At 64.9% G+C, this 56,153-nt stretch carries 52 protein-coding genes, 1 tRNA gene and 3 pseudogenes (1 of these 56 running past the window's edge); 33 read left to right on the top strand and 23 right to left on the bottom strand.

What is annotated here, in order from left to right; genetic code table 11:
• The first annotated feature begins 868 nt into the window (after positions 1 to 868).
• The 7 genes and pseudogenes from CKJ82_RS07560 to CKJ82_RS11810 all read left to right on the top strand — a co-directional run.
• On the top strand, positions 869 to 2,212 hold the full coding sequence (locus CKJ82_RS07560) for a coiled-coil domain-containing protein (protein WP_231699088.1): 1,344 nt from the start codon (positions 869 to 871) through the stop codon (positions 2,210 to 2,212).
• Positions 2,213 to 2,913: 701 nt separating this feature from the next.
• Positions 2,914 to 3,472: pseudogene (locus tag CKJ82_RS07565) on the top strand (NADPH-dependent FMN reductase).
• Positions 3,473 to 3,994: 522 nt separating this feature from the next.
• Positions 3,995 to 4,876: a LysR family transcriptional regulator gene (locus CKJ82_RS07575; RefSeq protein WP_070421285.1), complete on the top strand. Its 882-nt coding sequence runs from the start codon at positions 3,995 to 3,997 to the stop codon at positions 4,874 to 4,876.
• Positions 4,873 to 5,757, top strand: coding sequence for a serine hydrolase (locus CKJ82_RS07580; RefSeq protein WP_070421284.1), 885 nt, complete (start codon positions 4,873 to 4,875; stop codon positions 5,755 to 5,757). The genes CKJ82_RS07575 and CKJ82_RS07580 overlap by 4 nt, the downstream gene beginning before the upstream one ends.
• A 111-nt stretch (positions 5,758 to 5,868) precedes the next feature.
• The gene (locus CKJ82_RS07585) at positions 5,869 to 7,641 is read left to right on the top strand and encodes a penicillin-binding transpeptidase domain-containing protein (protein WP_070790720.1); all 1,773 of its coding nucleotides are present in this window, start codon (positions 5,869 to 5,871) and stop codon (positions 7,639 to 7,641) included.
• Between the two features lie 470 nt (positions 7,642 to 8,111).
• Entirely contained in the window at positions 8,112 to 9,014 is a 903-nt protein-coding gene (locus CKJ82_RS07590) for a transposase (protein WP_070421282.1), read from the top strand.
• A pseudogene (locus CKJ82_RS11810) lies at positions 8,920 to 9,264 on the top strand (integrase core domain-containing protein); the annotation flags it as partial. The gene CKJ82_RS07590 and the pseudogene CKJ82_RS11810, both read left to right, overlap by 95 nt.
• Before the next feature lie 333 nt (positions 9,265 to 9,597).
• Here the strand turns inward: CKJ82_RS11810 and eccB are convergent.
• From eccB to CKJ82_RS07630, 7 genes are all read right to left on the bottom strand, one after another.
• A complete protein-coding gene (gene eccB, locus CKJ82_RS07605) occupies positions 9,598 to 10,893 on the bottom strand; it encodes a type VII secretion protein EccB (protein WP_070421280.1) in 1,296 nt (431 codons plus the stop codon).
• A 97-nt stretch (positions 10,894 to 10,990) separates the two neighbouring features.
• Positions 10,991 to 13,150: a DUF6541 family protein gene (locus tag CKJ82_RS07610; RefSeq protein ID WP_070570997.1), complete on the bottom strand. Its 2,160-nt coding sequence runs from the start codon at positions 13,148 to 13,150 to the stop codon at positions 10,991 to 10,993.
• 49 nt (positions 13,151 to 13,199) lie between these two features.
• Positions 13,200 to 14,081, bottom strand: coding sequence for a tRNA pseudouridine(38-40) synthase TruA (gene truA, locus CKJ82_RS07615; RefSeq protein ID WP_083279290.1), 882 nt, complete (start codon positions 14,079 to 14,081; stop codon positions 13,200 to 13,202).
• Positions 14,082 to 14,224: 143 nt separating this feature from the next.
• A complete protein-coding gene (locus CKJ82_RS07620) occupies positions 14,225 to 14,650 on the bottom strand; it encodes a single-stranded DNA-binding protein (protein ID WP_016456430.1) in 426 nt (141 codons plus the stop codon).
• Between the two features lie 91 nt (positions 14,651 to 14,741).
• Positions 14,742 to 14,885: a hypothetical protein gene (locus CKJ82_RS11815; RefSeq protein WP_016456431.1), complete on the bottom strand. Its 144-nt coding sequence runs from the start codon at positions 14,883 to 14,885 to the stop codon at positions 14,742 to 14,744.
• Between the two features lie 160 nt (positions 14,886 to 15,045).
• A complete protein-coding gene (locus CKJ82_RS07625; protein WP_049181628.1) occupies positions 15,046 to 16,068 on the bottom strand; it encodes a DUF4192 domain-containing protein in 1,023 nt (340 codons plus the stop codon).
• Between the two features lie 170 nt (positions 16,069 to 16,238).
• On the bottom strand, positions 16,239 to 16,712 hold the full coding sequence (locus CKJ82_RS07630) for a recombinase family protein (protein ID WP_080972893.1): 474 nt from the start codon (positions 16,710 to 16,712) through the stop codon (positions 16,239 to 16,241).
• A 95-nt stretch (positions 16,713 to 16,807) separates the two neighbouring features.
• On the opposite strand from CKJ82_RS07630, the gene CKJ82_RS07635 reads away from it, so the two are divergent.
• The gene (locus CKJ82_RS07635; RefSeq protein ID WP_070421669.1) at positions 16,808 to 17,284 is read left to right on the top strand and encodes a hypothetical protein; all 477 of its coding nucleotides are present in this window, start codon (positions 16,808 to 16,810) and stop codon (positions 17,282 to 17,284) included.
• A gap of 169 nt (positions 17,285 to 17,453) precedes the next feature.
• Here CKJ82_RS07635 and CKJ82_RS07640 read toward each other — a convergent pair whose 3' ends face one another.
• A complete protein-coding gene (locus CKJ82_RS07640; RefSeq protein ID WP_034664651.1) occupies positions 17,454 to 19,013 on the bottom strand; it encodes a SulP family inorganic anion transporter in 1,560 nt (519 codons plus the stop codon).
• A gap of 169 nt (positions 19,014 to 19,182) precedes the next feature.
• Between CKJ82_RS07640 and CKJ82_RS07645 the strand changes: the two genes are divergently transcribed.
• Positions 19,183 to 19,587, top strand: coding sequence for a MerR family transcriptional regulator (locus CKJ82_RS07645; RefSeq protein WP_048733850.1), 405 nt, complete (start codon positions 19,183 to 19,185; stop codon positions 19,585 to 19,587).
• A gap of 540 nt (positions 19,588 to 20,127) precedes the next feature.
• Here the strand turns inward: CKJ82_RS07645 and CKJ82_RS07650 are convergent.
• Together CKJ82_RS07650 and ychF are read right to left on the bottom strand one after the other, a co-directional pair.
• Positions 20,128 to 21,639: a recombinase family protein gene (locus CKJ82_RS07650; RefSeq protein WP_070421670.1), complete on the bottom strand. Its 1,512-nt coding sequence runs from the start codon at positions 21,637 to 21,639 to the stop codon at positions 20,128 to 20,130.
• Between the two features lie 20 nt (positions 21,640 to 21,659).
• Positions 21,660 to 22,748, bottom strand: a complete 1,089-nt coding sequence (gene ychF, locus CKJ82_RS07655) for a redox-regulated ATPase YchF (protein WP_095537661.1) — start codon at positions 22,746 to 22,748, stop codon at positions 21,660 to 21,662.
• Between the two features lie 87 nt (positions 22,749 to 22,835).
• On the opposite strand from ychF, the gene CKJ82_RS07660 reads away from it, so the two are divergent.
• The 3 genes from CKJ82_RS07660 to CKJ82_RS07670 are packed head-to-tail and all read left to right on the top strand — an operon-like array spanning position 22,836 to position 25,942.
• Positions 22,836 to 24,227 (top strand): AI-2E family transporter, encoded by a 1,392-nt coding sequence (locus CKJ82_RS07660; RefSeq protein WP_420838557.1) that lies wholly within the window; start codon positions 22,836 to 22,838, stop codon positions 24,225 to 24,227.
• A gap of 30 nt (positions 24,228 to 24,257) precedes the next feature.
• The gene (locus CKJ82_RS07665) at positions 24,258 to 25,301 is read left to right on the top strand and encodes a DNA recombination protein RmuC (RefSeq protein ID WP_095537662.1); all 1,044 of its coding nucleotides are present in this window, start codon (positions 24,258 to 24,260) and stop codon (positions 25,299 to 25,301) included.
• Between the two features lie 11 nt (positions 25,302 to 25,312).
• Positions 25,313 to 25,942: a DUF6542 domain-containing protein gene (locus CKJ82_RS07670; RefSeq protein ID WP_186439381.1), complete on the top strand. Its 630-nt coding sequence runs from the start codon at positions 25,313 to 25,315 to the stop codon at positions 25,940 to 25,942.
• A 3-nt stretch (positions 25,943 to 25,945) separates the two neighbouring features.
• Here CKJ82_RS07670 and CKJ82_RS07675 read toward each other — a convergent pair whose 3' ends face one another.
• A complete protein-coding gene (locus CKJ82_RS07675) occupies positions 25,946 to 26,917 on the bottom strand; it encodes a 4-hydroxy-3-methylbut-2-enyl diphosphate reductase (protein ID WP_095537663.1) in 972 nt (323 codons plus the stop codon).
• A 154-nt stretch (positions 26,918 to 27,071) separates the two neighbouring features.
• On the opposite strand from CKJ82_RS07675, the gene xseA reads away from it, so the two are divergent.
• Both xseA and CKJ82_RS07685 read left to right on the top strand, forming a co-directional pair.
• Positions 27,072 to 28,322 (top strand): exodeoxyribonuclease VII large subunit, encoded by a 1,251-nt coding sequence (gene xseA, locus CKJ82_RS07680; protein WP_095537664.1) that lies wholly within the window; start codon positions 27,072 to 27,074, stop codon positions 28,320 to 28,322.
• 10 nt (positions 28,323 to 28,332) lie between these two features.
• Complete coding sequence (locus CKJ82_RS07685) at positions 28,333 to 28,608, top strand: exodeoxyribonuclease VII small subunit (RefSeq protein WP_095537665.1); 276 nt, start codon at positions 28,333 to 28,335, stop codon at positions 28,606 to 28,608.
• Here the strand turns inward: CKJ82_RS07685 and CKJ82_RS07690 are convergent.
• Complete coding sequence (locus CKJ82_RS07690; protein ID WP_095276816.1) at positions 28,605 to 29,180, bottom strand: DUF4245 domain-containing protein; 576 nt, start codon at positions 29,178 to 29,180, stop codon at positions 28,605 to 28,607. The two genes, CKJ82_RS07685 and CKJ82_RS07690, sit on opposite strands and share 4 nt — an antisense overlap.
• Positions 29,181 to 29,411: 231 nt before the next feature.
• Between CKJ82_RS07690 and glpX the strand changes: the two genes are divergently transcribed.
• The 5 genes from glpX (at position 29,412) to CKJ82_RS07715 (ending at position 34,767) form a co-directional block, all read left to right on the top strand.
• Entirely contained in the window at positions 29,412 to 30,431 is a 1,020-nt protein-coding gene (gene glpX / locus CKJ82_RS07695) for a class II fructose-bisphosphatase (protein ID WP_095276818.1), read from the top strand.
• Between the two features lie 122 nt (positions 30,432 to 30,553).
• Positions 30,554 to 31,954 (top strand): class II fumarate hydratase, encoded by a 1,401-nt coding sequence (locus tag CKJ82_RS07700; protein WP_095537666.1) that lies wholly within the window; start codon positions 30,554 to 30,556, stop codon positions 31,952 to 31,954.
• A 57-nt stretch (positions 31,955 to 32,011) separates the two neighbouring features.
• Positions 32,012 to 32,527, top strand: coding sequence for a hypothetical protein (locus CKJ82_RS07705; RefSeq protein ID WP_095537667.1), 516 nt, complete (start codon positions 32,012 to 32,014; stop codon positions 32,525 to 32,527).
• 45 nt (positions 32,528 to 32,572) lie between these two features.
• A complete protein-coding gene (locus CKJ82_RS07710) occupies positions 32,573 to 33,217 on the top strand; it encodes a TetR/AcrR family transcriptional regulator (RefSeq protein WP_133064045.1) in 645 nt (214 codons plus the stop codon).
• Positions 33,190 to 34,767 (top strand): MDR family MFS transporter, encoded by a 1,578-nt coding sequence (locus CKJ82_RS07715; RefSeq protein WP_095276826.1) that lies wholly within the window; start codon positions 33,190 to 33,192, stop codon positions 34,765 to 34,767. Before CKJ82_RS07710 ends, CKJ82_RS07715 begins: the two co-directional genes overlap by 28 nt.
• A 74-nt stretch (positions 34,768 to 34,841) precedes the next feature.
• On the opposite strand, the gene CKJ82_RS07720 is transcribed toward CKJ82_RS07715, so the two are convergent.
• The 3 genes from CKJ82_RS07720 to CKJ82_RS07735 form a co-directional block, all read right to left on the bottom strand.
• Entirely contained in the window at positions 34,842 to 35,372 is a 531-nt protein-coding gene (locus CKJ82_RS07720; RefSeq protein WP_095276829.1) for a GNAT family N-acetyltransferase, read from the bottom strand.
• A gap of 113 nt (positions 35,373 to 35,485) precedes the next feature.
• Complete coding sequence (locus CKJ82_RS11945; protein WP_203085471.1) at positions 35,486 to 36,100, bottom strand: LGFP repeat-containing protein; 615 nt, start codon at positions 36,098 to 36,100, stop codon at positions 35,486 to 35,488.
• A gap of 164 nt (positions 36,101 to 36,264) precedes the next feature.
• The gene (locus CKJ82_RS07735) at positions 36,265 to 36,930 is read right to left on the bottom strand and encodes a type 2 periplasmic-binding domain-containing protein (protein ID WP_095276833.1); all 666 of its coding nucleotides are present in this window, start codon (positions 36,928 to 36,930) and stop codon (positions 36,265 to 36,267) included.
• A 24-nt stretch (positions 36,931 to 36,954) separates the two neighbouring features.
• On the opposite strand from CKJ82_RS07735, the gene CKJ82_RS07740 reads away from it, so the two are divergent.
• On the top strand, positions 36,955 to 37,305 hold the full coding sequence (locus CKJ82_RS07740) for a DUF5997 family protein (RefSeq protein ID WP_095537670.1): 351 nt from the start codon (positions 36,955 to 36,957) through the stop codon (positions 37,303 to 37,305).
• Positions 37,306 to 37,309: 4 nt separating this feature from the next.
• On the opposite strand, the gene glyA is transcribed toward CKJ82_RS07740, so the two are convergent.
• Positions 37,310 to 38,602, bottom strand: a complete 1,293-nt coding sequence (glyA, locus tag CKJ82_RS07745; protein WP_095537671.1) for a serine hydroxymethyltransferase — start codon at positions 38,600 to 38,602, stop codon at positions 37,310 to 37,312.
• Between the two features lie 168 nt (positions 38,603 to 38,770).
• Here glyA and coaA point away from each other — a divergent pair, with 168 nt between their 5' ends.
• A complete protein-coding gene (coaA, locus tag CKJ82_RS07750; protein ID WP_095276839.1) occupies positions 38,771 to 39,706 on the top strand; it encodes a type I pantothenate kinase in 936 nt (311 codons plus the stop codon).
• Between the two features lie 16 nt (positions 39,707 to 39,722).
• Here the strand turns inward: coaA and CKJ82_RS07755 are convergent, their stop codons facing one another.
• From CKJ82_RS07755 to mca, 3 genes are read right to left on the bottom strand one after another with little or no spacing between them, the layout of a single operon-like run.
• Positions 39,723 to 40,511, bottom strand: coding sequence for an isoprenyl transferase (locus CKJ82_RS07755; RefSeq protein WP_198949228.1), 789 nt, complete (start codon positions 40,509 to 40,511; stop codon positions 39,723 to 39,725).
• Positions 40,512 to 40,526: 15 nt separating this feature from the next.
• The gene (locus CKJ82_RS07760; protein ID WP_095535680.1) at positions 40,527 to 40,841 is read right to left on the bottom strand and encodes a hypothetical protein; all 315 of its coding nucleotides are present in this window, start codon (positions 40,839 to 40,841) and stop codon (positions 40,527 to 40,529) included.
• Positions 40,838 to 41,698, bottom strand: coding sequence for a mycothiol conjugate amidase Mca (gene mca, locus CKJ82_RS07765; protein WP_095537673.1), 861 nt, complete (start codon positions 41,696 to 41,698; stop codon positions 40,838 to 40,840). Before mca ends, CKJ82_RS07760 begins: the two co-directional genes overlap by 4 nt.
• 133 nt (positions 41,699 to 41,831) lie before the next feature.
• Here mca and CKJ82_RS07770 point away from each other — a divergent pair, with 133 nt between their 5' ends.
• From CKJ82_RS07770 to CKJ82_RS11820, 3 genes are all read left to right on the top strand, one after another.
• Positions 41,832 to 42,317 carry a DUF4307 domain-containing protein gene (locus CKJ82_RS07770; protein WP_239214612.1) on the top strand — a complete coding sequence of 162 codons (486 nt, stop codon included), beginning with the start codon at positions 41,832 to 41,834 and terminating at the stop codon, positions 42,315 to 42,317.
• A gap of 126 nt (positions 42,318 to 42,443) precedes the next feature.
• Positions 42,444 to 42,962 carry a transcription elongation factor GreA gene (gene greA, locus CKJ82_RS07775; protein ID WP_095276849.1) on the top strand — a complete coding sequence of 173 codons (519 nt, stop codon included), beginning with the start codon at positions 42,444 to 42,446 and terminating at the stop codon, positions 42,960 to 42,962.
• 68 nt (positions 42,963 to 43,030) lie between these two features.
• Complete coding sequence (locus CKJ82_RS11820) at positions 43,031 to 43,546, top strand: hypothetical protein (protein WP_095537674.1); 516 nt, start codon at positions 43,031 to 43,033, stop codon at positions 43,544 to 43,546.
• Between the two features lie 91 nt (positions 43,547 to 43,637).
• Here CKJ82_RS11820 and CKJ82_RS07785 read toward each other — a convergent pair whose 3' ends face one another.
• On the bottom strand, positions 43,638 to 44,450 hold the full coding sequence (locus tag CKJ82_RS07785) for a Bax inhibitor-1/YccA family protein (protein WP_095537675.1): 813 nt from the start codon (positions 44,448 to 44,450) through the stop codon (positions 43,638 to 43,640).
• A gap of 116 nt (positions 44,451 to 44,566) precedes the next feature.
• Between CKJ82_RS07785 and CKJ82_RS07790 the strand changes: the two genes are divergently transcribed.
• The 7 genes and pseudogenes from CKJ82_RS07790 to CKJ82_RS07810 all read left to right on the top strand — a co-directional run bounded on the left by CKJ82_RS07790 (position 44,567) and on the right by CKJ82_RS07810 (position 49,461).
• Positions 44,567 to 45,559 (top strand): suppressor of fused domain protein, encoded by a 993-nt coding sequence (locus tag CKJ82_RS07790; protein WP_095537676.1) that lies wholly within the window; start codon positions 44,567 to 44,569, stop codon positions 45,557 to 45,559.
• A 20-nt stretch (positions 45,560 to 45,579) separates the two neighbouring features.
• Positions 45,580 to 45,675 carry a deoxyribodipyrimidine photo-lyase gene (locus CKJ82_RS12035; protein WP_240510726.1) on the top strand — a complete coding sequence of 32 codons (96 nt, stop codon included), beginning with the start codon at positions 45,580 to 45,582 and terminating at the stop codon, positions 45,673 to 45,675.
• Positions 45,672 to 45,806: pseudogene (locus tag CKJ82_RS12040) on the top strand (deoxyribodipyrimidine photo-lyase); the annotation flags it as partial. The gene CKJ82_RS12035 and the pseudogene CKJ82_RS12040, both read left to right, overlap by 4 nt.
• 142 nt (positions 45,807 to 45,948) lie before the next feature.
• On the top strand, positions 45,949 to 46,245 hold the full coding sequence (locus CKJ82_RS12045; RefSeq protein WP_233125440.1) for an FAD-binding domain-containing protein: 297 nt from the start codon (positions 45,949 to 45,951) through the stop codon (positions 46,243 to 46,245).
• Between the two features lie 44 nt (positions 46,246 to 46,289).
• Positions 46,290 to 47,048 carry an SDR family NAD(P)-dependent oxidoreductase gene (locus CKJ82_RS07800; protein ID WP_095537677.1) on the top strand — a complete coding sequence of 253 codons (759 nt, stop codon included), beginning with the start codon at positions 46,290 to 46,292 and terminating at the stop codon, positions 47,046 to 47,048.
• A 37-nt stretch (positions 47,049 to 47,085) separates the two neighbouring features.
• On the top strand, positions 47,086 to 48,642 hold the full coding sequence (gene crtI, locus CKJ82_RS07805) for a phytoene desaturase family protein (RefSeq protein WP_095537678.1): 1,557 nt from the start codon (positions 47,086 to 47,088) through the stop codon (positions 48,640 to 48,642).
• 27 nt (positions 48,643 to 48,669) lie between these two features.
• Positions 48,670 to 49,461: a hypothetical protein gene (locus tag CKJ82_RS07810; RefSeq protein ID WP_133064047.1), complete on the top strand. Its 792-nt coding sequence runs from the start codon at positions 48,670 to 48,672 to the stop codon at positions 49,459 to 49,461.
• A gap of 4 nt (positions 49,462 to 49,465) precedes the next feature.
• Here the strand turns inward: CKJ82_RS07810 and CKJ82_RS07815 are convergent.
• Positions 49,466 to 49,539: transfer RNA gene (locus CKJ82_RS07815), tRNA-Leu, on the bottom strand.
• 156 nt (positions 49,540 to 49,695) lie between these two features.
• Here CKJ82_RS07815 and CKJ82_RS07820 point away from each other — a divergent pair.
• Both CKJ82_RS07820 and CKJ82_RS07825 read left to right on the top strand, forming a co-directional pair.
• Positions 49,696 to 50,721 (top strand): DNA cytosine methyltransferase, encoded by a 1,026-nt coding sequence (locus CKJ82_RS07820; RefSeq protein ID WP_095535688.1) that lies wholly within the window; start codon positions 49,696 to 49,698, stop codon positions 50,719 to 50,721.
• Positions 50,718 to 51,602 carry an NgoMIV family type II restriction endonuclease gene (locus tag CKJ82_RS07825; protein ID WP_095276872.1) on the top strand — a complete coding sequence of 295 codons (885 nt, stop codon included), beginning with the start codon at positions 50,718 to 50,720 and terminating at the stop codon, positions 51,600 to 51,602. The genes CKJ82_RS07820 and CKJ82_RS07825 overlap by 4 nt, the downstream gene beginning before the upstream one ends.
• A gap of 413 nt (positions 51,603 to 52,015) precedes the next feature.
• Here the strand turns inward: CKJ82_RS07825 and mfd are convergent, their stop codons facing one another.
• Both mfd and CKJ82_RS07835 read right to left on the bottom strand, forming a co-directional pair.
• The gene (gene mfd, locus CKJ82_RS07830; protein WP_095537680.1) at positions 52,016 to 55,648 is read right to left on the bottom strand and encodes a transcription-repair coupling factor; all 3,633 of its coding nucleotides are present in this window, start codon (positions 55,646 to 55,648) and stop codon (positions 52,016 to 52,018) included.
• Positions 55,645 to 56,153 carry the 3' portion of a TetR/AcrR family transcriptional regulator gene (locus tag CKJ82_RS07835; RefSeq protein ID WP_095535690.1) on the bottom strand. Its footprint extends 175 nt past the window's final position, so the window shows 509 of its 684 coding nt (coding positions 176–684); the start codon falls outside the window, past its right edge — the gene reads right to left on this strand; its stop codon occupies positions 55,645 to 55,647. Before CKJ82_RS07835 ends, mfd begins: the two co-directional genes overlap by 4 nt.

The raw sequence follows: 56,153 nt of genomic DNA on the forward strand, positions 1-56,153 counted from the left end.
AGGATTCCAGACGGACCATCTCTAGGACTTGATGGATCGCCTTCTCCTTGAATTCGGCGGAATACTTTCTGGGCATAGTGCCAATCCTTCCTTAGCAGAGGTAGGAACTAAACCCAGGACGCTTCACCTTATGCCCTTTTCCCCCTTCTACCCCTATAACGACAAACATATAGGGGTTTTGACACAGAAGGGGGCTGCGACCTGCGTGTTTCGGGTCTTTATGCGGTCTTCGACCCTTACCCGAAACGGCCCGTTGATGCGCGAAGCGCACATGGTGCCTACACAAAATCTGCAGGTCGCCACGCTGTGCGCACCACATACGGCGTCAGTCGTTGTATGTCGGTCTTAAAGTAAGGGCCGATGACGGGTGGAAACGCCGCTTGCGGCGTCTTCCCGCGTCATCGCGCACGCCGTGTGCAACGTGAGCTTGCGAACGTGCCACGGCGTCGAACCGAACGGCAAGACCGACATCGTTAACGTGGTGCGCACAGCCACACCCTGCACTCTGGCACCGCCGCTAGGCGGTCATTGCAGGGTGGTGAACATCCCGCAGCGAGCCATCCGCCGCAAGGCGGTGTTGATGCTGCTGCGGGGGTCAACGACACGGGCTGAGTAACACACTCCATATCGGCCCGTGCTACAAGCACACTATCGGTGCAGACGTATCACGTTCGCGGCGGCCATATGCGCGCAAGCGCATGTAACAGACACCGCCAGCGACGTGTGTTTCGCGAGCGCCCGCTCGCAGCAGATCCAGCGGCAGCTGTTGATGCAAATGTGTAGCGCCGCGACTCGATTGGTTCATCTTTGTGGCAGCGGCTGTACGGCCCTGTGGCGGCCGTAGACGCCTCGGATGGACGGAGTGCGCGTGCAGAAGAACAGTTTCGAGACGTCGCTGTTCGTCGTGTATCTGCCGAAGTCGATGTGCAAGGAGATCCCCGACTACTACACCAGTGAGGTGGACGGGCGCGAAGTGAAACGTCCGCGCTATGCAGCCCGCGACTACGAAGAAGCAATGATGTACCCCGAAGAGTCAATGCGTTGGCTCGCCGAGAACTTCATTCCCGGCGGTATCGACGCAGTCGCTGGCGGTGATATGAACTTCGACGAATCAACGCCACACATCCAGTTCCAGGCGGATACGTTCTCACCGAAGCCCGAAGATCCCGACAAGCTCCGTTGCCGCCCCGGCATCGCGTACAACACTGACACCTCAGTGCGGTACACATCCGGCCCGAAGAAGGGCAAGCAGATCTCGGGTAACCAGAAGTTCATCGACGCGCAACGGGGCCTGCGCGAACACATGCACTCGCTGGGCTATCCGGTGGAACTGGAAGTCTCCGAGCGGCATGACGAGTCGTTGAACCTCGGACGCTACGCAGAACAACAAGACCGGGAGCGCGACCTCGCCAAGCGCGAGGATGATGTGGAAGTCAAGAAGCGATCCGTGCAGCGCGATATGGACGCAATTGATCGTGACCGCGAGCAAACAGCAAAAGAACTTGAACAGGCAAAAGCTGCCAACGAAAAAGCGCAAGGTGTGTTGCAGCACGCCGAAGAACAGGCTCGCGCTGTTGCCGAGCGTGTGCTCAACGAGGCACGTGAGAAGGCAGAGCAAGAAGCCGAGCAGATCCGCAGTGACGCGCGCGAGAAGGCCAAGCAAGAAGCCGAGCAGACCATGGGCCTTGCCGAAGCGCAAGCAGACGAGCTGCTCGAACGAGCCGAAGAGACTGCACAGGCCAAGGCGGGCGAGATTACAGCCGCAGCCCGCAGCGAAGCGGAGTCGATCACACGCCAAGCCGACGAGGCCCGTAAGCAGGCTGAGCGCGACGCTGAGACGATCCGCAGCGAAGCACGAGATGAGGCCACAAGCATCCGCGACGAGGCCACGCGCGACGCTGCAGTAACGCGCACGGATGCCCGCGATGAGGCTGATCAGATCCGCCGCAACGCGCACACGGACGCCGAAGATGAAGCAGCCATCATCATCGAAGAAGCGGTGAAGTCAGGACAGCAGTTGGAGCATCTGGACAAGAAGTTCCTGGTGCAAGAACTGCATCGCAGCCCGGAGCTGCTTGAGCGCTACACGCTGTTCAAGCAGTCGCAGACCTCAGGCAAGAAGGGCGGGGCGCAGCAACGTGCGCGCGAGCGTATCGAGAAGCGCCGCCAGCAGCAACAGCAGCGTGATCGTGACGGCGGTATGGAGCTTTAGCAGCTCACCATGCGCTCTGCACGCCCGTCTGCGGGCCGTACAGGGCGCCGTCGGCGTCGTCGGTCATCTGCGGTATGAAACCGCTGAGATTCGGCGAAAATCGAAGAAATCTCGGCTAAGCGGGGCCAAGTGTCACTACGTTGCGCAGCGAATTGGCCGGTTAAGTGGCGGAGATATTGCGCAGCGCGTCGGTGTGTACGACGGCGCATGTGCTGCACAGCAAACATGCCAGCACACAGACCTGCAGAATGTCGTTGTCATCCTGTTGCGCAGTAAAGGTGTCAATAGGATGACAAACCACTTCACTGCCCAATTCACATGTCATTAAAGTGACAGGGCATTTGATTGCGCAGTAAACGTGTCGATGAAATGGGTGCCCAATACACAGTGCAACCTACGTGTTAATGAAATGTCACAGACACTACATAGTGCAGTGAGTTGCGCAGCAGAAACGCCAGTAAAAGCACCGCACCACTGCACCGTAAAACTGCACAAGTGATTCGCAGCAAATTGGCGTGTGAAATGGTTGAAAAAATAACCCCGCAGCGTATGCGGGGTTCATCCACGATTACAATTGCAACCGGGCTCACACTGCTATCGGAGGGTTAACTCCCCCTGCAACGCGTTCACAACGTCACGGGGAAGTACAGCTAGCGTGGGAGACGGGAATGTCACCACCACCACTATTCGGAGGTAAAACCATGACCCGCATCGCCATCATCGTCGGCAGCACCCGCCCCAACCGCCTGGCACCCCAGGTCGCCGAATGGGTGCACGAGCACGCGCAGCAGCACGGCGGCGCCGAGTTCGAGCTCGTGGACATCGCCCGACCAGAACCTGCCCCTGCTGGATGAGCCCATGCCCCCGGCCATGGGCCAGTACTCGAAGGATCACACCAAGGCCTGGGCCGAGAAGATCGCCTCCTACGACGGCTTCGTCTTCGTCACCCCGGAGTACAACCACTCCGTGCCCGCCGCACTGAAGAACGCCGTGGACCTCCTGTACGCGGAGTGGAACAACAAGGCCATCGGCTTCGTCAGCTACGGCAGCGCCGGCGGCACCCGCTCCGTGGAGGCGTGGCGGCTGATCGCCGCGGAACTGCAGATGGCCGACGTCCGCGCCCAGGTGTTCCTGCCCTTCAGCTCCGACTTCGAGGACATGTCGAAGTTCACCCCGACCGAAGGCGCCACCGGCGCTCTCACCGATGTGTTCAACCAGGTCACCGCCTGGTCGGAGGCGCTCAAGACGCTGCGCGGCTGACCGGTAGTTGGTCTGAACCAGGCCGAACGCGGCGAGAAACCTGTGGTTTCCCGCCGCGTTGTCGTTCGTTGCTCGCCTCAATGCCGAGCCGTTCGAGTTCTTCCGGATTGCCCCGCATCTCCCGGACCACCTCGGGCGTGCGGCTCTCAGTCGAGGATCTCCTCCACTGCCCGTAAACCGCTTGTCCGTCAGGTCGGGGTCGTCCTCGAAGGGGACCGGGGTTCCACCCGGTGGATTCTGCCCGGCCACTCCCCGACCGCGGGTCCCGCTCCACGGATGGACGCATCCAGGGTGGCGGTCAGGTAGCTGAAGTTCGCCGATTCCCCCTCGCACAGATCAGTTCTGGTGCCGTGGGAAAAGGGGTCTCTCCCCTGGCCCGGGACGGTGCCGGTTCGGCTGTCATACGCATCTTCGCCTGAATTGGACCCACCACGGCAATCCGCTGCACGACAGGCCCGGTGAGCCCTTGTTCCCCGTACCTCGCTCAGCTCGTCAGAGTCCCCTCCACTAGGCTCGGGGCACATGACAACTCGACCGAATTCCCTCCGGCACTGGGAGTACTTCGTCGCCGTGGCCGAGGAGGGCAGCGTCACCGGTGCCGCGGAGCGGCTGAGGCTGACCCAGTCCCCCGTGTCCCAGGGGCTGAAACGTCTGGAGTCGAATCTCGGCCTCGACCTGATCCGCCGCTCCGCCACCGGTGCCACCCTCACCGAGGCCGGCCGGTCCCTGCTCCCGCAGGCCCGGATTCTGGTCCGGGACGCCACGGAACTGCAGAGCATGGCCCACGCCATCACCGACGCCGGGGCCGAGGTACGCGTGGGGCTGGCCCCCTCGGTGCCGCCGGGCATCGCCTTCGACCTCACCTCCGCGTTGCGGGACGTCGGCCGGGTCAGTGTGCACACGGCCGAGGTGTCGCAGCTGGTCACCCGGGTGGGCGAGGGCCGTCTGGACTGTGCCGTCATCGAGGACCCGGCGCCGACGGGTGAGTTGTCTCGCGGGCAGCTGCACGAGGTTCCCCGGCTGCTCGCCGGGCCCGCCGAAAAGCCCGCGACCTGGGCGGCGTTGCGGGGACACACCCTGCTGGACAACACCGCCGCCGTCAGCCCGGCGGCCGCCGGACGCCTGGCCGACGCCTTCTTCACCATCGGCTTGCACCCGGAGACCGAGCTGTGGCCGGACCGGACGGCCCTGGCCGCGCGGCTCGGTGCCGGAGGCGCGATGGTGCTGCTCACCCCCGATCAACTCGGGGGCCTGCCCGCGTTCCCGATGCCGACGGCCTTCCACCTGCGGCTGCGGTGTGTGGTGCCGCCGCAACGGGGCGGGGCCGTCGGAAAGCGGGATCTGCGCGACGTCGTGGACCGTGCCCTGCGGCGCTCCCTCGGGCGTCTGGGAGAGACCGGATGACCAGGAGCCTGCGGGCCCGGATCGGCACCGAATTGGTCGCCGCGGGCTGTGACGGTTGGTGCTGGGCGCACCCGGTCGGCGAAGAGGCGGCCGGCGTCGGGGTCGGCGCCGACAGTCAGACCAGCATCTCGTCGATGTACAAGGTCCACCTCCTGGCCGCCTTCTGCCTAGCCGTGGACCGCGGGCTGCTGAATCCGCTCGACGCGGTGACGCTCAGCACGGATGACGGCCCGGTCGGGACCCCGGGAGTGGGGCTGTTCGCCGATCCCGTGACGATGAGCCTGCGGGATCTGGTGCGTCAGATGGTGGTGCTCTCCGACAGCATCGCCGCCCGGGTGCTGCAGCGGCGTCTCCCACCGGGCCTGGTCGGGGAGGTCGTCTCCCTGGCGAATCTCGAGGACACCACGATCGTCGCCCCGGGCACCACCGAGTCCGAACTCCCGGCCCTTCCAGAGGACGGCTCCGCGGCCAGCGAGGCGATCCGGCTGCTGGTCTCCTACCCCCGGGTCCACCAGGATCCGGCCACCTACCGCTCGGTGAGCACCCCACGCCAGCTGTGCCGCCTGCTGGACTGGATCTGGACGGGCCCGGATCTCACCGGGGTCTCCCGTGCCTTCGCCCGGACCGTGCTCGGGCAGCAGGTGTGGGGCCACCGGATCCCCTCCGGCTTCCCCGCCGGGGGCGTGCGCTTCCACGGCAAGACCGGGACGATCGGCCCCGTGCGCGGCGAGGTTTCCGTGGTGGCCGTCGACGAGGAGGCACCCATCGTCGTCGCCGTGATCACCCGTTCAGCCCGCAGCGGCCCGAACCTCGCGGCCGCGGACGCCGCGATCGGCCGCATCGCCCGGTTACTCGTCGATGAACTGCGCATGTCGCGCTGAGATTTCCCACCGGAGAACACCCCGCCGAGCAGGCGATATTCGTCTCCCGACTGGCCGGAAGTCGTGCGGGAACGTGGTAGCGGTGAGCCCGTGGGCCTAATCTCATCCGGCATGACCACCCGCACCACTGTCCGTGTCTCCGCCCTGCTCGCCGCTACGGCGCTCGCGCTCTCCTCCTGCACCGTGCCCTGGTTCCGGGACGCGGTGGACGAGTTCGTCGCCGCCTTCAACGCCGGTGACGACGCCGGTGCCGCCACACTCAGCGACGATCCCGCCCGGGCCGCAGCCGACCTGGAGCAGCTGCGCGCGGGCATCGGCGGGACCAGCGTGGAACTGGACGCCGGCGGCGAGGAGGACGGCGCCACCGAGATCACCGCCACCTGGACCGTCCCGAATGGCGATGAGTCCACTACCACCGGGACGATCACCCTCTCCGAACAGGACAGCGACCTCATCACCTGGGACAAGCGGATCTTCTCCACGGAGCTGAACGGGGACAGTCGCTTCCTCTACTCCGACGACAAGACCTTCACTCTGCCGGTGACCGACCGCAACGGCACCGACATCCTGTCCTGGACACCTGTCACCGTCGTCTCCGCGGGCCCGGAGCTGATCCCGCGGGCCGGGGAGATCGCCGCCGCCGTCCGCCCGGTCGTGCCGACCTCCACCGCCGAATCCGTCACCGCCCAGATCGAGTCCGGGGACGGCTCCCCGGTGGGGCTGTTCACCCTCCGAGAGCGGGACTTCGCCGTGATAGGGGACGCCCTGCGGGCGATCAAGGGACTGGACCTGCGGGAGGAGGGCCGCATGCTCGGCCCCACCCGGGACACCGCCTCCCCGGTGGACGGCGGCCTGCGCGACTACTGGTCGGAGAAGATCACGGCCGACGCCGGCTGGACCCTCCAGGCCACCTCCCCCACCGGCACGACCATCCTGGGGCAGGTGGAACCGGCGGAGAGCGAACCCGTGCGCACCACGATGGACCTCGGGGTGCAGACGGCCGCGAAGCGGGCCCTGGAGCCGATCGAGCAGCCCGCGGCGATCGTCGCCCTCAGCGCCTCCACCGGCGGGGTTATCGCCGTCGCGCAGAACGACGCCGCCGACGCCCTCGGCCCCGTCTCGCTGAGCGGGCTGTACCCGCCCGGCTCCACCTTCAAGACGGTGACCACCGCCGCCGCCCTCGAACGCGGCACCGTGGTACCCGACTCCACCGTCGCCTGCCCCGCCACCGCGGAGATCGATGGCCGCGTCATCCCCAACGACGGCAACTTCGCCCTCGGGGACGTCTCCATGACGCAGGCCTTCGCCCAGTCCTGCAACACCACCCAGGGTTTCATCTCCCAGGATCTGGAGCCGGACGACATGAGGAACACGGCGGCGCGTCTCGGACTGGGCGTGGACTTCACCGCGCCCGGCATGAACTCGGTGACCGGCTCCGTCCCCGTCACCGAGCCCGGCGCGGCCCGGGTGGAGGCCGCCATCGGCCAGGGCGAGGTCCTCTCCTCCCCCTTCGGGCTGGCCGTCATGGAGGCCTCCCTGGGCAACAACGGCCGGATGGTGCTGCCGACCCTGATCCAGGGTGAGGAGACCACCGCCGATCAGGACCCCGAGCCGCTCGACCCGGCGACAGTGCGGGCCCTGCGCGCGATGATGGCGGAGACGGTGGACTCCGGGACCGCCGCCAGCCTGAGCGACATCCACGGTCTCGGCGGCAAGACCGGGACCGCGGAGGTCGGGGGCAACCGGCCCGCCCACGGCTGGTTCGCCGGCATCAAGGGTGACCTTGCGTTCTGCACCTTCGTCGCCGGGGCGGAGTCCTCGGGACCGGCGGTGGCGGCCACGGGCCGTTTCCTGCGCGATGACGCGATGTCGGAGTGGCGCTGAGCGGACCCCATCACCCGGGCCAACGCTCACGTCGATCCCCCAAAAGTAGTATTAGTGCAGGTCAGCCCCATTCAGGGGGCGGAAGAGGACGTTCCGGACAAAAGTCCGCAATACCTCGGGTGATCACGTCAACTTCTGCGTTAAAAAATGAGGAGTCGTTCACTGTCGGTCAACATATTCGAGAAGGTAACCCGGTGTTTTCACGGGAAGCCGACTGACATGTGGTGAAGATCCAAGGAAAGTGACCATTGACCAGGCAAATTAGTAGTTGTTGATGTCACAATTTGCCTGCTCGAAGGGATCACCTTCAGGGTGAAGACTACCAGCTTCCATGTCGGTACCCCGCTCCTGCTCAACTGTGCTCGAACGCCGGACTCATGTTATTGGCCGCCACCGCCGACGCCGTCAAAGTCGCCGATGCCATCGACGTGGAACTGGCCGAGTGACAGAACCCGAACCTGCTGCACACCATGACCGCACTAGCCCTGGCACTGGCCCTCAGCGGGGACGACGCAGGCGATGTTGATCTCCTGGGCCCGTTGGTGGCCACCGGCCTGGTCGACCAGGTGCCGTCGCACTCCACGGTGCACCGCCGCCGCAAGGAACTCGCCGACCACGACGACGAAGCTGCCGGTGCCGGCACAACCGCGGTGCTGGCCGGCATGAAAACAGCCCGTACCGCGGACTGGACCGCCTGCGGTGCCCGCAACCCCGCCGCCGCGGCCAGCACCGATGCTCCGTTGGTTCTGGACCTGGACGCCACGGAAATCCTCGCCCACTCAGACAAGGAAAAAGCGGCCCCGACCTGGAAGAAGCACTACGGGTTCCACCCGCTGTGCGCGATCATCGACCACGGCGACGGGCTGACCGGTGAACCCGCAGCCGTCCTGCTGCGTCCGGACAACGTCGGCTCGAATACCGCCGACGACCACAAGGACGTCCTCGACCAGGCCTTGGCCGCGATCCCCAACCGCGTCGATGGTCAGGAGTGGGGGAAGCGTTTGCTGATACGCACGGATTCCGCCGGCGGATCCCAGGCCTTTCTGAGACACCTCAACCAACAAGGCCTGGCGTATTCGGTGGGGTTGCCGGTGACCTGGCAGATCGGCGACATCGCCTCCACGCTCGGCGAGGGCATCAAACAAGGCATCATCCGCGCGGGCGGTACGGTCAGCGACACCACGGACGCTTATGTCGCAGACATCACTTCCCGGATGCGATCCTGGGCCGGGGAACCACTGGGCATTAACCTCGACAAATACCCCACAGATATGCGGATTATCATCCGAAGCCCTGACGATGGCCTGGAAGGTACGAGGAGACCTGAATGGGGCGATTTTCCACTCGGATCACGGCAGTGTTTATACCTCTGAGCAGTACCGGAGGTTGTGTGAGCAGTTCGGCGTCACCCAGTCGATGGGAGCGATCGGGACGAGTGCGGATAACTCGTTGGCGGAGTCGTTCAACGCGTCACTGAAGCGGGAAGTCCTTCAGGATGAGCCTGTTTTTCCAAGTCAGCTGGTGTGCCGCCGGGATGTGTTTCGGTGGTGCACCCGGTACAACACGAAACGTTTGCACTCATGGTCCGGCTACCGCTCGCCGAATGCCTTTGAAGCCGCCTGATTAGCTGCACTGACTATCATGATCACCGCCTCCGCGGAACCGCACGGCGGGGCCGTCGACCCACTGCGGGCTGTCCCATTCGTCGAACGCGAGCAGAGCCCCGACACCGCACCGCTGCGTGCGCGCCCAATTGCGACCATTGATTCCGCTGCCCCACACCGAAGCAGTTTCACGGTCGCAAGCGTCGTGCTCGTCGCCGCCCTTGCTGTCGCAGTGGGCGCTTTTCGACGGATACTCCTCCAGGGCCGACCCCGGCATCGCTCCATTCACCACGGCTAAAACTCGCCGCGAAGGTAGTGCACCGAGACCAGATTGACTGGCGTCGCAGCGCTATCAGTAGGTCGCGGTCAGCGCTGCCTCGCGTGTGAGGGCCGGGCCTTCGGGCAGGAGACTGAGGATGCTCCACGGAACGGTGTCCACGTGCAGTGCGCCGACGACGTCGAGGTTGTCCCTGGTATCCACCAGATGGCGCTGACCTGAAGCGGACACGACGTGGTAGCCGGCACCGGTGTCGACGCCGACAGCACCGGAGGCTAACCCGACGAAATGGGTCGCGGGGCTGTCACCGGACAGCTCGACCGATCCTGCGGTCAAGACATCCGAATCTGGGGCAACGAGTGCAACAGAGCCTGACTCCGTCACGCACACGGCCGATCCTTGTGGATCAACCCACTCCGGCGCTTTCTCCGGAACGGCGATATCTAGCGGGACTTGGGCATCCGGATACGCGGCAATCTGGGAGGGGGAAGAGGTTGAGGTGGGTGCGGCGGCGTCGATAAGCAACTGCTTCTGTAATTCCGAAACGGGCTGAATGCCGCCATGCTGTGTGACAGCCCATGCTTCGTCGGTGCCGTCGGCGAGCAACAGGCGCGGCAATGGGTGTGGCAGGCGGACCGGCGGAAGTTCGCGGATCGCGGACAGCACCGGCGCACTGATGTCTGCGCGGACGACCCGCGCGTCGATGCCCAGGGCGCGTCGGATCAGCCTGCCCTGTGCATCGCTGTCTGGCGGGAGTTTTGCGCGCCCCTCATTGGTGAGCATCCACTCGTTGCCGCCCTGAGTAACCGCGACAGCCTGCCCGTCGGCAAGCTGCTGCACCGGTTCCCCGGCGACAACCGTGACACGCTCCTCCCCCTCGCACGCCGACCACGCAGCATCCACCGCATCACCCGGCGCGAACATCGCCGGCGCCGTGGCGATACCCAACGGCACACCGCGCGGCATCTCGGTGAGTCGCTCCTCCCCCACGCGCTGCGGCTCCTCCGCACTGCCTGCGATCAGTCGCGCCGACGTCAGGTTCGTCACCGGGTGCACTACCTCCCCGACCCGCACGTACATCGCCCCGTCATTGGCCCGCAGAATCGCCGCCGCGCCCGGATCCGGATTCGGCCGCAACCACGCGAACAGCCCCGATCCCGCCGCGATGAGCGCCACCGCGACCATCCCGAAGATCGCCGAACGACGCCGTGCCGCCAATGGATCATGAATCATCCGGATATCCCCGTAAATGAGCCCGTGCTCCACGCGCCGGCGCATGAAACGGTGCCCCGAAACCTGCGAACGCGTCGTCGGCAACAGCCTGCGCGCCTGCTTTGTCTCCCCCGAAACGGCATGAGTGTGCTGAGCCATGTGGACGCCCCCGTCGATTAGCAATGGCTTCTTTAAACGACGCTAAGCGCATGCGGGGCGGGCTTCAACCCGAAAATGCGCACTGAAGTGCGCAACGCTATTCGACGCCCGCGGCCGCCAGCTCCTCACTCGTCGGAGTCAGCTCAGGCAGCTCGGTGGAGCCGCCGTTGGCGACGGCGTCGCGCTGGAGTTCCTTGATCTCAGCTGGGGTGAGCTGCGCGTTGACGGCGAAGATGGTCACGCGACCGCGCTGGTAGACGGGCGTGACGCCGGGGGTGGTCCACAGGGCCTTGTCCACCTGCCAGTTTTTGGGCCCGGGCCAGAAGGTGTTGCCGGAGGAGACGATGAAGCGGACGCCCAGGTCGGCGGCGGCGTCGTCGGCGGGCGATTTCTCGTTCGGTCGGCCGCGTTCACCGGCGCCGAGTTGGCCGGCGCGGTCGGCGAGCAGGTTCGAGTCGACGCCCAGGCCGCCGTTGGGCCACAGGTAGTGGCGGGCGACTGTGGGCACGCCGTCGATGGCGTAGGCCCAGGAATACCCGTCGGTGGATTCGCCCATGACTAAGCCCTCGTGAGCCTCCGGGCGGGAGGCGAGCCAGGCGTAGGCCGTGAGCTGGTCGTCGTCGACCATGCGGTCGTTGAGGCGGGAGGCGTCGAAGGACATCTTCGCGCCGTCGACGGCGACGGTGGACGCCCAGGCGCCGGTGCCCCACCCGACGAGAACCGCGAGGATAGCGGAGGCAATCGACGTGCCCCACACCCACGGGCGGGTGCCGTAGCGGGCAGCGACGGGAGCGAGCGTGAACACGCGGATGATCATCGCGGCGCCGACAGCGGCACCGGCGATGACGGTCAGCGCCACGACCGTGATGATGCGGTGCGCGGAGTTGTAGTGCGGGGACCCGAGCAGGGTCAAAAGCGGTTCCCACAGTCCGTCGAACGGGTGCAGCGCATGCGCCGCGCTGGCCGTCATGAGCCCGTAGAAGACGGGCGCCCACACCTGCCCGCGCCAGACCACCATGGCGATCGCGCCGAAGCCGGCGAGCCACAGCAGGATGGTCGGGTCGAAGTCGGGGAAGAACTCGCCCACGTGGCGGGTGCTCATCTTGAACGCCTTCTCCCAGGCCTCCCCTGAAGTGACATTCTCGCTGGCGTCCCAGGTGTTCACCTCTTCGGCCTGAGTCTGGCCGGCGATGAGCTGCGGGAGGAACGCCACCGTCGCGCCGAGCGCCGGAATGGCCAGCCACAGGACATCGCTAACACGCGAGCGGTCCGGGCGCCACACCAGGTAGGTCAGCCAGTACAGCAGCACGGCGAGCACCACGACGAGCACCGCGGACGGGTGGACCTGCATCATGCCTAAGAACGCGAACAGCGTCGGCAGGGCCAGCGCGCGGTAGCGCGGCACCTGGTGGAACAACGCGATGACGATGCCGGACAGTCCGATCGCCACGATGTAGGGGCGCATGCCCACGAAATCCGGGATCCACACCAGCACCGGCGAGGCGTACACCGCGATGGCGGCCAGTCCCGCGGCGATCTGCGCGACCATGCCGCGGCCGCGCGCCATCGCCCACGCCAGACCAGCGGCGCCGGCGGTCAGGGCGAGACTCGGCAGCACGATCGACGCGAGGTTCACGGCTTCCACGGGGGCGAGGTCGCCCGCGCTGGCAAACAGCGCCGTCGCCGCGTGGAAAGCGGAAGGATAGAAAAGATCGATGTGCGTTTCGGGGTTCTGCAGCTCGCCCATCCGCGTGGGCGAGGCAATGCCTTCCTCCATGATGAAGCGCACCGCATTGACGTGCCACTGGATGTCCCAACCCTGGACAATATTGTCCAGCTGGCCGGGCACCTTCGACTGGAGTTCGAGCTGCTTGGCGATCAGCATCCACGCGCCAGCCACGACGCCGGCGCCGGGCAGCACCCACGACGGGTCGGCGATACTGCCGCGCCGCCAGTCGCCCGGCCACAGGGCACGCACCCAATTCTTCGCCGCGCGTTTTCTCGCCCGCCGCGCGAACGCGTAGCGCCACCCGGCCGCCAGACACAGCATGAGCACTAAGAAAACGATGAACGACGGCCACCCGAAGCGGATTCCCATCGCGCCGTACATCCAGCTGCCCAACCCGACGATGCCGAAGGTCGCGGGCAGCGACGACGCGGCCGCAGCGGGCAGTTTCGCGCCCGCGACCCACGCGAATATCAGCCCCGGCAATGTGAATACAGCGATGGCCAACCACACGGCACCGACTGCATCCATGCGCTACCTCCCGGGGGCGACTCGTTCGGACAATTCCTGCCCAAGCAGTCTATTCCGTCGCCCGGGAAGACTCGGAGTGCACCTCCGAAGCGTCGCGCCGGTCGCGCGTCACTGCAGCGCGAGCTGCGAGTTCGTTATCTGCCGGGTAGTCGACGCCGAGGAGGGTCAACCCATTTGCGGGTGCCAAACTCACCGCGGCAGAGCGTTCCTTCTCCCCCAGCAAAGCCGCGGCCCACTCACCGTCGCGCTTGCCGGAGCCGACGTCGAGACACGTGGCCACCAGCGCGCGGACCATGTGCCAGCAGAACGCGTCGGCGACGATGACCGCCTCGTAGAGCTCGGGTTCCTCACCGGTGGACACGTCGCGCCACTCGAACGAGCGGACCTCCCGGATCGTGGTGGCGTGCGGCCGCGCTTTGCAGAACGCCGCGAAGTCGTGCAGCCCGACCACGGCATTCGCGAATTCTTGCGCCGCGTCCAGGTCCACCTTCTTCGGCCACACCGCGGTGTCCCTCACGCGCAGGGGCAGCGCGCCGCCGTCCGCGGTGGTCACCCGGTAGCGGTAGGTGCGCGTCAACGCCGAGAAACGCGCGTCGAAGCCGTCGGGCGCGGCGGACACTGCCGAAACGCGCACGTCGGGATCAAGCAATTTCGCTAATCGACGCACCAACCTCCCCGGATCCCCCTCAATCGACCTCTGGTCCAGTGACGACACCGGAATATCCGCATGCGCCACCTGCCCGGCGGCGTGGACTCCCGCGTCCGTCCGGCCGGCCACCGTCAGCTCCACCGGGTAGCGCAGGATCAGGCTCAGCGCGTCCTCCAGCACGCCCTGCACCGTGCGGAGCTCTTCCCCACCGGCAGGTTTCTGGCGCGCCCAACCGTGGAAGTCCGTGCCGTCGTAAGCGACATCGAACCGCAGGCGCACCATCTCTTCCGGATCGTCCGCACGGTCACCTACAACGTCGAAATCACTTTTTCCTGCGCCCATGCCCCCAACCATAAATGGCGCCACTAGATGCGTTTGAAATCGCTTCACAAAACCCCAGGTCGTTTCCCTGCGGGGTTTCGTAGTTAGAACGGTACTTCTTCGCCCTCAGCGCCAGCCAGGGCGGCGGTCGCCGCCTCGCCTCCGCGACGGGCAGCGCGAGCAGCGGACTCCTTCTTGGAATCGATCAGCTGCACCGTGTCGATGCGCGCCACCAGCGGGTACTGCTTCACACCGTCCTTGTCGGTGTAGACGTCGGTCTTGAGCGAGTAGCTCACCGCAACGCGATCGCCGGAGCCGATGCAGCCGAACACACCGGGGTTCGCGGCGTCCTGGACGTAGCCGGTCAGCTCCACGATCTCGCTTTCCACCTTGCCGGTGGACTTGTTCTTGAAGGTGTTGCGCGCATAGACGCTGAGCTTCACCGTCGCGCCGCCGTTTGCGTGCTCGAACAGCTTGGGTGCGCGAGCTGCGTTGCCGACGATGGTGCCGTTGTTGAAGGGGTTGGACATGTTGGTTCTCCTTACGTGAGTGGGTGTGATTTGCCGTGCAATTTGGGTACTTAAGCAGCTGCTTTGCTGCTGCGGGGCGGTTGCGCTGTCGTTACAACACTGCCCAGGGCAGCGGTGTGCCTGCCGCCTCTAGGTCGCGCAGTTCTTGTGCTGCGCCCGGATCGGCGTCCTCGCCGTCGATGCCGTCGGCGAGCTGGTAGAGCAGTTCCAGGTCGGTGTGGGTGATGTCGCGCATCACGTGCCTCCTTGTTCGGATTGATGGTCAATCCGTCTGTTGGAGACAGCTCTGCTGTCTAAAGGTCACTCCCCTGCCTCGTTGCGGTGTCTGTCGTCGCAAGCCAAGGCCCCGCGAGAAAAAGAAACCCCGTTGCATTGCTACAACGGGGTGTGTGGTGCTACTCGGCAAACAAGATCGTGCGGGTCTTCTCAGCGCCCTCGCGGACAAGCTCGACCATCCGCTCGCCCTGGCCGATATCGGTCAGCTTCGCCACCAGCGACGGGAAGTTCTCGTCTGGCCCGATCTCGGTGGCTCGCTGCGCAGCCACGCCAGCTAGCCCCGGCTGGCCTGTGGCGTGAGCGAGCACGGCAACAGTGGCGGTGAGCTGCGAGCGCATGCCTGGCCAGCTGGTCGGGACAGCGCGCATAACCTTCTCTATGAACGCAAGGCCCGCCTGCGGGTCATCGAGCAGTGCGGCAAGCAGCGTGTCCCGCAAGCGCGGCGTGGTGAAGCATTTCAGCGCAGACCGAACAGCGCGAGCGCTCGGCTGGGTGATCCCTGCCGCCGCCTGCTCATACTCACGCTGCAGCACGTCTGCGAACATGGGCGGGATATACGCCAGCGCGTCTTCGATGATGTCGGCGTGCTCGGCAGCGTCGATGCCGTGGTCAGTGCTGTTCAACCGTGCCTCGATGTCGTCTTTGCTCGGCTCCGGCAGCTCGCCGGTGTGCTCTAGCATCTGCTGCAGCGCCGCTGATGCGGCGACCTCGCCGACAACACCGTGGCGCGGCTCGTCGATGAGCGGATGCTGGTACACAGACCACCAAGCAGCCCCAGTGACGATCTCGGGCACCTGCACCACCCCGAGCAGCGGCGGTAGCGGCGAGGCCCCGCTGGTGAGGTACGTGGCCGTCTCGTCGAAGACCGGCTGCGCAATGTCATCGCTGATCATGTACGCGATAACAGCGTCGAGTTCGAGGTGGTGGACCCACGCTGCGAACCGCTCGCGGCTCTCGGTGAGCTTCTCCACTGCTTCGTCCAGGTCGAACCGTGCGACCGGGCCGAGGCGGACGGTGTCGACGCCCTCGTCGTCGACGAAGAACGCGAGGATCAGCGAGTTGTTCGGGTAGAACCCGAGGATGCCGGGGAGGTTCGCGAGGATCTCGCCGTGGGATGCAAGCGTGTGAGAATGGGTGGACATGGCAGTGCTCCTTTGCACGAATACGGGGTGTATGTGGTCAATCCCGTATTCGGCCCGGCTCTGCCGGTCGCAGGCGTATCCCAGCAGTGCAGCACTCATGTGTGCCGAGCGTCGCTAGCGCAGCCTGATGCCTTCTCGCCGGGTGCGAGCGCTAGCGACGCAGCCTGTGCTTAAGCGTCGGCTTCGATGCGCTTGAGAGCGCGATAGATCGTCGGCCGCGAGACGTTAAAGGTGCGCGCTACAGCGCTGACGGACTTGCCGCCGTCGATAAGCTCCTTGGCCATCTGCGCCTGCTCAGCGCTGAGCTTCGGCTTGGGGCCGGCGACCCTGCCCTGTGCGCGGGCGTGCGCCACGCCCTCACGGGTGCGCTGGACAAGCAGGTCACGCTCCCACTCGGCAAGACTTGCCATGACGTTGATAACCACCTTGTCGGTGGGCTTCGACGTGTCCAGCGCTGGCTCCAACACCTTGACGTTGATGTCACGCTCGGCGAGGTCAGCGATGGTGTTCACGGTGTCCGCGAGGCTGCGGCCGAGCCTGTCCAAGCGCGTGACAACGAGCGTGTCGTCGGGGCGCATGTACGCCAGCGCGTCATCAAGACCAGGCCGTTGCCAGTTGGTGCCGGAGATGGTGTCTGAGTAGATGTGGTCCGGGTCGCAGCCAGAGCCTGAACGCTCAGATGACTTCGAGCCTGACTTCTAGCCTGGAACCGCTGGTAGAAGTAGCTGTATCTGAGGCAATGTCGAAAGAGCCTAAGAGCCTGCACGAGGCAGCAGAAGCCTCTAAGAAGGCTCACAGCGCTCTGCTCCAGGAGAAGGAGTCCAACGAAAAGCTGCTGGAGGAGATACGCGCAGAACGCAAGCAGTATAACGACGATATGGAAAAGTCGAACACGAACTTTATTAAGGCCTGCATGTCTGCCTCGTGGATTGCAGCCAGTGTTCTCTTCGTTGCTATCGCACTCGTTGCTGTCGGAGCCTTGGGGAACGGGCTGCTAAGTATGCTCGGCATACCCGACGGCGTGTCTGCCTTGTGGGGTCACGTCCAGGAGGCCAACGGCATCGGCCCAACACTGGGCTGGTTGGCGTTAACACTTATCGTCATAGGGGTTCTTATAGCGCTTATGACCTGGATGTTGTCCCAGGCTGCGCCGGGTATTGCTCACTTAGTCGAGGAATACCGTCGCAATCACCCGAGGAAAGAAACGAACCACTAACTAGAACACGTGCACCGTAAAAAGTAAAAATCCCCACAACACAGCGTAGCGGTTAACCGCTACGCTTCTTTTATGCTCTTCCTATGCCCCAACTTTGCAACAGCACCAATAAACTGGCGCCCCGGTTATAAGTTGGGGCGCCAAGTCGATGTGCTCGAGTCGGGGGATGTTAGTGGCCGGTGCCAAGCCGGCCAGACAGGCGGTTCAGCCGGTCCTGACTGGGACCGTCGAGCCCGATAATGGACACGGTTTTGCCTCTGTCCTGGAACTTCTGCGTAATCGCGTCAAAGGTCGCGACCGTGGAGGCATCCCAGATCTCCGCCTCAGTGAGATCAATAGTGATATGACGGGCAGAATCGGTGTAATCAAAGCGATAAACCAGGTCATTGCTTGATGCCCAAAACAACTGGCCATGCACCCGGTAGGTACGAGTATCAATCTCTCCATCGCCGTCGCCGTCGATCTCGGAGACCTTTTCAATGGAAGCGATATGTGCCATCCGACGGGCGAACATGATCATCGCGGTGACCACACCCAACACCACACCAATGGCCAGGTTGCTGGTGGCTAGGGTGGCAATAATCGTCACGGCCATAACAATGGTCTCAGAGACCGGCATGAGTTTAAGGGTGCGTGGATGCACCGAGTGCCAGTCGATGGTGCCGACCGAGACCATGATCATGATTGCCACCAGCGCAGCCATCGGGATCATGCCAACGATGTCGCCCAGTGCCAGGACCAGGACCAGCAGGAACACACCGGCTAACAGGGTGGATAGGCGGGTACGTGCCCCGGATTCGCGGACGTTGATCATGGTTTGACCGATCATCGCGCAGCCACCCATGCCGCCGAAGAAACCGGAGGCAATATTAGCCACCCCCTGTCCCCAGGATTCACGAGTTTTATCGGAATGAGTGTCGGTGATGTCATCGACGAGCTTGGCGGTCATCAACGATTCCATGAGACCGACCACGGCCATGGCCAGGGCATAAGGCGCGATGATCTGCAGGGTCTCCAACGTCCACGGCACGTTCGGAATAAACAGGGACGGTAAGGTCTCCGGCATCTTGCCCATGTCCGAGACCGTCGGGACAGTCAAACCGGCGGCAATGACCAAACCGGTGAGCACGATAATCGTGACCAGCGGGGCGGGGATCACACTGGTGAGCTTGGGGAAGAAAATCATGATCACCACACCCAAGCCGACGAGTGGGTAGACTATCCAAGGCACATCAATGAGGTGTTCGAGTTGGGCGGTGAAAATCATAATGCCCAGTGCATTGACGAAACCCAGCATCACCGATCGGGGGATAAAACGCTGAAGTTTCGCCACACCGAGGGCGCCGAGCACGATTTGTAGGACACCGCCCAACAGGACGGTGGCGATGAAATAATCCATCCCGTAACCACGCGCCACAGGAGCAATGACTAGGGCAATAGCCCCGGTGGCGCCGGTGATCATTGCCGGGCGGCCACCGGTAAAGGCGATCGCAATGGCCATGACTACCGAGGAAAACAGACCCATGGCTGGGTCAACACCGGCAAGGATGGAAAAGGCAATGGCCTCAGGGATCAGCGCCAGGGATACCGCCAGTCCGGCCAGAATCTCTATACGGATACGGGCGGGGGAAGAAAATGCGTAACGGAAGGATGCGATGATCCCGGTAGGGGCATCAGCGCCGTCTGGACTCAGGAGGGGGCGGGGGGCCGCCGTGCTAGTTTCAGTCATAGATGTCCAATCTTTGAGGGGATAGGTAACTGGGCGAACGCCCGAAAGGAATCCAACCCTCTAGTAACTTTAGGTTTGGTGATGGTGGTCATGGTAGCGGGAGTTTTACTCAACCGCCAACCCAGGCACAGGAACCCGTGGGCAACATCACCGTGAAGGAGAACAGGCAATGCAAAACAGTAATTTCAAGATCGGCGAGGTCGTTGACCAGACGGGGTTGTCGATTCCCACCTTGCGTTATTATGACAACGTCGGCCTGATTACCCCATCGGGGCGTAGCCCTGGTGGGTTCAGGCTTTATAGTGAGGCTGATGTACGTCGTGTTTTGCTGGTGCGACGGATGAAACCGCTGGGGTTTACTCTGGATCAGATGCGGGAATTCCTGGAAGCTGCGGAGATTCTTCATAGTTCAGATGGCGGGCAGGACAGTGATACCGCACAGCAGGCACGGAGTAATGCCAAGGCCACCCTTGCCGACATTCGTGAGGAGACGCGCACCCGCTACGAAAAGCTACGCAAGCAAATTGCCTACGCTGAGGAATTCCTCGATCTGGTCAACACCCTGGTACCCTAAACTGCCCCCATCCTTCGCAGGGAGAAAAAGACCATCGTATTGAATGCGCTCTGTCGAATCGCGTTCCAGATGAAGTGGACGAACGCCCGCGGCCTCTCCGGAGTGGATGGCGATAGTACAGAGGACTTCTGAAATCCGTGCAGACGACTCCTCAAAACGACACAGTCATCCAAGGTCACAAAATCGAAAATTGTCACTTAACCCCATCACTTCCAAACCGGCTTAAGTGACAAAATGCCATCGCTAAAGTCCCGATTTGAGTCCCAGGACGTGCGCCTTAAGAGAAATAACTAAAGCCCCTACCAGTGTTTCTCCTGGTAGGGGCTTGGAAGTTGGTAGCGGGGGCAGGATTCGAACCTACGACCTCTGGGGTAACAAGAGCCGTGTCATACTTCCTGCGAACGCCACGGTTGAGCAGTGTCGCCCCCGATACACGAAGGCAGATCTCCCCCGAACTGCCGGCTCCCGTGGCGTTCCTTCGTAAGAGCTTTGCGCGCCGCAGCGCATGCGCGCGATTGTTGACGTGTCACACACTGCAACCTAGTTCCACACGATCTGCACCGATTCAGGGTTAAAGGTCTTGGTGCCGCGCACGCCACGGCGCAGGCGCACCTGGCACAGGGTATTGATGACTCGGCGCTGCACGGCAAGCTCTGCGTTGTCGAAGGCATCCACGGGCGAGGCGTAGCCGGTTGTGTCGAGCAGCGCCGATGCGCCAGCAAGACGGGCACGGCGCGTTTCGAGTTTCTCGATCTGCGGCTCATAACGGTTTCGCGCGCGCTTGAGGTCACGGGCCTCGATAAGCTCCTCATCGTAGTCAGCCTGGACGCGGGCGAGCTTTGCGCGAAGCTCAGCGAGTTCGTCGTCGATGGCGTTGACCTCGTCGTCGTCCACAGTCGGCAGCAGGTCCGCCAGGTCGTCACGGCCAAGGCGGGCGCGGATCACGGCGAGCACAAAATCATCGACGCTATGTGTGCGCACTAATCCACAGGCGGCGCAGCGGTAGCGGTCGGCATGTGTGCGCACGGGGTTGCCACACTCGTCGCAGACATACAGACCCGAGCCGAGATGGCGGCGAGTGTTCCGGCGCTCCTTGTTGGTCAGCCGGTCGGGATCGTCGAGCACGTTCTGCACGCGCCACCACAGATCTGGTGTGACGATCGGCTCCCACTGCCCTTTCACCGGCTCGCCGGTATCGGGGTCGCGGACGATATGCGTGACACGGCGGTATTTGTTCTTCACGCCTTTGCGCTTGGCCTTCTTATAAGTGGAGTAACCCGCATACACGGGGTTGCGCAGGATCGAGTGCAACGACGTGTAGGCCCACGGCTGCGCGTCGGGAACCGGCTTTTCTTCCTGGCCTTCAGCGCGGCGTCGAGCGTTGCGCTCTGTGACCACGGTGTACATATGGCGCGGCGTGGTCGGGATATCCGGCAAGCCCGGTTGATCGACCCCAGATAAGGCGCGCGCAATGTCGCGCATGGAGTTGCCCCTCTCGACAGCGCGGAACATACCGAGCACGGCGGCGGCTTCGGATGGAATGATCTCGCCGGTGGAGGTGTAGCCGATAGGGCGCACACCGCCGGAGTACCAGCGGCCCTGCTCGGCGCGTTGCTGTTGCGCACGAGACTGGCGCATGCTCTTTCGCTCGATCTCGCCGCGTGCCACGGCTGCTTTGATGCGCGCGTACATTCTGCCGCCGTCGGTGGCAAGGTCAGCATCACCGTTCGCAGTGACGAGTTTCAGCCCCTGCTCCTCTGCCCTGTCGATCCACTCTTCGAGCTGCCAGGGCTGCCGTGTGAGGCGGTCGAGGTCCCAGCAAATGATCGCGTCGATCTCGCCGCGCTCAAAGGACGCCACCATCGCGTCGTAGTCGGGGCGGTCCACGTCCTTCTTCGACGCGGAGATCGACTGATCGACGTAGGTATGCACGACGTCCCAGCCGCGTTGCTCGGCAAGGGCTTCGCAGTCCTGGCGCTGCCGGTCGATGGCGAGGCCGTCCATGGCAGCATCGAGCGAGATACGGAGGTAAATAGCAGCACGTGTTGTCATGCCGCTAACACTAGCGCGCCTCAGGTTACATTGAAACGAAACTCCACGACGTCGCCGTCGACCATGACGTAATCCTTGCCCTCCTGGCGCACCTTGCCGTGGGCACGTGCCTCTGCCATGGAACCAAGCTCATCCAGGTCCTCGAAGGCGACGATCTCGGCCTTGATGAAGCCCTTCTCAAAGTCAGAGTGGATCACGCCGGCCGCCTGCGGGGCGGTGTCGCCCTTGTGGATGGTCCAGGCGCGCGCCTCCTTCGGGCCGGCGGTCAGGTAGGTCTGCAGGCCCAGGGTGTCAAAGCCGGCCTTCGCCAGCGTCTGCAGGCCCGGCTCGTCCTGGCCGACGGCGGCGAGGAGTTCGGACGCGTCTTCGTCGTCAAGCTCCAAAAGCTCGGTCTCTGTCTGGGCGTCGAGGAAGACTGCGTCGGCGGGGGCAACGACGTCGCGCAGCTCCTGCTTACGGGCGTTGTCGGTCAGCACGTCTTCGTCGGAGTTGAACACGTAGAGGAACGGCTTGGCCGTCATCAGGTGGAGGTGGTGCAGCAGGGAGAGGTCAATATCGCCGGTCTTGGAGGCGGCGAACAGCGTGCGGTCGCTTTCGAGCACGGCCTGGGCCTTCTTCGTCTCCTCGGCCTGCGCGGCGATGTCCTTGTCCTTGCGGCCGTCCTTTTCCAGGCGCGGCAGGGCCTTCTCAATGGTTTGCAGGTCAGCGAGGATCAGCTCGGTGTTGATCACGGCAATGTCGCTCGCGGGGTCGATCTTGCCGTCGACGTGGATCACGTTGTCGTCGCTAAACGCCCTGACCACCTGGCAGATCGCGTCCGCCTCGCGGATGTTGGCCAAGAAGGCGTTGCCCATCCCCTCGCCCTCGGAGGCACCCTTCACAATGCCGGCGATGTCCACGAAGGACACGGTCGCGGGCAGGATCCGCTCAGATTCAAAGATCTCGGCCAGGCGGTCCAGGCGCGGGTCCGGCAGCTCCACCAGACCCACGTTGGGCTCGATGGTGGCAAACGGGTAGTTGGCAGCAAGCACCTCGTTGCGCGTCAGGGCGTTGAAGAGGGTTGACTTACCAACGTTGGGCAGTCCGACGATTCCAAGTGTAAGGCTCACGTCGGCCTATCCTAGCCCACTTCGCCTCCTCCCCCGACACGCAGGGGGTGCGAGCGCTTTGGATGCGAGTGGGGCACAATAGTGCGGGTGAGTAGCAGCAAGGCAAACACCGAAACCGTCACCGACCCCCAGGACACCGCTGCGGTCGAACGGGAGGATCGCGTGGACCGCGGCGTGGTCATCAACTCGTGGGTCAAGGGCGCCGCGATGTTGACGCTGCGCCTGCTCATCATCGCCGTGTTCCTGTTCGCGTTGGGCAACCTCATCGGCGCATTCTGGGCCGGCGTCCTGCCGATCGTGCTGGCGCTGATCATCTGTACGGTCTTGGCCCCCATCGCGTCGTGGATGCGCAACGCGGGCCTGCCGTCCGGCCTCGCCGCGACGATCACCCTGCTGGGCTTTTTCGGCCTGCTCAGCGCAATTGCCCTGCTCATCGCCCCGGACATCGTCTCGCATTCCCGTGTCCTCTACCTGCAAGCCCTCGAAGGCATCCAGCGCATGCAGCTGTGGCTGCAGGGTCCGCCGCTCAACATGGACCCCGACGACCTCAGCCAGGCGATCAACGAGGTCGCCCAGTGGATGCAAAACCAGGCGGGCGCGATCGCCGGCGGCGTCTTCTCCGGCCTGGGCACCGCGGCGAGCCTCATGGTCTCGCTCATGGTCCTCCTTGTGCTGACCTTCTTCTTTCTCAAGGACGGGCACCGCTTCCTGCCGTGGGTACGCTCCGCCACGGGCGGCCGTACCGGCCTCCACGCCACCGAGCTACTCACGCGCGCCTGGAAGACGCTGAGCGGTTTCATCGTCGCGCAGGCCATCGTCTCGCTCGTCGACTCCGTCTTTATCGGCCTCGGCATCGCCATCGTCGGCGTACCGATGGCGTTCACACTGGCCGTCATCACCTTCATCGCCGGCTTCATCCCGATCATCGGCGCCGTCACCGCAGGCGCCCTCGCCGTCCTCGTCGCCCTCGTCTCCCTGGGGTTCACCGAGGCTCTCATCGTCCTAGCCATCGTCTGCGCGGTCCAGCAGCTCGAGGGCAACATCCTCTCCCCCATGCTGCAGTCGCGCGCTATGAACCTGCACCCGGTCATCGTCCTGGTCTCCGTCACCGTCGGTGGCGGCCTGTTCGGCCTCATCGGCGGCTTCCTCGCCGTGCCCGCGGCCGCGATGATCGCGGTGTGCTACCGCTACGTCCTGGACATCCTGCGCATTCACTCCGGCGAGAAGTTCGCAGCCGAGCTCGATTTTGTCACCGAGGAAGGCCGCACCATCGCCGAGATCGAAGAGAAGGAGTCCGTCCACGAGCGCGCGGAGTGGCGCAAGGAGCGCCAGTGGACCGCCCCGCCGGTCATCGAGGAGCCCGAGGCGGACGAGCCCCAGGGGTCGTCGAGCTGGAAGAAGCTTATCGACGCCCACGAAAACTCCCGATTCGCCAAAATGTTCGGAAATTCCGACCCGGAGGGCGAAACCAAGGATTAGGTGTTCGGTGCGTGTGGTTAACTCGGGCGCATGTCTACCGCCACCGCATTTCTCATCCTGTCCACGGGCCTCCTCCTCGGCTTCATCGCGGGACTGTTCACTGGCATGAGCTGGCTCAGGCGCAACACCCCCACGCCCGCCCCGCCGGCGGACCTGGCGCCCGTCGCCCGTGCACTCACGCAGCTCCAGGATCAGCTGGACGAGCTGGACAAGGACCAGGCCGTCGGCCGCAACGCGCTGGCCAGCCAGGTCCAGGCGATCGGACGGACCTCTGCCCGGCTGGGCGACCGCACCGATCAGCTCATTAACGCCCTGCGCAGCCCGCAAACGCGCGGGCGGTGGGGCGAGATCCAGCTCCAGCGCGTCGTCGAGCTCGGCGGGATGGTGGAGCACGTCGACTTTGACGTGCAGGCGCACCTGCGCGGCGGCATCGACACCCCAGGCGTCCGCCCCGACATGGTGATCCGGCTCTCGCAGGACCGCAACGTCGTGGTGGACGCGAAGGTGCCGTTCTCCTCGTACCTAGACGCACTGAACACGGAGGACCCGGAGGAGAAGCAGGCATACATGCGCCGGCACGCGCACTTGCTGCGCCGCCACGTGGACACGCTCTCATCCAAGTCCTATATCCAGGCGTTCCAACCCACTCCGGAGTTTGTGGTCATGTTCGTGCCCGCGGACCCGTTCCTCGACGCAGGCTTGACCATCGACCCGGAGCTCCTCGACTACGCGCTTGCGCGCGACGTGGTCATCGCCACCCCCACCACCCTGTTCGCGCTGCTGCGCACGGTAGCGCTCGGCTGGCGGCAGGACTCGGTCAATGAAAAGGCGAAGGAGATCCAGCGGCTCGGCGCGGAGCTGCACACTCGCCTGCGCGTGATGGGCGAGCACTACAACAAAGTGGGCGCCTCGCTGGACAAGGCCGTGGAAGCATACAACGCCACGCTGGCGTCGATGGACTCGCGCGTCATGGTGACCGCCCGGCGGCTGGAGGATATGGAGGTGCCCACGGGCCGCGCACACGCCGCGCCGCTCACGCCTGCCACATCGCGTCCGCGGCACGCTGCCGGGTAAACTGTGTCACCGTGTCTCACGTGATCCGGAATACCAACGCCCCGTCTGCACCCTTCCAGGGCCTGCCGACAGGCTCTGCCATTGGCATCCAGTTCGCAGCCCTCGTGACCGGAGCACTGCTGTGCACCATGATCGGCCAAATCGGTTGGCCGTTGCTGGCCTGCTTTGCCGTCGGGGTCATCCTGGTCACCACCGTCGTCGAGCCGAAGGGGCTCTTCCTCACCGTCGCGTCCGCGCCGATCATGTTTGTCATCGCCGTGTTGGCTACGGGGTACGTGCTCTCGCGCAGCCAGATCGCCAACGGAGGCACCTCCTCGCGCGCCGCACTACTCACGGTGTTTTACCCGCTCACGGAAGTGTTTCCCGCGCTGATCACCATCACCATCGGCGCAATCATCATCGCGGTGGTCCGCTACAAATTGGTCGAGCGGCAAAACCGTGCGCGCGCCCGCTCCGAGAGTGCGGAACGCCACCGCGTCGCAGAGAGCAACCAGCGCACCTCCGTGCAGAGCCGCCGCGCGCGCGAGCGCACCTCGAGTGTGTCCGTGCAGGAGCTGCTCAACCGCGCGAAGACCGAGCGCGAGAAAAACCCGCGCCCGCAGCGAACGCGGGGCGGGTTGAACGACAACCTCTACGACTAGCGTCTAGCCCGCGGTATTTTCCTTCGTGCGCCGCGCACGCAGATCGCGGGGCAGCGCGAACGTAATGGTTTCCACCGTGGTGGTGACCTCTTCGACGTCGGTGTAGCCGCGCTCCGCGAGGAAATCCACGACCTGGCCCACCAGGATCTCGGGGACGGACGCACCGGACGTGACGCCGACGGTGTTCACGCCCTCGAGCCACGCCTCGTCAATCTGCGAGGCGTAATCCACCAGGTGCGAGTCCTTCGCACCGGCCTCCAGCGCCACCTCGACCAGGCGCTTCGAATTCGACGAGTTCTGCGAGCCGACGACCACGACCAGGTCGGAGTCCGCCGCGATCTTCTTCACCGCAGCCTGCCGGTTTTGGGTGGCGTAGCAAATGTCATCGCTCGGCGGGTCCTGCAGGTGCGGGAAGCGCTCCTTGAGTTTGGTCACGATCTCCATCGTCTCGTCCACGGACAGCGTGGTCTGGGAGAGCCACACCAGCTTCTGGTCCTGCAGCGACTCCGGCAGGCTCTCCACTCCCTCGACACCGTCGACCAGGTGCGTCACCTCCGGTGCCTCACCCGCGGTGCCCTCGACCTCCTCGTGGCCCTCGTGGCCGACGAGCAGGATGTGGAAGCCGTCGCGGGCGAAGCGCTTCGCCTCGTTGTGCACCTTGGTCACCAGCGGGCACGACGCGTCAAGCGTGCGCAGGTTCAGGTTCGCGGCGGACTCACGCACCGCCGGCGAAATCCCGTGCGCGGAAAAGACAAGGTGTGCGCCCTCCGGCACCTCGTCGGTCTCATCAACAAAAATTACGCCGCGCTGCTCAAGGGTCTCCACAACGTACTTGTTGTGCACGATCTGTTTGCGCACGTAGACGGGCGCGCCGTACTTTTCCAGCGCCTTCTCCACCGTCTCTACCGCGCGATCCACCCCGGCGCAGTAGCCGCGAGGCGCAGCAAGAAGAACTTTTTTACCCTGATCAGTCATGGAACCGACAGTACCCAATCTGCGTCTAAAAGAATAGGCGGCTTCGCACGGCCCGGGGCGCTGCGTACGTGGCGGCGGTGGCGTCGAGAAGCGCTCTGCCCGTGTGCCGTGCGAGTGCGCTGTGTAAGTTCGGCTTTGGAAGAAAGGAGAAAAGGTGGCAGAAACCGCGAAAGAGAAGACCACGCCCGAGGCGCCATGGTCAGTCTCCAAGCTCAACACCACCGTGAAGGGGTGGATCGAGCGGCTCGGGTGGCTGTGGGTTGAGGGGCAGCTGGCCCAGATCAACGCGAAGCCAACCTGGAAGCTGTCCTACCTGGTGCTGCGCGACACGCAGGAACAGGTCAGCGTACAGCTCACCGTCAACTCGGGCATGTTGCGCGACATGCCGACCCCGCTGAAGGAAGGCGACCGCGTTGTCGTGCGCGGCAAGCCCGCGTTCTACGCCGGGCGCGGCACGTTTTCTATGTGGGTCACGGAGATTCGCCACGTCGGTGAGGGTGAGCTGCTCGCGCGCATCGAGCAGCTGCGCAAGCAGCTTGCCGCGGAGGGGCTGTTCGACCCGGCCCGGAAGCAGCGGCTGCCGTACCTGCCCACCACGATCGGGCTGATCACCGGCAAGGGCTCGGCCGCGGAGCGCGACGTGCAGTCCGTGGCGCAGCAGCGCTGGCCTGCAGTGCAGTTCCGCACCATCAATACCCCGGTGCAAGGCGCACTCGCGGTGCCGGCCGTTGTCGAGGCACTCGAGCAGCTCGACCGCGACCCGGACGTGGACGTGATCATCATCGCCCGCGGCGGCGGCTCGGTGGAGGACCTGCTGCCCTTTTCGGAGGAGGCGCTCCAGCGCGCGGTCGCGGCCGCGCGCACTCCGGTGGTTTCCGCGATCGGCCACGAGCCGGACACGCCGGTGCTGGATAACGTCGCGGACCTGCGCGCGGCAACGCCCACCGATGCGGCCAAGCGCGTCGTGCCCGACGTGGCGCAGGAGCGCGCGCTTATCGCGGAGGCGCGCCAGCGCTCCGCGGCGGCGCTCCGCGGCTGGGTGCGGCGCGAGCGGGACAGCCTCGCTGCGGTGCGGAGTCGCCCCGCGCTCGCGGACCCCATGTCCCCCATCACCAGGCGGCGCGACGAGCTCGAGCGCGCTCGCACGCAGATTCGCCGCGATGTGACGTACCTGCTGCAGCAGGAGCGCAGCGGCGTGGCGTCGTTACGCGCGCAGGTTGCGGCGCTCGGCCCCTCCGCGACACTCGCGCGCGGGTACTCGATTGTTCAGGTCCTGCCCCGCGACGGCAGCGGGCCGGACGTGGTCACCAGCATTGAACAGGCACCGCCCGGGGCGCAGCTGCGCATCCGCGTGGGCGACGGCTCTATTACCGCGGCCTCGATGGCCAACACACCAGCAGATTAAAGGAGACACTATGGCAGACAACACTTTCGGCGCGGGCGAGGCCGGCGAGAACGCGTTCCCGGACCCGCAGGACCTCAGCTACGAGCAGGCCCGCGACGAGCTCATTGAGACGGTGAAAATTCTCGAGCTCGGCCAGATGAGCCTCGACGAGTCACTCAAGTACTGGGAGCGCGGCGAGGCGCTTGCCAAGCGGTGCGAGGTGCTTCTCGACGGAGCGTCGCAGCGCGTCGAAGCCGCCATCCAATCCCGCTCCGAGGACGGCGACGACGGCGACACGTCCAACTAACTCTGCGCCGGCAGCGGTGCCGCGGTGAGCGCCGCCTCAATCAGCGCGCGGAACTCCTCCTCGGTGCCGGCGCCGGTCACGAGGAACCGCGACTGCCCGGCGTCGACGGCCCACAGGTCGCGCACGTCGTCGGACGCAGAGGTGTACACCTGCGCTTCCGTGCCGCCCACGTCAACGGAGCGCTGCAGCTCGCGCGGTTTCTGGTCGGCCCCCCGCACCGCCTTGTCCAGCGGGGCGCCCGTCTGCGTCAGCTGGAGGTAGCCCCCGTCGGCCGTGACCCAGCCGACGGTCGGCGCGGGCGCCTGTTCGATCATCGCGCGGCGGGCGGAGTTGGTCACCCAGCCCGCCGGCGCCTCGGGGTAGACCACCGGGAAATTCACGGAGCGGGCCTCCATGTCCAGGAACGTACGCGCGTCGACCTCCTGTACCGGCCCCTGCTCCGGCTTGCCGGGGTTGAACGTGCACAGACCGGTCGCGCCGACCGCCACGAGCATGATCACCACGATCAGCACCATGTTGAGCGCGATGTTTCGTCCGTCCTGAAAGATGCGGGTGCTGCTGTTACTTGCCACGTAGGCCAGTATGGCACGCGGCGTGGTCCACCCCCGAATTTGTCAGCCGCCGCGGCCGCACCGACGCGCGGGCCACGCATCCGCCCTGCTGGGGTGCGTCGTCCCCCGAATTGGTGGGATTCCGCGCCGAAACCGGGCGCAAAAGTGCGACAATAAGACGGTGCGGTGTGGTGTCGGTTCACCCCCGTTGATGTTCGATGCATGTTTTTACGCCCAGGAGGCCACATTTCGATGTCTGAATCGAAGTCCACAGAGTACTTCCCCGACCGCAACCTCGCGATGGAGCTCGTCCGCGTCACGGAGGCCGCAGCGCTGGCCTCGGGGCGCTGGGTTGGCCGCGGGAAGAAGAACGAGGGCGACGGCGCGGCCGTCGACGCGATGCGCAAGATGATCAACTCCGTGAGCATGGACGGCGTCATCGTCATCGGCGAGGGCGAGAAGGACGAGGCCCCCATGCTCTTCAACGGCGAGCAGGTGGGCAACGGCGAGGGCGCCCGCGTCGACCTGGCGGTGGACCCGGTCGACGGGACCCGTCTCATGGCGGAGGGCCGCCCGAACGCTATTTCCGTCATCGCCGCTGCGGATCGCGGGGCAATGTACAACCCGAAGGACGCGTTCTACATGAACAAGATTGCGGTCGGCCCGGAGGCCGCCGGCCACATCGACATCACCGCGTCTGTCGCCGACAACGTTCAGGCCGTCGCGAAGGCAAAGGGCGTGCGCCCGAACGAGGTCACCGTGGTCGTGCTGGACCGACCGCGCCACAAGCAGCTTGTCGACGAAATCCGCGCCGCCGGCGCCAAAGTCCGCTTCATCATGGACGGCGACGTCGCAGGTGCGATCGCCGCCGCGCAAGACACCAACTCCATCGACATGGCCATGGGCGTCGGCGGCACCCCGGAGGGCGTCATCACCGCGTGCGCGCTGAAGTGCCTCGGCGGCGACATCCAGGGCATGCTGGCTCCGCAGTCCGAGGAGGAGCGCGAGAAGGTGCTCGCCGCGGGCCACGACCTCGACCACGTTCTGACCATCGACGAGCTGGTCACCTCCGATAACTGCTACTTCGCCGCCACCGGCGTGACCAACGGCGACATGCTGCGCGGCGTGTCCTACCGCAAGAACGGCGCCACCACCCGCTCCCTGGTGATGCGCTCCAAGTCCGGCACGGTCCGCTACGTGGAGTCCCTGCACAAGCTGGCCAAGCTGCAGCAGTACTCCGTCGTCGACTACTCGGACCCCACCCACGAGTAGCGCCCCTCCCCCACATCGGGCGGTCGCGAACTGGGACGACCGCGCCCGGCGGGAAAAAGGGGCATAATCGTGAGCTCAAGAATATTGTGACCAACCACGCAAGTAAGTAAAGGACGTTAGTTATGGCAGAACAGCAGTACCGCATCGAGCATGACACTATGGGCGAGGTCAAGGTGCCTGTCGACGCCCTCTGGCGCGCCCAGACCCAGCGCGCCGTAGAGAACTTCCCCATCTCCGGCCGCGGCCTGGAAGACCAGCAGATCCGCGCTCTCGGCCTGCTCAAGGCTGCCTGCGCGCAGGTGAACAAGGACCTGGGCAAGCTGGACGCCGAGAAGGCGGACGCAATCATTGCCGCCGCGAAGGAGATCGCTGACGGCAAGCACAACGACCAGTTCCCCATCGACGTGTTCCAGACCGGCTCCGGCACCTCGTCCAACATGAATACCAACGAGGTCATCGCCTCCATCGCGAAGGCGAACGGCGTTGAGGTCCACCCGAACGACGACGTCAACATGGGCCAGTCCTCCAACGACACCTTCCCCACCGCGACCCACGTGGCGGCGACGGAAGCCGCGGTCCAGGACCTGATTCCGGGCCTCGAGGTCCTGCAGAAGTCCCTGGCCGCAAAGGCTGACGAGTGGCACGAGGTCGTCAAGTCCGGCCGCACCCACCTCATGGACGCCACCCCGGTGACCCTGGGCCAGGAGTTCTCCGGCTACGCCCGCCAGATCGAGCTGGGCATCCAGCGCGTCCAGGGCACTGTCGAGCGCCTCGGCGAGCTGGCCATCGGCGGCACGGCCGTCGGCACCGGCATCAACACGCCGGCCGAGTTCGGCGGCAAGGTCACCGAGGAGCTGAAGAAGCTCACCGGTGTTGACGCCCTGTCCGAGGCGGCCAACCACTTCGAGGCCCAGGCGAACCGCGATGCGCTCGTCGAGTTCTCCGGTGCGATGCGCTCCGTGGCCGTATCTTTCTACAAGATCGCTAATGACATCCGTCTGATGGGCTCCGGCCCGCTCGCCGGCTTCGGCGAGATCCACCTCCCGGACCTGCAGCCGGGCTCCTCCATCATGCCGGGCAAGGTCAACCCGGTGCTGTGCGAGACCGCCACCCAGGTCTCCGCCCAGGTCATCGGCAACGACGCCGCGATCGCCTTCGGCGGCACCCAGGGCCAGTTTGAGCTCAACGTCTTCATCCCGATGATGGCGCGCAACGTCCTCGAGTCCTCGCGCCTGCTGGCCAACACGGCCCGCCAGTTCGCCACCAAGCTTGTCGACGGCATCGAGCCCGACGTCGAGCGCATGCGCGGCCTGGCCGAGTCCTCCCCGTCCATCGTGACCCCGCTGAACTCGGCGATTGGTTACGAGAACGCGGCGAAGGTTGCCAAGCACGCGATCAAGGAGGGCATCACCATCCGCCAGGCCGTGATCGACCTCGGCTTCGTCGATGGCGAGAAGCTCACCGAAGAGGAGCTGGACAAGCGCCTCGACGTGCTCTCGATGGCCAACACCGATCGCAACTAATCGGCCCCGCCGGTTAGGATAAGTCCCCAGTATCACTACCGAGCTGGGGACTTTTACATGCCTGATTCCTTTTCCGAGCTGCGCCACGCGGGCGGCTCCAACAAGCCGTGGGTCGCCGGCGGCGTCTTCGCGCTCGCGCTCGCCCTCATCGGCGTCGCGCTCGCCGCCGCGTACTGGTCAAGCAACCCGCACAGCAATTCCCTCCCGGCCACGGTTACCGTCACCGCGCAGCCGTCCGCGCCCGGCCCGGACCTCGCCCCGGCGGGCACCTACTCCGGCACCTTCGTCCGCCTCGCGGAGACCACCGATGGTGCGAATACGCTATCGTGGCCGGTCGTCGCCTCGTTCGGCGGCGGCACGGCGACCGTCACCTACCCAAACAGCGGGTGCAGTGCGCTTATCGACGCCACGCTCCACCATCACCCACTCACCGACAAGTGCGAGACCGCGAACGGCGCCGACGCGCGCTGGGAGGTTGCCGTGCCCGACAACGGGCTCGTCGAGCTCACCTACCTTGAGGACGACCAGCGGATCGCCGGCGGCACCCTCTCAATCGGGTTTGACCGGGCATAAACAGACGATTTGCCAAACTTTGCACTGAGTGTAAGATTGCACTCCGTGCAAAATTCACAGTCTTCCGCAAACGCGTGGGAGGTGAAGCGACAGCGCACCAGGCGGCGCATCTTTGAAGCGGCTATGGACCTGGTCGAGGCACACGGAATCGACAACACGACCGTCGAGGACATCTGCCAAGCCGCCGACATCTCCCGGCGCACCTTTTTCAACTACATGGACTCCAAGGACCACGCAATCCTTGGAGCATTCCCCTTCGATCTCACCGAAGACGGACTCGAGGCCATCGCGTCAACGCCCTCGGACAACCTTGTCGCGCTCATCATCGAGTCGCTCGAGGAGCACCCCGAGGCCGCAGACCAAGAGCACCTCGCCCGTCGGCGCAAGCTACTCCACCAGCACGTGGAGCTTGAGAGCGCCGCGATGGTTCGCAAAAGGGAGGCGATGAAGGCATTGTGGCGTGCCGTCGATAAGCACTTTGCACAACATCCGCAAGACCGAAAGCTCGACGGACCGGTCGAGGAAGAAATTCACGCAGTTGTGGAGATCTTCTTCTTCGCCGTCTCCCGCTATCTCCACCTTCCGGAACGACCGGAAGGCACCCTGAAAGCCAACCTGCTGCGCGCAGGCGCCATGTTTACTGAGTTTACAAAGGAACTGAAATGGAACAATCCGGTAACTCCGGCGTAACAACCGGGAGCACCGTCGTTGAAGGCGGTGCAAAGCAACACATTGGACTGATTTTCACGGCCCTCCTGCTCACCATGCTGATGAGCTCCATGGGCCAGATGATCTTCTCCACCGCCCTGCCGACCATCGTCGGCGAACTCGGCGGCGTTGACCACATGAGCTGGGTCATCTCCGCGTTCCTCATCACCATGACCATCGCGATGCCGATCAACGGCAAGTTTGGCGACGGCCTGGGACGCAAGTGGTTTTACGTCGGCTCGATCGGCCTCTTCGTCATCGGCTCCGCCCTGGGCGGCTTCGCGCACACCATGACGCTGCTTATCATCGGCCGCGCCGTGCAGGGCCTTGGTGCCGGCGGCATGATGGTGAACTCGCAATCCATCATCGCCGAGGTCGTCCCCGCCCGCGAACGCGGCAAGTACATGGGCGTTATGGGCGCCATGTTCGGCGTCGCCTCCGTGCTCGGCCCTGTCCTGGGCGGCTGGTTCACCGACGGCCCGGGCTGGCGCTGGGGCCTGTGGATGAACATCCCGCTCGGCATTCTGGCCATGCTGGTTTCTGCCTCCGTCCTTCGCCTGCGCAAGGGTTCCGAGGGCCCGCTTAACGCCGACTGGCTCGGCATGGTGCTGATGATTATCGGCACCACCAGCCTGATCCTCACCACCACATGGGGCGGTACCCAGTACGAGTGGGGCAGCACGACCATCCTGACCACGATCGCTATCGCCGTGGTTGCCATCGTCGCATTCGTCTTCGTTGAGCTGCGTGCGAAGAACCCGATGATCCCGATGGGCCTGTTCAAGAACCGGAACATGGCGCTCACCACCGCCGCCGGCACGGTGCTCGGGATGGCAATGGTCGGCGCACTCGCCTACCTGCCCACCTACCTGCAGATGGTGCACGAGATGACCCCGACGAACGCGGGTCTCATGATGATTCCGATGGTGCTGGGCATGCTGGGCACCGGCATGACCGTCGGCTTTGTCATCTCTCGCACCGGCCGCTACAAGATGTACCCGCTGGTGGGTATGGCCATCACCGCCGTCGGCATGTTCCTCTTCTCCCGCCTCACCGTCGAGACCTCGCTGGTCATGCTGGGCATCTACATGTTCATCTTCGGCTTCGGCCTCGGCCTGGTCATGCAGGTGCTGGTCCTGATCGTGCAGAACTCCTTCCCGGTTGCCATGGTCGGCACCGCGACGGCGACGAACAACTTTTTCCGCCAGCTCGGTTCCTCCATCGGCGCCTCCCTGGTTGGCTCGCTGTTCATCCACAACATGCGCACCCACATGGAGGAGCGCATGCCTGAGGCGATGGCACAGCTGCCGCCCGAGCAGGCGCAGGCGATCGGCCAGCAGTTCAGCGGCGGCAGCAGCAACCTCACGCCGCACCAGGTGGCGCAGCTGCCCGACGCGATCCGCGAGGTCGTGCTGACCAGCTACAACGACGGCCTCACCCCGGTCTTCCTGATGATCGTGCCGCTCGCCGTCATCGCCTTCCTCCTGCTCATCCCGATCACTGAGGATCCGCTGAAGGAAACTGTGGACTAGGAAGAGCCACTGACCAACACAAAGGAGCCACCCTGGCACTCGCCAGGGTGGCTCCTTTTCTGCGTTCTTCGGACCTACTTTTCGTCGGGCTTTGGCAGCAGCAGCTCGTATATGTCGGAGTCGCGCCACTCGCCGGCGCGCTCGCCGTACGTCATCTTCGCCATGTGGTGGAAGGTGCCGATCTTTTCAAACCCGCGGGAGATGTGCAGGCCCGCGGAGCCGGTGTTCTCCGGGAAGATCCACGAGTGAATCGACCACTTGTCCAGCGCAACGCAGGTCTCGATCAGCTTGTCCAGCAGCGCGCCGGACACGCCCATGCCGCGCGAATCGGGGTGCGTGTAGATCGAATCCTCAACCACGCCATGGAACACGCTTCGCGACGACGCCTTCGCCGCGGCAACCCAACCGAGCACCTTGTCGTCGTCAAGCGCATCAACGGCGACGAAAACGGTCTCGATGATCTTACCGCGGGAGAACGCCTCCCACGTCTGCCCCTTCGTCTCGTAGGTGGCGTTTCCAGTGCTCAAGCCCATCTCATAGATCTCACGGACCTGCGGGTAGTCCTCAGGGCGGATCGGACGAATATTAAAACCGTTTTTGGCCATGCGCACTATTGTCATGGCCTTCGAAGTAGCGCGCAAACCGCGCACGAAAAACGCCCCACCACCAGGGTTTTCCTGGTAATGGGGCGCGAGCTATAGCGTAACGCTACGCCAGACTAGTGCTGGTTGATGATCGGGCCGAACTCGCCGTTGTCGCCGCGGGTCCACTCGATGGTGCCGTGCTCGAACTCCTGGATCCAGCCAGACTCGGACGGCAGCGGGGTCTCCGCCTCGAGCGGGAAGCCGAGGGTCTCGGCGTGGTTGCCGTTGATCCACTCGTTCGCAATCTCGCCCCAGATCGGCGCGCCGCCGGTGTTCTCGTTCCAGGTGACGTAGTGCTCGCCGTCGTAGGAGACGATCCAGCCGTTCGCGGTCTCCTCGATGGAAGCCGGCTCGCCCCATGCCGGGTCGGCGTACTTATCGATGGCCGCCGCCAGATCGTTCGGGACCATCGCGGTCTCGCCGTCCGCGGTAGCGATTTCGGTGGTGTCACCCTCAGCGCCGGCAGCAGCGCCCGCGCCTGCAGCGCCCTCGGCACCCTCAGCGCCGTCTTCGCCCTCAGCGCCGTCCTCGGCGCCAGCGGTCTCGGTGGCGGTAGCGGTCTCGGTCGCGGTCTCCTCGACCACGGTGGTGCCGTTCTCGCTGTCGCCCTCGTCGGAGGAGCAAGCGACCAGGCCGGTGGCCAGGGTCAGCGCAGCTGCGGAAGCGACGATCTTGCGGGAGATGCTCATAAACAAAACCTTTCGTTGTGTCGTTTACGTGACGTGACCATTATGCAAGCTATACATTCCCACGCCGTTTTACCCCACCCGAACGGGGGTAAAATCTCCCGCTCCCCTTGCAGAATCCTGCACTATCCCCATGGATAGCAAACAAAAAGTGTGCACATCCCGCACTAGTTCCGTCCGCGCCGCCTTCCCCGTCCACGCGGCTGGATCGCTTTCCCCTTCTTCCGCTTCTTGTGGCTCTTGTGGCTCTTCTGGGCCGCGTTGGCGCGCGAGGACCGCACCGAGCGCCCCTTGGTGATCCCCACGAAGTCCTGGATCGCGTCGCAGTCGTCGTCCTTGCGCCACACCAGCGCGATCGGCGTCGGCGCGACCGATGGTCCCGCCACCTCGAGCGGCACGACCTGCTTCTTCGACAGGTGCTTGAGCAACGGCAGCGGTCCGTACGCCACTCCGACGTTCGCAGCGACGACCTGCAGCGCTTCGCGCAGCGCGTCCACGTCGGGCCGGTGCGAAAACGGCAGGTTCACGTACTCGTCGGCGAGGTCCGATTCCGCGACCTGCTCCCCCACCTCCGCGTACACGGAGTCCTTGGGCACGGCGACCCCGGGGGCTTCCTCGTAGAGGCGGACCATGTGGAAGTCTTCGCTCGCGGCGTCGAGGCGCGGGTCCGGGAGGCGGAGCAAGGCGACGGTGGGTGGGGAAGAGGGGGCGTCGATAAGCACTGCCCAGGGGTCGGCGGCATCGATGGCCTCGACGGAGTCCCCCGTGGCCTCCTGATAGCGCCGGATCCATTTGCTGGGCGCGGAACCTGTGACGAAGACGAGGGAGAGCATGCCCAGAATGCTACCGTGTGCAGCATGAGCAATGAGACGCCGTCCAGCACGGCTATGAAGCCGGAAACCGCCGCGAAGAAGCTCGGTGTGTATCTGCCCGCCACCCCGCAGGAGTTTCAGGACGGGTCGGTTACCCATGCTGAGCTGCGAGAGCTCCAGCAGAATCCACCCGAGTGGCTGCAGGAGCTGCGCCACAACGGGCCGCACCCCCGCCCCGAGGTCGCCCGCAAGCTGGGCATTTCCATCACCGCGCTGAAAAAGCACGAGATGGACCGCCCGCTGACCACCAAGGAAATCAGCGAGCTGCTGGCAGACCAGCCGGAGTGGCTGCGCGAGGCCCGCGCGGCGCACGCCGAGCAGCGCAGCGACAACTAGCGCCTTAGAGCATCTTCCAGTCTTCGAGGCCCGGGTAGAGCGGGTACTTCTCCGCCAGTGCGTCGACGCGCGCGTGCAGGGCCTCGGTGTCGGCAGCCTCGCCCTTGATCAGGGCCTCCGCAATAATCTCTGCGACCTCGGTGAAGTCCTCCTTGCCAAAGCCGCGGGTGGCCAGCGCGGAGGTGCCGATGCGCAGGCCGGAGGTGACCTTCGGCGGGCGCGGGTCGAACGGCACGGCGTTGCGGTTCACGGTGATGCCCGCGCTGTGCAGCAGGTCCTCCGCCTGCTGGCCGTCCATCTTGGAGTTGCGCAGGTCCACGAGGACCAGGTGCACGTCGGTGCCGCCGGAGACAACGTCCACGCCGGTCTCCTTCGCATCCGGTTGGGTGAGGCGGTCGGCGAGGATGCGCGCGCCCTCGATGGTGCGCTCCTGACGGTCCTTGAACTCCGGCATGCCGGCGATCTTGAACGCGGTCGCCTTGGCCGCCACCACATGCATCAGCGGTCCGCCCTGCTGGCCGGGGAAGACCGCGGAGTTGAGCTTCTTGTTCAGGTCCTCGTCGTTGGTGAGGATGAAGCCGGAGCGCGGGCCGCCGATGGTCTTGTGCACCGTGGAGGACACGACGTGGGCGTGCGGCACCGGCGACGGGTGCAGCCCGGCGGCAACCAGGCCCGCAAAGTGCGCCATGTCGACCCACAGGTACGCGCCGACTTCGTCCGCGATGGAGCGGAACTCGGCGAAATCCTCGTGGCGTGGGTAGGCGGACCAACCGGCGATGATCACCTTCGGCTTGACCTCGCGCGCCTGCTCGCGCAGCTTCGCCATGTCGATGGTGTGGGTGTCCTGCTCCACCTCGTAGGCCGCGACGTTGTAAAGACGGCCGGAGAAGTTGATCTTCATGCCGTGGGTGAGGTGGCCGCCGTGCGCCAGGCTGAGTCCCAGGATCGTATCGCCCGGCTCCGCCAGCGCCATGAGGACGGCGGCGTTAGCCTGCGCGCCGGAGTGCGGCTGCACGTTGGCAAACTTCGCGCCGAAGACCTGCTTTGCGCGCTCCTGGGCCAGTTCCTCCACCACGTCGACGTGCTCGCAGCCGCCGTAGTAGCGCTTGCCCGGGTAGCCCTCGGCGTACTTGTTGGTCAGCACAGAGCCCTGTGCCTGCAGGACGGCGCGCGGCACGAAGTTCTCGGACGCGATCATCTCCAGGGTGTTGCGCTGCCGGCTCAGCTCGTTGACGATGGCCTCGTGTACTTCGGGGTCGAAGGTGGCGAGGTCCTGGTAACGGAAGTCTTCAGACACGTGCTCCGGGTCCTTTCAATGGTTCAAGATTCGATGGCAAAATCCCCGCAACGCGGTGACTTCCTAGCAGTATAAACGTCACCCCACGCCCACGGGGGCAACTTTCGGTCCTCTTCAATCCCTGCCCTGAGCGCGAGCATTGCTCCAGCGAGTGGAACAATGGACCCCATGGCTCAAGGTGTACGGGGAGCGGACTCAAGCCCCTATCTGGACTTCCACCGCCAGGATTGGCGCGAGCGCCGCGCGGCGATGCCGCAGGTGCTCACCGCCGAGGAGGCGGAGAAGCTCAGCGGTATCGGCGAAAACCTTGACTTGCAGGAGGTCGAGGACATCTACCTCCCCTTGTCGCGCCTCATCCACCTCCAGGTCCGCGCCCGCCAGAAGCTCACCAACGCCACCGAGACCTTCATTGGTGGCGACCCCGGCCACGTCCCGTTCATCATCGGCCTGGCCGGTTCGGTGGCCGTGGGCAAGTCGACCACTGCGCGCGTGCTCCAACTCCTGCTGCAGCGCTGGGAGTCGCATCCCCGCGTGGACCTGATCACCACGGACGGGTTCCTCTACCCCACCGAGGTGCTCCAGGAGCGCAACCTCATGTCGCGCAAGGGCTTCCCGGAATCCTACGATCGCCGCAACCTCATGCGCTTCGTCACCGAGGTCAAGTCCGGCCAGCCCGTGGTCAAGGCGCCCATCTACTCGCACACGGCGTACAACATCCTGCCCGGTGAGTACATCGAGGTCCGCCAGCCCGACATCCTCATCCTCGAGGGCCTCAACGTCCTCCAGACCGGCCCCACGCTCATGGTCTCGGATCTGTTCGACTTCTCAATCTACGTGGATGCCTCGGTCGAGCACATCGAGCACTGGTACATCTCGCGCTTTCTCAAGCTGCGCCACACCGCGTTCCGCGAGCCGGGCGCCCACTTCGCCGACTACGCCCAGCTTGATGATGCCCAGGCGACCCACCGCGCCCGCGAAATCTGGCAGACCATCAACCTGCCGAACCTGGTGGAAAACATCTTGCCCACGCGCCCCCGCGCCTCGCTCGTGCTGCGCAAGGGCTTCGACCACACGGTGCAGCGCGTGCGCATGCGCAAGCTGTAGCGCTTGTCAGCGCCCCCTACTTCCCGAACCGACGCGACCGTTGGGAGTACTCGCGCAGCGCGCGCAGGAAGTCAATCTTGCGGAACGCGGGCCAGTAGGTATCCGTAAACCAGATTTCGGAGTAGGCGGCCTGCCAGAGCAGGAACCCGGACAGCCGCTGCTCGCCCGAGGTGCGGATGACCAGGTCGGGGTCCGGTTGACCCGAGGTATAGAGGTGCTCCCCGATCGAGTCCACCGTGACCGCCTCAGCCAGCGCGTCCGTCGTGGCGCCGCGGGCGGCTTCGTCCCGGATGAGGGAACGCACCGCGTCCACGATTTCCTGGCGCCCGCCGTAGCCGACGGCGATGTTGACGGTCAGCCCCGCCTTCCCCGTGGTTGACTCCGCGGAGCGCTGCATGCGCTCCACCACGTCCGGCGGCAGCAGGTCAAGGTGGCCGACGAGGCGCACGCGGCACGAATAGTGTTCCGTCGCGAGGTCCTCGATCACGTCAGAGATGATGTCAAAGAGCAGCTCCACCTCTTCGGAGGTGCGCTGGAGGTTCTCCGTGGAGAGCAGGTAGAGCGTGACCACGTCAACGTCCATTTCCGCGGACCAGCGCACCAGCTCGCCGATCTTCGCGCCGCCCGCCCGGTGCCCCTGGGAGATGTCGGTCAGCCCGGCCTCGCGCGCCCACCGACGGTTCCCGTCCGCCATCACAGCGATATGCTTGGGCCGCTTCTTGCCGCGCAGCTCGCGCTTCAAGCGCAGCTCGTACAGCGGGTACAGCACCTTCTCCAGCAACGTCACAGTCCTCACTCTACTCATGTGGCGCGCTCGCGCTTAGAAAATACGCTTCTTCCCGAGGTCCAGCACGCCGGCCTCGCGCATCGCGGCGTCCAGCGCCTCCTGGTCGAACGGGTCAATCCCGTGCGCCTCGGCAAACTGCTGGCGGCGCCGGAACCGCGAGTAGCGGCGGTGGAAGGCAAACCCGAGCGAGAGGATCACCACGGCCAGCACCACCAGGATGAGCAGGCCGATTGGCGATGCCTTGCCAAAGTCCGGCCCCACCGGGGTCTCCGCGGGCGCCTGCGCGAGCACGTAGCTCGACGCGTTCACCGCGGACGCGGTCAACGATGCTGTGAACCCAATGCTCATTTCGCGGCCTCCTCTTCGATGCCGGCGAACAGGTCGTCCTCCGGCAAGTGCGTTTTCACCCTGGTCTGCGCGAGCTCGAACTCCTCGGTGGGCCAGGCGTCTCGCTGGTCCTGCACCGAGCTGGCCAAAAACGCGCCGGCCGGGTCAATCTGGGTGGCGTGCGCGGTGAGCGCCGCCTCGCGCTGCGCGAAGTACTCGCCGCACTCCACCTGCGTGGTCACGCGGCTCATCACGTCGGCCTGGTTCTGCTCCCAGCGCGCAATCATCAGCTCGTACGGGCTCGGCTTGCCCTGCGCGTAGAGTCGCTCCTGCAGCAGACGCATCCGCTGCAGGATAAACCCGTGGCTGTAATACAGCTTCAGCGGCGTCCACGGCTCACCCGCCTCGGGCGCAAACTCCGGATCGCCCGCTTTTTCCCAGGCCAGCATTGATACGGTGTGCACCATGATGTGGTCCGGGTGCGGGTAGCCACCGTTTTCGTCGTAGGTGATAATGATGTGCGGCCGGAATGCGCGTATCGACGCCACCAGCTTGGCCGCCACCGCCACCGGATCCTGCACGGCGAACGAACCCTCTGGCAACGGGGGCAGCGGGTCCCCTTCCGGCAGCCCAGAGTCCTGGTAGCCCATCCACTCGTGCTCGACGCCGAGTGCTTCAACCGCGCGGGCCATCTCCTGCTCGCGGACCTGGATGAGGTTGTCCATCACCCCCGGGCGATCCATGGCTGGGTTCAAAATGTCGCCCCGGCGGCCGTCAGTGCAGGTGACCACCTTGACGCGATTGCCTTCTGCCGCGTATTTCGCCATCGTCGCCGCGCCCTTAGACGATTCGTCGTCCGGGTGTGCGTGGATTGCCATCAGCCGCAAACCAGTCACGAGAACTCCAACTTTTGTAGGGGGCAGTGCTTCAACTCCGGCCCATCTTAGTACCATCAAGTGCGAAGCAATCGTTCGCTCCCGCGCCGCTAACCCAGAAGGAGAGGTCGCCGCCGTGTCCACTACCTCGAATGCACCCGCAGCACCAGGCAACGGCGGTACTTCGCGGACGCGGTACGGAGGGGGCACGGGGGCGTCGGCAAGCAAGCTGCCCGGGCGCATCATGGCGATCGCTGCGGTGCTGCTGGTGGGTTTTGCCATTTTTGCCGTGGCGCGCGTGATGAGCGAGCGGTCCGCGCAGCCGGTCAGCGCAGATTTCATTTCACAGGAGAAGGTCGATGACTCGACCTCGCGGCTGTGGATCGACGTGACCCGCGAAGATACTGACGTGCCGTCCTATTGCATCGTCACCGCGGTGGACTACCACCACGCGGAGATCGGCCGCCGTGAGGTGGTTATCCCCGCGGGGGGCGAGGAAATGGAACGACTCGCCGTTGACATGCCGGTGCGCGGCGATCTCGCGTCGGGGCGCGTCTACGGGTGCTCAGAGAAGATTCCGGACTATATGGATGCGGAAAGCGCCTACTACGCGGCCCGGTAGCCTGCGGGCGGTGTGTTAAGATCCGCCTGTATATTTGTACGAGTATGACCACGTAATCCGTCGGACTGGGCCCGGCCTGGGAAACAGGCGGGCTCGTTTTTGACGTATGAGGGAAGGGTTTTCCGCATGGCTGAGACGCAAAAGCAGTACATCACCCCGGAAATGAAGGACAAGCTCGAGGCAGAGCTGCAGCAGCTGATTGATAACCGCCCGGTGATCGCTGCTGAGATCAACGAGCGCCGCGAGGAGGGCGACCTCAAGGAGAACGCGGGCTACGACGCGGCTCGTGAGCAGCAGGACCAGGAAGAGGCCCGCATCAAGCAGATCTCCGAACTGCTGGCCAACTCCACCACCGAGCGCACCGGCGTCATCGAGGGCGTCGCGCACGTCGGTTCCGTCGTGCACGTGTACTACAACGGCGACGAGAACGATAAGGAGACCTTCCTCATCGGTACCCGCGCTGCCTCCACCGATAACAAGGATCTGGAGACCTACTCCGAGAATTCCCCGCTTGGCGCAGCCGTCGTCGGCGCCTCCGAGGGCGATACGCGGAAGTACACCGCGCCGAACGGCCGCGAGATTTCGGTGACGATTCTCTCCGCGGAGCCGTATGATTCTGTTAAGGCTTCCACGCCGCGCGACTAGTACCACTAGCACGCAGCCTCATCCCCGCTTTATTGCACGCTCTTAGAACTAACTGAAGGATCAAACCTGTGATTTCCGTTTCCCGTAAGGCCGCGGCCGGCATGCTCGCCGTGGCAGCAGTTTCCCTCTCCGCCTGCCACCCGCCGCACCAGGTTGACTCCGCCGAGAAGGTCGACACGGCGAAGAGCCAGGACCCGGATTCGCTGGCTTCCTACGGCGCGACCCCGTCCGGCACCGCAGCTGCATCCGGCACCGCTACCGCGTCTGGCACCGCATCCGCGCAGCCGACCACTATCACGGCCTCTGACGGCACCCCCACCATCGCCAACTGCGGCGCCGTCGAGCTGGAGCGCCCGACCGAGCTGGTGCTGGATTGCACCGACCAGGGCAACCTGCTGCGCGACATCGTCTGGGATTCCTGGGAGGCCGACGCCGCTACCGGCACCGGCACCCGCGTGGCCCCGGGCCAGGAGCCGGAGAACATCGCCGTCTCCCTGTCCGAACCGGAGATTGTCAACGGCGTACTGGCCTACACCACGATCACCGTGGACGGCGCCCAGGTGTACCCGGAGCGCGACATGTAAGTTCGCCCTCCCTCAGGGCACGCGAAACGCGCCCGGCCCGCAACCTTGATTCCTTGCAAGGTGCGGGCCGGGCGCGTTTGGTATTCAGTGATTAATCATCATTGAAGATGGACAGGAAGCGCAGGATCTCGGTGTAGAGCCAGATGAGCGTCACTGCCAGGCCGAGGGCGACGCCCCATGCCTCCTTTGCCGGCGCACCGGAGCGCACAAGCTTATCGGCCGTGTCGAAGTCCGTCAGGAAGGACAGCGCGGCGGCCACGATGCAGGCAAGGCTGAAAATGATAGCCATCAGGCCGTCGCCGCGCAGCGGGTTGATACCGGTGAACATGGCGAGCAGGAAGTTACCCAGCGCCAGGATGGCGATGCCGAAGATGATGCCGGTCAGCGCGCGGTTGAAGCGCGGGGTCACGCGGATGGCGCCGGTGCGGTAGACAAACAGCATGCCGATGAACACGCCGATCGTGCCCAGGATTGCCTGGAAGATAAGCGATCCGGCTGCCCCGCCGACGAGGAAGGAGAAGCCGCCGACGAACAGGCCTTCAAACGCCGCGTAGAGCAGCGTGACGGTCGGCGAGCCGAAGTTCCTGGAAAACGCGTGGACCAGCACCGTGATAAAGGCGGCGATACCGCCAACGAGCGTCAGCCCCATGCCGACGGCCGGGTTCACGCCCATGCACAGGGCGAAATTCACCGCGGCAAACGCGACGATCACTGCGAGGGTGATGCCGGTCTTCGACACAATGTCATCGACCGTCATCGGGCGCTGCGAGTCCTGCGAGACCTGCGGGGCCTGCCCAGGTTCAGTCTGGACGCCACCGTAGGGGGTGTGCTCGTTGTTTCCGTATCCGTAGCCCTGCTGCTGGGCCTGGGGCAAGTTCTTCAGTACCGGATTGCTACTTCGCATCTGGTTTCCATTCCTTTCCTTGTCCATCGTCCGTGTCACCTTATGTAACGCCCCACCTTCCCAGATAGTTCCCATCCGCGTATGAAGCTCGCGGCACACGGGCCTAAAGTGTGAGTATGCATCTGCCCGAATGGGGCGCGCCGGTGCTGTTTACGCGCGCCCACCAGCAACGGTTTCGCCCCGCAGCGGTGGGCGACGCCGTGCACGAGCGTCTGCTCGAGCTCACGGGGGATGCGCACCCGTTTGCTGCGCAGTACGGGGACGTGGAAATCCTGGCCTTCCGGATCAGCCACCCGGTGGACCACTACCTGTTCAGCACGTTCGGTCTGGCGCCGGTGCGCTCCTCGCTCCCGCTCGCCGGCACGCACACCGAGCTGACGCTCCGGGTTCCCGCAGCCGGCGCGCCGCTTCCCCCGGGTTGGCCCGCGGCGGTGCTGGGCCGGTTGGTCCGCCACATCCGGAGGACTGGCCGCCCCATCGAGCCCGGCCACTACTTCGACTTCCACGCGCCGGTCGCAGATGGCGCGCGGCTTTCCGCGTTCAGCTTCGTCGCGGACCCGCTGCTTGGCGTCGTCGATTCGCGCCTGGCCATGGTCCGCTTCACCTACGCCGTGGGATTGAACGCGCGCGACCTCGAGGACGCGCTGGCGTGGGACCCGCTGAAGTTCACGGGCGTACTCGGAGACACGTTCCCCCTCGGGCTGAGCGATCCGGCGCGCGCGGACGTAGCCACGCACCGCGCCGCCCGCCGCATTGTCACCGCGGCCACCGCCCGCGAGGGATCGACCGTGGGCGCCGTCGAGTCGCGCTTGCTCGGCGTCGAGGGCACCGGGCGTATCGACGTCTCCGTCGACGGCGCCCGCGCGATCCTACGCGCCATGCGCCACCGCCTCCCCTTCGGCAGGCCTTTCGCCCTGGTGGCAGGTCACAACTGGCTGCTGTTCGACCCCGACCTCCCAGGAGCCATCGCCGCAGAGGAGGACGGTCTGCGCGTGCCCACCTCCCCGGACGTGCGCAACGAGATCCTGGCCAAACTGGACGCGGCACCAGGGACGTACCGGTTCGTCACCGCCCCACTCGAGTTGCACGTCGTGGATACGCAGCGCTAACCCGCACGAGCATCGGTGCAATGAGCCACGACACCAACGCCCCCACCACCCTCGTGTGGTTCCGCGACGACCTGCGCCTGCACGACAATGCGGCACTTGCTTCGGCGCCGCGTTGACGTGGAACCGCCGCTACCACCGCACCGACATCGACGCGCAGGTCAAGGAGGCCACCGGCGCGGTCTCGCACCCCGGCTTCCTGCTCACCGAGCCCTGGGAGGTCCGCACTGGTTCCGGCACGCCCTACCGCGTATTCACGCCCTTTTCCAAGAAGGCACAGGGCATGCTTCTCGACGCCCCTCCGTCCCCCACACCCGCCCCTGCCGTTGAGGGATTGGAGGGGGTCGAGTGGGCGTCGACAAGCGTGGACGAGCCCGAGTGGAGCGCAACGCTTGCGGCGCACTGCACCCCCGGCGACCGTATGGCACGCGGTCGCGCACCCAGAGATGGACCCCGATGCGCAACACCTCGAGCAGCTCGCCCGCTGGCAGCGCGGGGAGACGGGCGTGCCGTACTTCCGTATCTTCAATCCGCTCACGCAGCAGCAGAAGTTCGACCCTGACGGCGCGTACGTCAGCCGCTGGGTACCCGAGGTGAGTACCCCCGCCTATCCTGGGCCGATGGTGGATGTACAGGCATCCCGCAAGGTGGCGTTAGCGGCCTACGACGACATCGCGGCGCATCATTAGTCTGGTGCGAAGATCCCATCCACCTCCACCGAAAGGACATCCCTATGGGCATCTTTGACAACCGCGTCGCGCTGGTCACCGGCGCAGCATCCGGCATCGGCAAGGCCGTTGCCGCCGACCTCGCCGCCAACGGCGCGAAGGTCGTCGTCGCCGACATCAACGAGGACGCCGCCCGTGCAGTCGCCCAGGACATCGAGGCGGCCGGCGGCACCGCAGCCGCGCTCAAGCAGGACGCCGCGAGCGCGCAAGAGAACGAAGCAGCAGTGAAGTTCGCTGTGGAGACGTTCGGCGCGCTCCACCTCGCGGTGAACAACGCCGGTATCGGTGACCAAGTCCCGCTCGCGGAGAAGAAACTCGAGGACTGGGACCGAATCATCAACCTCAACCTCAACGGCGTCGCCTACGGCTGCCACTACCAGCTCAATCAGATGCTTACGCAGCAGGATGGAATCCCGTGCGCGATTGTCAACATGTCCTCCATCCACGGCTCCGTCGCCCGTCAAGGCGGGATCGCGGCGTACGCCGCCGCGAAGCACGGCGTGATCGGGCTGACCAAGTCCATCGCCGCGGACTACGCCGCCAAGGGCATCCGCTGCAACGCCGTCGGCCCCGGCTACATCGACACCCCGCTGCTCAACCGCCTGTCTGAGGAGATGCGCCAGCAGCTCGTTGCCCGCCACCCGCAGGCTCGCCTCGGTCGCGCGGAGGAGGTCGCAGCCATGGTCCGCTTCCTGCTCAGCGACGAAGCCTCCTTTGTCAACGGCTCCTACCACCTCGTCGACGGCGGATACACTGCTATCTAGGCCTTCTAGCCCCCTCGAAAAGAAAGGTGTACTTCCCGTGTCCACTTCAGCCTCGTCACCAACCGCAGCCGTGATCGGCGCCGGGTTCGCCGGCCTCGCCACCGCCGCGCTCCTGGCCCGCGAGGGATACGAGGTGACCGTCTTCGAGCGCTTGGACGCAGTCGGCGGGCGGGCCGGGGAGGAAACCTTCGACGGGTTCCGCTTCGACATGGGGCCGTCCTGGTACCTCATGCCGGACGCGTTTGACCACTTCTTCGCGCTCTTTGGCTACCGCACGGAGGAGCTGCTCGACCTCGTTCCGCTGGACCCCGCGTACCGCCTGTTCCCCGAGTGCCAGGCGCCACTCGACGTCCCCGCGGACCCCGCGCGCGCTGCGGCGCTTTTTGAGTCCATTGAGGCCGGCGCGGGCGCGAAACTCACCGAATACCTCGACTCCGCCGAGCGCACCTACGACCTGGCGTTGCGCCACTTCCTCTACACCACATTCTCCTCCCCCGCCGCGTTCCTCGCGCCGGAGGTGCGCGCCGGCTACGCCGACCTGGCCAGGTTCCTCACCACCCCGCTCGACCGCTTCGTGGCGCGCCGCTTCAGCGATGTCCGCCTGCGCCAGATGCTCACCTATCCGGCGGTGTTCCTGTCGTCGCACCCGTCGAAGACCCCGTCGCTCTACCACCTGATGAGCCACACCGACCTCACCCAGGGCGTGCGCTACCCGCTGGGCGGATTCGCCGCCGTCGTCGACGCCATCTACCGCATCGCCCGCGAGCAGGGCGTCCGCTTCCGCCTCGGCACGGAGGTCACCGCCATCACGCACTCCGGCGGCCGCGCCACGGGCGTGCGCGTTGGCACGGAGCAATTGCTTTTCGACGCCACCGTCTCCGCCGCCGACCTCCACCACACCGAAACACGCCTGCTCCCGGCGGACAAGAGGACCTACGACGAGCCCTACTTTGCCAAGCGCAACCCCGGGGTCAGCGCCGTCCTGCTCACCCTGGGGGTGCGCGGAGCACTGCCTCAGCTGGCGCACCACAACCTGCTGTTCAGCCGCGAGTGGGGCACGGATTTTGACGCGGTGTTCGACGGCCCCGTCAACGCGCGTCCCCTGGGCGCCTCGCGCTCAATCTACGTATCCAAGCCGTCGGCCACGGACCTCGGCACGGCGCCCGAGGGGTACGAGAACCTCTTCGTTCTCGTCCCGGTGCCCGCCCAGACGGATGTTGGGGGCGGAGATGCGTACGGAGGCGGGGCGTCGACAAGCGTCGAAGCGATCGCCGACGCTGCCCTGACGCAGATCGCGGAGTGGTGCGGCATCCCGGACCTGCGCGAGCGGATCGTCGTGCATAAGACGGTCGGGCCCGCAGACTTCGCGGACCGCTACCGCGCGTGGTCCGGAGGCGCGATCGGCCCGGCGCACACGCTGCGGCAGTCGGCGTTTCTGCGCGGGCGCAACGCGTCTCGCACACTGGACGACCTCTACTATGCGGGCGCGACGACGGTGCCGGGGGTAGGCGTGCCGATGTGCCTCATTTCTGCCGAGAACGTGGTGAAACGGCTCCGCGGCGATAAAAGTTCTGGGCCTTTACCTACCGCCTGACGGCGTCGATCACGTATGGTCGGTCGCATGAAACGACACACCGTAATTGCCGCGACACTGCTGACCTCGGTGGGCCTGGCGCTTGCCGGCTGCTCGGCCGATGACTCGACCAGCACCGACACGAGCGCAACGGCATCGCAGGAGTCCCCAGCGTCTGAGAGCACTGAGAGTCCCGTGGAAGCTGCGCCGGCGGAAGACCGAGGCACCGGCGAGCCGCCCGCCGAGTACGGCGAAGAGGCCAACAAGGTCATCGCCGCGTTCAAGGAGAAGTACCCCACCGCGGAGGAAACAGACCTGAATGCGCTCTACGAGCAGATGGGCGGCGACGACCAGTCGATGGAGACGCCCGGCGATGTCACCGTGGATCCGCCGCAGTGCGACTTCTCAGACGAGACCAAGGTCCTGGACAACCTCATGACCAAGCACTCGAAATCCACCCTGCTGTCCAAGCCGGCAGAGATGCCCGAAAGCGGTCCGTCGGTGGACCTGGTCGTCGCGGAATTTGGCAACGAGGACGACGCGAAGGATCTGCTGAAGCGCAGCGACGTCTACAGCGGCGACTGCACGGACATCACGATCACGTCCGGCACCGGAGAGCAGGCCGTCTCTTCCCACAACACGTACGAGAAGTCGGACCTGAAATTTGAGGGCGCGGACGATTCCTTCTCCGGCGTAACCACCGTCGAGGGCGCAATGTCCTACACCGGAGAGACGGTCTACGGCCGCTTTGGCAACACCGTTGTCCAAATCACCGGTTCCGGCGAGGACCCGGAGCAGGTCACGCGGCTGCTGCAGGACGCCGTTGACGCGGTGAGCTAATCGGTGCCCCCAGTGGGACTCGAACCCACACTGAATCGATTTTAAGTCGACTGCCTCTGCCGATTGGGCTATAGGGGCAACAGGCAGTCATCGTACCCTGCACCCCCGACGCACTAAGAATTGCCTACCCCTCCTGAGATTAAGAACATATTTTCGATTCCATCCTCTTGGTGTTGGCTCCAAAAGTAGACTCATTACCCCAAACGGTAAGCACTATATAAAGTAGGTCTCACGATGGAAAAACAACTCACCTCGGTAGAAATTTGTGCTGGAGCTGGCGGTCAAGCGCTCGGTCTTGAGCAGGCAGGCTTTCACCACCGAGCTGTAGTGGAAATTGATGATCACGCAGTGGCAACACTTCGCTCGAACCGTCCGGAGTGGAATGTAATTCACCACGATGTTTTAGAGTTTGATATTTCCCCTTACACAGACAACCTCGACCTCTTTGCAGGTGGTGTCCCCTGCCCGCCGTTCTCCATCGCGGGAAAGCAATTAGGTCAAGACGATGAACGCGATCTATTCCCTCGCGCGATCGAACTCATCGCTAGCTCAAACCCGAAGGCAGTATTGCTGGAGAACGTTAAGGGACTGGCGCAGCCTCGTTTTGCGGCCTACAGAGATAAACTCGTCAACCAACTCGCAGAGCTTGGCTACCAGTCGTACTGGGAACTCGTTACTGCTGCAGACTATCGAGTACCCCAACTTCGGCCGCGATTCATTTTGGTTGCACTGAAAGAGGAGTATGCCGAGTATTTCGCCTGGCCAACGCCATACGAGAACCGCCTCACGGTAGGGCAGGCTCTCGAACCGCTTATGGGTGCAAACGGCTGGCCAGGCGCAAAACGCTGGGCGCAACAGGCAAACGCCATTGGGCCGACTCTCGTCGGCGGATCTAAGAAACACGGCGGACCAGATGTCGGTCCAACCCGAGCCCGAGAAGCTTGGAAGAAATTAGGCGTCCGTGGCACAAGTATCGCAGAAGAGCCTCCTCACCCGGATTTTCCAACCGATCTCTCTGAAAATTTACCTCGCCTCACCGTGAAGATGGGCGCCGTAATCCAGGGTTTTCCTCCAGAGTGGAAATGGGAGGGGGGCAAGACTGCGGCGTGGAAACAGGTGGGGAACGCGTTCCCACCACCTGTGGCCCACGCGATCGGTGTTCGAATTGCATCTGCACTACGAAAGGAGCCTCTGCAGGGCCTCTCCCCGGCCACAGCGATCATCCCTAACGCACCGTTACTCGAGGAGCTATCATCATGAAACCGCGTCCAGCTTTAATTACATCATCGCGCCGCGCCTTACATCAGCAACTTGTTGAATCAGGCACCCTTTCCATCGCGGAGACACCACTTGGCAAGATCGCATCAAACGCTGACAAGAGTCAGTCATCGTCCCGGGCGCTTTCTCTCCACGTCGCGGAACAGCTCCATGCACACACTGCCAAGAAAAAGCCTGGACAGAGCGCTGGAGCGGGCTTCGAACACATCATTGCTGAATTCCTGGAAGCAACGTTCCCCTATATGCAATCTGTGCGCCCGGGCGATTGGTCCATCCTCAATGTGGGCAGCTCACGCCGTAGAGACCATCTCGCAGTGTATGAGCCATATACGCACCTTGCGAGTTTGGCAGAAGCAATCCGCCTTAACCCCGACTTAGGCGCGTCCCTGGGCAACAACTATGTCATATCACCGGACATTTTGGTTCTCCGAAATGCAATCTCAGACGACGTGCTAAATCAAGACCGTGTCATCGTCGATGAACACACTGGTACCCTCTCCCCTGTACGCGCTGCAAACCGCGCGGCTCCCACCGCGCATGTGCACGCTGTCATCTCCTGCAAATGGACAATGAGGAGCGACCGATCTCAGAATACGCGTGCGGAAGCGCTCAATCTGATTAGAAACCGAAAAGGTCGGTCTCCGCATATTATCGCTGTCACAAATGAACCAACGATGAGCAGGATAGCTAGTCTTGCTCTGGGCACTGGCGACGTCGACATGGTGTACCACGTTGCGTTGAATGAGCTTATGATCGCGATTGAAGAGAAGGGAAGCGACGACGCCAAGGAATTAATGCATACCTTGGTAGACGGTGACCGCCTGCGTGACATCGCTGACCTTCCACTTGATCTTTCGGTCTAATTAAATGCTCAGTAGCCCTGCGTCCACTTTCCCTGTACCCATCGGCGCAGCATTCGGTCTCACATTTCATAGTGGAGGCGCTCGTGGTTAGTCGCAATCCGCTATTCGCGGGCACCTGCTGCTGAACTGACTGCCGTCATGCAAGAGGCGGGCTGGCGCCAACGCTTGCAGCCTTCGTATTCAGGGCATCGTCGAGGGGCGCATCCACCGCAACCTGGTTCCACCCCGCCTGCGCCCGTTCGGTGCGAACTCCTGCGTCACGAAAGGCAGTCGTCACGGCTCGACGTTCTGGCACAGTCGAGACGCGCATGGCACTACTCCTGCCACGAAGCGAACGGGCGGTTCTTTTCCCCGGTCACCACCGGCCCCAATGCGGAGCATTTTCTTGGTGCCCATCTCCCCGAATCGGCTGCTTACTCGCTGACCGAGATGACTTTCTTCTTGCCCTTCTTGCCTTTCCCTCCGGCAGGCTTGGGGCCGTTGACGTCAATCTCCTCGACATCGAACATGCTGGACAGGAAGTCGGCTACCCACTGAACGAGTTCCACGTCGCGCAAGTTCGGGCTGTTGATGGCCTTCGACTCGCGCGGCATCGGCACCTGGAGCGTCTTCGCGGCGGCGCGGTAGTTCGCCCCCGAGTACAGGCGCTTGAGCCGCACCTGCTTGGAGTCCGGCAGCTCCACCGGGTGGAACTTGATGCGCGTGCCCTGCACCAGGATGTCGGAGACCCCGGCCTTGCGCGCCTGGTGGCGCAGCCGCGCCACGGCCATCAGGCGCGACACCTCGACCGGCATCGGCCCGAAGCGGTCCACCATTTCCTCGGCGACGCGCGCGAGGTCCTGTTCTTCGCGCGCCTCGGCGAGCTTGCGGTAGATCTCCAGGCGTAGGCGTTCGGCGTTGACGTAGGTTTCCGGGATGTGGGCGTCGACAGGCAAATCGACCCGGATCTCCTTGGGGCCCTGGTCGGTACCGTCGACGGTGCCGCCGTCCATCATGGTCTTAAACGTTTCGACCGCCTCGCCGACGAGCCGGACGTACATGTCAAAGCCGACACCGGCGATGTGGCCGGACTGCTCGGCGCCCAGCACGTTGCCGGCGCCGCGCATCTCCAAGTCCTTCTGCGCCACCGCGATGCCCGCGCCCAGGTCGTTGTGCTGGGCGATCGTGGCCAGGCGGTCGTAGGAGGTCTCTGTAAGCGTCTTTTCCTTCGGGTAGAGGAAGTAGGCGTAGCCGCGCTCGCGGGAGCGCCCCACGCGCCCGCGCAGCTGGTGCAGCTGCGACAGGCCCATGTTCTGGGCATTTTCCACGATGAGCGTGTTCGCGTTGGCGATGTCCAGGCCGGTCTCCACGATGGTGGTGCACACCAGCACGTCGTACTCGCGGTCCCAGAAGCCCTGCACGGTCTGCTCGAGCACCTGCTCGCTCATCTGCCCGTGGGCCACCACCACGCGGGCCTCCGGCACGAGCTGGCGCAGGGTGCGGGCGGTCTTCTCAATGTCGGAGACCTTGTTGTGGATGTAGAAGACCTGGCCGTCGCGCAGCAGCTCGCGTCGGATCGCCGCGGCAACCTGCTTGTCCTCCTGTGGGCCCACGTAAGTGAGCACCGGGTGGCGGTCCTCCGGCGGCGTGGTGATGCTGGTCATCTCGCGGATGCCGGTCAGGCTCATCTCCAGGGTGCGCGGGATCGGCGTCGCCGTCATGGTGAGCACGTCCACGTGGGATTTGAGAGCCTTGATGTGCTCCTTGTGTTCCACGCCGAAGCGCTGCTCCTCGTCCACGATGATCAGGCCGAGGTTCTTCCACTGCACGCCGGTGGTGAGCAGGCGGTGGGTGCCAATGACTACGTCCACGGAGCCGTCGGCAAGCCCGCCCGTGATCTCCTTCGCCTCCTTGGCTGAGGTGAAGCGGGACAGCTCACGGACCGTCACCCCGAAGCCGTCCATGCGGCCGGCGAAGGTGTTGTAGTGCTGCTGAGCCAGCAGCGTCGTCGGCACGAGTACCGCGACCTGCTTGCCGTCCTGCACGGCCTTGAACGCGGCGCGCACGGCCACCTCGGTCTTGCCGAACCCGACGTCGCCGACGATGACGCGGTCCATCGGCGTCGGCTTCTCCATGTCGTCCTTGACCGCGTCGATGGCCGCCATCTGGTCCTCCGTCTCCACGAACGGGAACGCGTCTTCCATCTCCTGCTGCCAGGGCGTATCCGGGGCGAAGGCGTGGCCCGGCGCGGCCTGGCGCTTGGCGTAGAGCTCGATGAGCTCGCCGGCGATCTCGCGCACGGCCGCGCGGGCCTTGCGCTTCGTGTTCTTCCAGTCCGAGCCGCCCATCTTGCTCACGCGCGGGGCCTCGCCGCCGGTGTACTTGCTCAGCAGGTCCAGCGATTCCATGGGGACCCACAGCTGGTCGCCGGGCTGGCCACGCTTGGCGGGCTGGTACTCCAGCACGATGTACTCGCGCCGCGAGTCCTCGTCGCCCGTCTTGATGGTGCGCTCAGCCATCTTCACAAACTTGCCAATGCCGTGCGTGTCGTGGACGACGAAGTCGCCCGGCGTGAGCGCGAGCGGGTCGACGCGGTTGCGGCGACGCGGGGCGCGGCGTTTGGCGCCGGCGATGTCGCCGACCCTGTTGCCGGTCACGTCCGTCTCGGTCACCACGACCAGGTTCGGACCCGGGAACACCATGCCCGCGTGGCTGAGCGCCTGGTAGAGGGTCACGGCGCCGTCGACAGGTTCGAGCCCCGGCGTGGCGATGCGCGCGGAGACGCCGTGTTCGCGCAGGCGCTCCGCGGTGCGCTCCACGGAGCCCTTCGCCGGGGCGACGAAGGCGACCTTGCCGTGGTTCTGCTGCACGTGCAGCTTCAGCGTGGCGTAGAGCTTCTCAATCTCCTTCGGGTCGCCCTTCGGCGCGGGCGCGGGCTCGAACTCGAGGGGCAGCGTCTCCGTGTCGTCCGCGGCGAACATGCCGGGCGGCGCGAAGGTCCACCACGCCGCCCCCGCGTTGCGCGCGGAAACCTCCAGCGACTCGTAGGAACGGAACGAGGACGCGGACAGGTCGAGACCCTCCACGGCGACGGGTCCCTCGGCGCCCATGGCGGCAGCCTCCCAGCCGGCCTCGAGGAATTCGTGGTCAGTCGCCTCCAGATCGGCGATGCGGGTGCGCACCTTCTCCGGGGAGGTCACCATCACGATCGCGCCGGACGGCATCAGCTCCGGCAGCGCCGCGTACTTTTGCTCGGTGAGCGCGGGGATGAGCGCCTCCATGCCGTCGGCGTGGATGCCCTCGGACACGCGGGTGAGCAGCTGCACCAGGGTCGGGTTGGACGGGAACTTCCTGGCAAGCTCGTCGGCTTTGGCGGACACGGTGGCGTCGATAAGCAACTGCCTGGCGGGGAACACCTCGACGGCCGCGACCTCGTCGATGGTGCGCTGGTCCGCGACGGAGAAGCTGCGCAGGTCGGTGACCTCATCGCCCCAGAACTCGATGCGGACGGCCTGCTCGGCGGTGGTGGGGAAAATGTCGATGAGGCCGCCGCGGGTGGCAAACTCGCCGCGCTTAGCCACCATGTCCACGTGCTCGTAGCCGAACAAGGAAATCCGCTCGGTGAGCTGGGAAAAGTCGTACTCGCGGTCGGCTTCGATCCGGATCGGCTCCGGCGCGGGGAGGACGGGCTGGCACGCGGCGCGCGCGGCGGCCACGATCACCCGCGGCATCTCCCACAGCACCTTCGAGCGCCGCCCCACCACGTCCGGCGCGGGCGAGAGCCGCTCGTGCGGCAGCGTCTCGTAGGCGGGGAAATGCCCCACCTTCGCCTCGCCGAGCAGCGCCTTGAGCTCCGCAGCGAGGTCCTCCGCCTCGTGCCCCGTGGCGGTAATGAGCAGCAGCGGCACCTCGCGCGCGATCGCCCCGGCCGCCCAGGCGCGCGCCTGGTCCAGCCCCGTCACATGCAGCGAATCCATCCCTACGTTGGCCACCAGCCCCTTGAGCTTGGGGTCGGTCATGGCCATGGTGAGCAGCCCGCCAAGCGCGGGCACGGTGTCCTGTGTCATTCGTCCTTCTCCCCATCCGTGGGCTTGTAGTGCTTGTCGACGCCACCTTCTCCGCCCCCACCCGCAGCCGAAAGTTCACACGGCACGATGTGGGGCTGCGCTTCCAGGCCGCGGAGCCCGTTCCAGCACATGTTGGCGATATGGGCGGCGGTGGTGTACTTGTCCGGCTGGCGCTCGTCCAGCCACCACAGCGCGGTGTTGGACACCGTGCCGACCAGCGCCTGACCGTACAACGCCGCAACCGAGTCATCTAATCCACGCTGGCGGAACGCCTGCGCTAACAGCGCGGAGACCTGCGAGGTGACGCGGCTGAGCAGCGTGGTGTAGGTGGGCTCCTCCCCCGGCGCTTGGCCGCGGACGATAATGATGAACCCGTCGGTTTCCTCCTCGACGTACTCCAGCACCGCGACCACCCCCTTCTCGATGCGCTCGCGCCACCGCCCGTCCTGGATCACCGCGGAGATCCGCGTTTCCAGCTTCTGCATCTCCACGTCGATGACGGCGC

The organism is Corynebacterium gottingense (assembly GCF_002285125.1).
In the GTDB taxonomy this organism is placed as follows: domain Bacteria; phylum Actinomycetota; class Actinomycetes; order Mycobacteriales; family Mycobacteriaceae; genus Corynebacterium; species Corynebacterium gottingense.

Excerpts from the sequence above, each read along its gene's own strand:
- CKJ82_RS07575 (WP_070421285.1), top strand. The coding sequence starts at position 3,995 with ATGACAACTCGACCGAATTCCCTCCGGCACTGGGAGTACTTCGTCGCC.
- CKJ82_RS07580 (WP_070421284.1), top strand. The coding sequence starts at position 4,873 with ATGACCAGGAGCCTGCGGGCCCGGATCGGCACCGAATTGGTCGCCGCG.
- CKJ82_RS07585 (WP_070790720.1), top strand. The coding sequence starts at position 5,869 with ATGACCACCCGCACCACTGTCCGTGTCTCCGCCCTGCTCGCCGCTACG.
- CKJ82_RS07590 (WP_070421282.1), top strand. The coding sequence starts at position 8,112 with ATGACCGCACTAGCCCTGGCACTGGCCCTCAGCGGGGACGACGCAGGC.
- eccB (WP_070421280.1), bottom strand. The coding sequence starts at position 10,893 with ATGGCTCAGCACACTCATGCCGTTTCGGGGGAGACAAAGCAGGCGCGC.
- CKJ82_RS07610 (WP_070570997.1), bottom strand. The coding sequence starts at position 13,150 with ATGGATGCAGTCGGTGCCGTGTGGTTGGCCATCGCTGTATTCACATTG.
- truA (WP_083279290.1), bottom strand. The coding sequence starts at position 14,081 with ATGGTGCGCCTGCGGTTCGATGTCGCTTACGACGGCACGGACTTCCAC.
- CKJ82_RS07620 (WP_016456430.1), bottom strand. The coding sequence starts at position 14,650 with ATGTCCAACCCCTTCAACAACGGCACCATCGTCGGCAACGCAGCTCGC.
- CKJ82_RS11815 (WP_016456431.1), bottom strand. The coding sequence starts at position 14,885 with ATGCGCGACATCACCCACACCGACCTGGAACTGCTCTACCAGCTCGCC.
- CKJ82_RS07625 (WP_049181628.1), bottom strand. The coding sequence starts at position 16,068 with ATGTCCACCCATTCTCACACGCTTGCATCCCACGGCGAGATCCTCGCG.
- CKJ82_RS07635 (WP_070421669.1), top strand. The coding sequence starts at position 16,808 with ATGTCGAAAGAGCCTAAGAGCCTGCACGAGGCAGCAGAAGCCTCTAAG.
- CKJ82_RS07640 (WP_034664651.1), bottom strand. The coding sequence starts at position 19,013 with ATGACTGAAACTAGCACGGCGGCCCCCCGCCCCCTCCTGAGTCCAGAC.
- CKJ82_RS07645 (WP_048733850.1), top strand. The coding sequence starts at position 19,183 with ATGCAAAACAGTAATTTCAAGATCGGCGAGGTCGTTGACCAGACGGGG.
- CKJ82_RS07650 (WP_070421670.1), bottom strand. The coding sequence starts at position 21,639 with ATGACAACACGTGCTGCTATTTACCTCCGTATCTCGCTCGATGCTGCC.
- CKJ82_RS07665 (WP_095537662.1), top strand. The coding sequence starts at position 24,258 with ATGTCTACCGCCACCGCATTTCTCATCCTGTCCACGGGCCTCCTCCTC.
- CKJ82_RS07675 (WP_095537663.1), bottom strand. The coding sequence starts at position 26,917 with ATGACTGATCAGGGTAAAAAAGTTCTTCTTGCTGCGCCTCGCGGCTAC.
- CKJ82_RS07685 (WP_095537665.1), top strand. The coding sequence starts at position 28,333 with ATGGCAGACAACACTTTCGGCGCGGGCGAGGCCGGCGAGAACGCGTTC.
- glpX (WP_095276818.1), top strand. The coding sequence starts at position 29,412 with ATGTCTGAATCGAAGTCCACAGAGTACTTCCCCGACCGCAACCTCGCG.
- CKJ82_RS07700 (WP_095537666.1), top strand. The coding sequence starts at position 30,554 with ATGGCAGAACAGCAGTACCGCATCGAGCATGACACTATGGGCGAGGTC.
- CKJ82_RS07705 (WP_095537667.1), top strand. The coding sequence starts at position 32,012 with ATGCCTGATTCCTTTTCCGAGCTGCGCCACGCGGGCGGCTCCAACAAG.
- CKJ82_RS07715 (WP_095276826.1), top strand. The coding sequence starts at position 33,190 with ATGGAACAATCCGGTAACTCCGGCGTAACAACCGGGAGCACCGTCGTT.
- CKJ82_RS07720 (WP_095276829.1), bottom strand. The coding sequence starts at position 35,372 with ATGGCCAAAAACGGTTTTAATATTCGTCCGATCCGCCCTGAGGACTAC.
- CKJ82_RS11945 (WP_203085471.1), bottom strand. The coding sequence starts at position 36,100 with ATGAGCATCTCCCGCAAGATCGTCGCTTCCGCAGCTGCGCTGACCCTG.
- CKJ82_RS07735 (WP_095276833.1), bottom strand. The coding sequence starts at position 36,930 with ATGCTCTCCCTCGTCTTCGTCACAGGTTCCGCGCCCAGCAAATGGATC.
- CKJ82_RS07740 (WP_095537670.1), top strand. The coding sequence starts at position 36,955 with ATGAGCAATGAGACGCCGTCCAGCACGGCTATGAAGCCGGAAACCGCC.
- coaA (WP_095276839.1), top strand. The coding sequence starts at position 38,771 with ATGGCTCAAGGTGTACGGGGAGCGGACTCAAGCCCCTATCTGGACTTC.
- CKJ82_RS07755 (WP_198949228.1), bottom strand. The coding sequence starts at position 40,511 with ATGAGTAGAGTGAGGACTGTGACGTTGCTGGAGAAGGTGCTGTACCCG.
- CKJ82_RS07760 (WP_095535680.1), bottom strand. The coding sequence starts at position 40,841 with ATGAGCATTGGGTTCACAGCATCGTTGACCGCGTCCGCGGTGAACGCG.
- mca (WP_095537673.1), bottom strand. The coding sequence starts at position 41,698 with ATGGCAATCCACGCACACCCGGACGACGAATCGTCTAAGGGCGCGGCG.
- greA (WP_095276849.1), top strand. The coding sequence starts at position 42,444 with ATGGCTGAGACGCAAAAGCAGTACATCACCCCGGAAATGAAGGACAAG.
- CKJ82_RS07785 (WP_095537675.1), bottom strand. The coding sequence starts at position 44,450 with ATGCGAAGTAGCAATCCGGTACTGAAGAACTTGCCCCAGGCCCAGCAG.
- CKJ82_RS07790 (WP_095537676.1), top strand. The coding sequence starts at position 44,567 with ATGCATCTGCCCGAATGGGGCGCGCCGGTGCTGTTTACGCGCGCCCAC.
- CKJ82_RS12035 (WP_240510726.1), top strand. The coding sequence starts at position 45,580 with ATGAGCCACGACACCAACGCCCCCACCACCCTCGTGTGGTTCCGCGAC.
- CKJ82_RS07800 (WP_095537677.1), top strand. The coding sequence starts at position 46,290 with ATGGGCATCTTTGACAACCGCGTCGCGCTGGTCACCGGCGCAGCATCC.
- CKJ82_RS07810 (WP_133064047.1), top strand. The coding sequence starts at position 48,670 with ATGAAACGACACACCGTAATTGCCGCGACACTGCTGACCTCGGTGGGC.
- CKJ82_RS07820 (WP_095535688.1), top strand. The coding sequence starts at position 49,696 with ATGGAAAAACAACTCACCTCGGTAGAAATTTGTGCTGGAGCTGGCGGT.
- CKJ82_RS07825 (WP_095276872.1), top strand. The coding sequence starts at position 50,718 with ATGAAACCGCGTCCAGCTTTAATTACATCATCGCGCCGCGCCTTACAT.
- mfd (WP_095537680.1), bottom strand. The coding sequence starts at position 55,648 with ATGACACAGGACACCGTGCCCGCGCTTGGCGGGCTGCTCACCATGGCC.